53 protein-coding genes (1 of these 53 cut by a window edge) are annotated in these 57671 nt (G+C 47.8%); 20 read left to right on the top strand and 33 right to left on the bottom strand.

Going from position 1 to position 57671, the window contains the following annotated elements; translation table 11 throughout:
* Positions 1-100 precede the first annotated feature (100 nt).
* The 3 genes from PV783_RS12405 to PV783_RS12395 are packed head-to-tail and all read right to left on the bottom strand — an operon-like array spanning position 101 to position 2782.
* Positions 101-1246, bottom strand: coding sequence for a hypothetical protein (locus PV783_RS12405; RefSeq protein ID WP_420988185.1), 1146 nt, complete (start codon positions 1244-1246; stop codon positions 101-103).
* Positions 1209-2174: a FecR family protein gene (locus tag PV783_RS12400; RefSeq protein ID WP_420988184.1), complete on the bottom strand. Its 966-nt coding sequence runs from the start codon at positions 2172-2174 to the stop codon at positions 1209-1211. The genes PV783_RS12405 and PV783_RS12400 overlap by 38 nt, the downstream gene beginning before the upstream one ends.
* Complete coding sequence (locus PV783_RS12395) at positions 2174-2782, bottom strand: RNA polymerase sigma-70 factor (protein ID WP_420988183.1); 609 nt, start codon at positions 2780-2782, stop codon at positions 2174-2176. Before PV783_RS12395 ends, PV783_RS12400 begins: the two co-directional genes overlap by 1 nt.
* Before the next feature lie 90 nt (positions 2783-2872).
* Here PV783_RS12395 and PV783_RS12390 point away from each other — a divergent pair, with 90 nt between their 5' ends.
* Positions 2873-4102, top strand: a complete 1230-nt coding sequence (locus PV783_RS12390) for a cytochrome-c peroxidase (protein ID WP_420988182.1) — start codon at positions 2873-2875, stop codon at positions 4100-4102.
* A gap of 103 nt (positions 4103-4205) precedes the next feature.
* On the top strand, positions 4206-4406 hold the full coding sequence (locus PV783_RS12385) for a hypothetical protein (protein WP_420988181.1): 201 nt from the start codon (positions 4206-4208) through the stop codon (positions 4404-4406).
* Positions 4407-4413: 7 nt separating this feature from the next.
* Here PV783_RS12385 and PV783_RS12380 read toward each other — a convergent pair whose 3' ends face one another.
* The 5 genes from PV783_RS12380 to PV783_RS12360 form a co-directional block, all read right to left on the bottom strand.
* On the bottom strand, positions 4414-6426 hold the full coding sequence (locus tag PV783_RS12380) for a hypothetical protein (protein ID WP_420988180.1): 2013 nt from the start codon (positions 6424-6426) through the stop codon (positions 4414-4416).
* A 124-nt stretch (positions 6427-6550) separates the two neighbouring features.
* The gene (locus tag PV783_RS12375) at positions 6551-7423 is read right to left on the bottom strand and encodes an EamA family transporter (protein ID WP_420988179.1); all 873 of its coding nucleotides are present in this window, start codon (positions 7421-7423) and stop codon (positions 6551-6553) included.
* Between the two features lie 323 nt (positions 7424-7746).
* Positions 7747-8682: an NADP-dependent oxidoreductase gene (locus PV783_RS12370; RefSeq protein ID WP_079468479.1), complete on the bottom strand. Its 936-nt coding sequence runs from the start codon at positions 8680-8682 to the stop codon at positions 7747-7749.
* 223 nt (positions 8683-8905) lie between these two features.
* Positions 8906-10135, bottom strand: coding sequence for a PepSY-associated TM helix domain-containing protein (locus PV783_RS12365; protein ID WP_111580087.1), 1230 nt, complete (start codon positions 10133-10135; stop codon positions 8906-8908).
* Between the two features lie 304 nt (positions 10136-10439).
* Positions 10440-11792: a TlpA family protein disulfide reductase gene (locus PV783_RS12360; RefSeq protein WP_420988178.1), complete on the bottom strand. Its 1353-nt coding sequence runs from the start codon at positions 11790-11792 to the stop codon at positions 10440-10442.
* Positions 11793-12001: 209 nt separating this feature from the next.
* On the opposite strand from PV783_RS12360, the gene PV783_RS12355 reads away from it, so the two are divergent.
* The gene (locus PV783_RS12355; RefSeq protein WP_420988177.1) at positions 12002-13750 is read left to right on the top strand and encodes a hybrid sensor histidine kinase/response regulator; all 1749 of its coding nucleotides are present in this window, start codon (positions 12002-12004) and stop codon (positions 13748-13750) included.
* Between the two features lie 12 nt (positions 13751-13762).
* Here the strand turns inward: PV783_RS12355 and PV783_RS12350 are convergent, their stop codons facing one another.
* Positions 13763-14518, bottom strand: a complete 756-nt coding sequence (locus PV783_RS12350) for a metallophosphoesterase family protein (RefSeq protein WP_420988176.1) — start codon at positions 14516-14518, stop codon at positions 13763-13765.
* 148 nt (positions 14519-14666) lie between these two features.
* Between PV783_RS12350 and PV783_RS12345 the strand changes: the two genes are divergently transcribed.
* Complete coding sequence (locus tag PV783_RS12345) at positions 14667-15380, top strand: 2OG-Fe(II) oxygenase (protein ID WP_420988175.1); 714 nt, start codon at positions 14667-14669, stop codon at positions 15378-15380.
* Positions 15381-15383: 3 nt separating this feature from the next.
* Here PV783_RS12345 and PV783_RS12340 read toward each other — a convergent pair whose 3' ends face one another.
* Positions 15384-15806, bottom strand: coding sequence for a secondary thiamine-phosphate synthase enzyme YjbQ (locus tag PV783_RS12340; RefSeq protein ID WP_420988174.1), 423 nt, complete (start codon positions 15804-15806; stop codon positions 15384-15386).
* 22 nt (positions 15807-15828) lie between these two features.
* Positions 15829-17091, bottom strand: coding sequence for a PQQ-dependent sugar dehydrogenase (locus tag PV783_RS12335; protein ID WP_420988173.1), 1263 nt, complete (start codon positions 17089-17091; stop codon positions 15829-15831).
* 189 nt (positions 17092-17280) lie between these two features.
* Between PV783_RS12335 and PV783_RS12330 the strand changes: the two genes are divergently transcribed.
* Positions 17281-17712, top strand: coding sequence for a response regulator (locus PV783_RS12330; protein ID WP_159454209.1), 432 nt, complete (start codon positions 17281-17283; stop codon positions 17710-17712).
* 5 nt (positions 17713-17717) lie between these two features.
* On the opposite strand, the gene PV783_RS12325 is transcribed toward PV783_RS12330, so the two are convergent.
* The 5 genes from PV783_RS12325 to PV783_RS12305 form a co-directional block, all read right to left on the bottom strand.
* On the bottom strand, positions 17718-18704 hold the full coding sequence (locus PV783_RS12325) for a GlxA family transcriptional regulator (RefSeq protein WP_420988172.1): 987 nt from the start codon (positions 18702-18704) through the stop codon (positions 17718-17720).
* Between the two features lie 114 nt (positions 18705-18818).
* Positions 18819-20087 carry an MFS transporter gene (locus PV783_RS12320; RefSeq protein ID WP_111580081.1) on the bottom strand — a complete coding sequence of 423 codons (1269 nt, stop codon included), beginning with the start codon at positions 20085-20087 and terminating at the stop codon, positions 18819-18821.
* A gap of 28 nt (positions 20088-20115) precedes the next feature.
* A complete protein-coding gene (locus PV783_RS12315; RefSeq protein ID WP_079468488.1) occupies positions 20116-20334 on the bottom strand; it encodes a hypothetical protein in 219 nt (72 codons plus the stop codon).
* A gap of 54 nt (positions 20335-20388) precedes the next feature.
* The gene (locus PV783_RS12310) at positions 20389-20979 is read right to left on the bottom strand and encodes a TetR/AcrR family transcriptional regulator (RefSeq protein ID WP_079468489.1); all 591 of its coding nucleotides are present in this window, start codon (positions 20977-20979) and stop codon (positions 20389-20391) included.
* 105 nt (positions 20980-21084) lie between these two features.
* A complete protein-coding gene (locus PV783_RS12305) occupies positions 21085-21867 on the bottom strand; it encodes an SDR family oxidoreductase (RefSeq protein WP_420988171.1) in 783 nt (260 codons plus the stop codon).
* A gap of 193 nt (positions 21868-22060) precedes the next feature.
* On the opposite strand from PV783_RS12305, the gene PV783_RS12300 reads away from it, so the two are divergent.
* Entirely contained in the window at positions 22061-22390 is a 330-nt protein-coding gene (locus PV783_RS12300) for a winged helix-turn-helix transcriptional regulator (protein ID WP_420988170.1), read from the top strand.
* A 2-nt stretch (positions 22391-22392) separates the two neighbouring features.
* On the opposite strand, the gene PV783_RS12295 is transcribed toward PV783_RS12300, so the two are convergent.
* Both PV783_RS12295 and PV783_RS12290 read right to left on the bottom strand, forming a co-directional pair.
* Positions 22393-23154, bottom strand: coding sequence for a helix-turn-helix domain-containing protein (locus PV783_RS12295; RefSeq protein WP_420988169.1), 762 nt, complete (start codon positions 23152-23154; stop codon positions 22393-22395).
* Positions 23155-23233: 79 nt separating this feature from the next.
* A complete protein-coding gene (locus PV783_RS12290; RefSeq protein ID WP_420988168.1) occupies positions 23234-24106 on the bottom strand; it encodes an NAD(P)-dependent oxidoreductase in 873 nt (290 codons plus the stop codon).
* A 179-nt stretch (positions 24107-24285) separates the two neighbouring features.
* Between PV783_RS12290 and PV783_RS12285 the strand changes: the two genes are divergently transcribed.
* A complete protein-coding gene (locus tag PV783_RS12285; protein ID WP_363434228.1) occupies positions 24286-24651 on the top strand; it encodes a winged helix-turn-helix transcriptional regulator in 366 nt (121 codons plus the stop codon).
* 16 nt (positions 24652-24667) lie between these two features.
* Here PV783_RS12285 and nudK read toward each other — a convergent pair whose 3' ends face one another.
* Entirely contained in the window at positions 24668-25246 is a 579-nt protein-coding gene (gene nudK, locus PV783_RS12280) for a GDP-mannose pyrophosphatase NudK (RefSeq protein WP_420988167.1), read from the bottom strand.
* A gap of 57 nt (positions 25247-25303) precedes the next feature.
* On the opposite strand from nudK, the gene PV783_RS12275 reads away from it, so the two are divergent.
* A complete protein-coding gene (locus PV783_RS12275) occupies positions 25304-26050 on the top strand; it encodes a DeoR/GlpR family DNA-binding transcription regulator (protein WP_420988166.1) in 747 nt (248 codons plus the stop codon).
* Positions 26051-26052: 2 nt separating this feature from the next.
* Here PV783_RS12275 and PV783_RS12270 read toward each other — a convergent pair whose 3' ends face one another.
* The gene (locus PV783_RS12270) at positions 26053-26850 is read right to left on the bottom strand and encodes an alpha/beta hydrolase (protein WP_420988165.1); all 798 of its coding nucleotides are present in this window, start codon (positions 26848-26850) and stop codon (positions 26053-26055) included.
* A gap of 81 nt (positions 26851-26931) precedes the next feature.
* Positions 26932-27816: a hypothetical protein gene (locus PV783_RS12265; RefSeq protein WP_420988164.1), complete on the bottom strand. Its 885-nt coding sequence runs from the start codon at positions 27814-27816 to the stop codon at positions 26932-26934.
* 477 nt (positions 27817-28293) lie between these two features.
* Between PV783_RS12265 and PV783_RS12260 the strand changes: the two genes are divergently transcribed.
* Positions 28294-29604 carry a sensor histidine kinase gene (locus tag PV783_RS12260; RefSeq protein WP_420988163.1) on the top strand — a complete coding sequence of 437 codons (1311 nt, stop codon included), beginning with the start codon at positions 28294-28296 and terminating at the stop codon, positions 29602-29604.
* Here PV783_RS12260 and PV783_RS12255 read toward each other — a convergent pair whose 3' ends face one another.
* The 9 genes from PV783_RS12255 to PV783_RS12215 form a co-directional block, all read right to left on the bottom strand.
* Entirely contained in the window at positions 29605-32019 is a 2415-nt protein-coding gene (locus PV783_RS12255; RefSeq protein ID WP_420988162.1) for an ABC transporter permease, read from the bottom strand. It lies immediately after the preceding gene.
* Between the two features lie 116 nt (positions 32020-32135).
* Positions 32136-32528: a hypothetical protein gene (locus PV783_RS12250; RefSeq protein ID WP_420988161.1), complete on the bottom strand. Its 393-nt coding sequence runs from the start codon at positions 32526-32528 to the stop codon at positions 32136-32138.
* 91 nt (positions 32529-32619) lie between these two features.
* Entirely contained in the window at positions 32620-33384 is a 765-nt protein-coding gene (locus PV783_RS12245; protein WP_079468502.1) for an SDR family NAD(P)-dependent oxidoreductase, read from the bottom strand.
* Between the two features lie 94 nt (positions 33385-33478).
* The gene (locus tag PV783_RS12240; protein WP_420988160.1) at positions 33479-35275 is read right to left on the bottom strand and encodes a TlpA family protein disulfide reductase; all 1797 of its coding nucleotides are present in this window, start codon (positions 35273-35275) and stop codon (positions 33479-33481) included.
* Positions 35276-35286: 11 nt separating this feature from the next.
* Positions 35287-36690, bottom strand: a complete 1404-nt coding sequence (locus tag PV783_RS12235) for a RagB/SusD family nutrient uptake outer membrane protein (protein WP_420988159.1) — start codon at positions 36688-36690, stop codon at positions 35287-35289.
* 39 nt (positions 36691-36729) lie between these two features.
* Positions 36730-39942, bottom strand: a complete 3213-nt coding sequence (locus PV783_RS12230) for a TonB-dependent receptor (RefSeq protein WP_420988158.1) — start codon at positions 39940-39942, stop codon at positions 36730-36732.
* Between the two features lie 259 nt (positions 39943-40201).
* On the bottom strand, positions 40202-41389 hold the full coding sequence (locus PV783_RS12225) for a FecR family protein (RefSeq protein ID WP_420988157.1): 1188 nt from the start codon (positions 41387-41389) through the stop codon (positions 40202-40204).
* A gap of 79 nt (positions 41390-41468) precedes the next feature.
* Positions 41469-42104 (bottom strand): RNA polymerase sigma-70 factor, encoded by a 636-nt coding sequence (locus tag PV783_RS12220; RefSeq protein ID WP_336386415.1) that lies wholly within the window; start codon positions 42102-42104, stop codon positions 41469-41471.
* Positions 42105-42189: 85 nt separating this feature from the next.
* Positions 42190-42819: a helix-turn-helix transcriptional regulator gene (locus PV783_RS12215; RefSeq protein WP_111580057.1), complete on the bottom strand. Its 630-nt coding sequence runs from the start codon at positions 42817-42819 to the stop codon at positions 42190-42192.
* Positions 42820-43095: 276 nt separating this feature from the next.
* Between PV783_RS12215 and PV783_RS12210 the strand changes: the two genes are divergently transcribed.
* From PV783_RS12210 to PV783_RS12175, 8 genes are all read left to right on the top strand, one after another.
* Positions 43096-43662, top strand: coding sequence for an NADPH-dependent FMN reductase (locus tag PV783_RS12210; protein ID WP_420988156.1), 567 nt, complete (start codon positions 43096-43098; stop codon positions 43660-43662).
* Between the two features lie 231 nt (positions 43663-43893).
* A complete protein-coding gene (locus PV783_RS12205; protein WP_111580055.1) occupies positions 43894-45636 on the top strand; it encodes an ABC transporter ATP-binding protein in 1743 nt (580 codons plus the stop codon).
* Positions 45620-47383: an ABC transporter ATP-binding protein gene (locus PV783_RS12200; protein ID WP_079468512.1), complete on the top strand. Its 1764-nt coding sequence runs from the start codon at positions 45620-45622 to the stop codon at positions 47381-47383. Before PV783_RS12205 ends, PV783_RS12200 begins: the two co-directional genes overlap by 17 nt.
* A 45-nt stretch (positions 47384-47428) precedes the next feature.
* A complete protein-coding gene (locus tag PV783_RS12195; RefSeq protein ID WP_079468513.1) occupies positions 47429-47641 on the top strand; it encodes a hypothetical protein in 213 nt (70 codons plus the stop codon).
* A gap of 115 nt (positions 47642-47756) precedes the next feature.
* A complete protein-coding gene (locus tag PV783_RS12190; protein WP_111580054.1) occupies positions 47757-48341 on the top strand; it encodes a TetR/AcrR family transcriptional regulator in 585 nt (194 codons plus the stop codon).
* Positions 48342-48412: 71 nt separating this feature from the next.
* The gene (locus PV783_RS12185; RefSeq protein ID WP_420988155.1) at positions 48413-49621 is read left to right on the top strand and encodes an MFS transporter; all 1209 of its coding nucleotides are present in this window, start codon (positions 48413-48415) and stop codon (positions 49619-49621) included.
* A 5-nt stretch (positions 49622-49626) separates the two neighbouring features.
* Positions 49627-50424: a PhzF family phenazine biosynthesis protein gene (locus PV783_RS12180; protein WP_420988154.1), complete on the top strand. Its 798-nt coding sequence runs from the start codon at positions 49627-49629 to the stop codon at positions 50422-50424.
* A 4-nt stretch (positions 50425-50428) separates the two neighbouring features.
* On the top strand, positions 50429-51565 hold the full coding sequence (locus PV783_RS12175) for a serine hydrolase domain-containing protein (RefSeq protein ID WP_420988153.1): 1137 nt from the start codon (positions 50429-50431) through the stop codon (positions 51563-51565).
* Here PV783_RS12175 and PV783_RS12170 read toward each other — a convergent pair.
* Together PV783_RS12170 and PV783_RS12165 are read right to left on the bottom strand one after the other, a co-directional pair.
* On the bottom strand, positions 51524-52642 hold the full coding sequence (locus PV783_RS12170) for a redoxin family protein (RefSeq protein WP_336386422.1): 1119 nt from the start codon (positions 52640-52642) through the stop codon (positions 51524-51526). The genes PV783_RS12175 and PV783_RS12170 overlap by 42 nt on opposite strands.
* Before the next feature lie 121 nt (positions 52643-52763).
* Positions 52764-54599, bottom strand: coding sequence for a glycosyl hydrolase family 18 protein (locus PV783_RS12165; RefSeq protein ID WP_420988152.1), 1836 nt, complete (start codon positions 54597-54599; stop codon positions 52764-52766).
* Between the two features lie 277 nt (positions 54600-54876).
* On the opposite strand from PV783_RS12165, the gene PV783_RS12160 reads away from it, so the two are divergent.
* Positions 54877-56142, top strand: a complete 1266-nt coding sequence (locus PV783_RS12160; protein ID WP_363434177.1) for a glycoside hydrolase family 71/99-like protein — start codon at positions 54877-54879, stop codon at positions 56140-56142.
* Positions 56143-56222: 80 nt separating this feature from the next.
* Here the strand turns inward: PV783_RS12160 and PV783_RS12155 are convergent, their stop codons facing one another.
* On the bottom strand, positions 56223-56612 hold the full coding sequence (locus tag PV783_RS12155) for a hypothetical protein (protein WP_111580048.1): 390 nt from the start codon (positions 56610-56612) through the stop codon (positions 56223-56225).
* Positions 56613-56871: 259 nt separating this feature from the next.
* On the opposite strand from PV783_RS12155, the gene PV783_RS12150 reads away from it, so the two are divergent.
* Positions 56872-57543 carry a response regulator transcription factor gene (locus PV783_RS12150; RefSeq protein ID WP_420988151.1) on the top strand — a complete coding sequence of 224 codons (672 nt, stop codon included), beginning with the start codon at positions 56872-56874 and terminating at the stop codon, positions 57541-57543.
* A 24-nt stretch (positions 57544-57567) separates the two neighbouring features.
* Positions 57568-57671, top strand: the beginning of a protein-coding gene (locus tag PV783_RS12145; protein ID WP_420988150.1) for a sensor histidine kinase. The gene runs 1159 nt beyond the window's last position; the window shows 104 of its 1263 coding nt (coding positions 1-104); the start codon lies at positions 57568-57570; its stop codon lies beyond the right edge, outside the window.

Genomic DNA, 57671 nt, shown 5'->3' with positions numbered 1-57671 from the left:
CCAACCATTAAAAGGGAAAGAGGCCGTCTCCATATCGTGAGACGGCTTCTTTTTTATGATACTTTTATTGTTCTCTTCGTAAATGGAGAAAAAAAACTTATTATTCTTTATAAAAATTAAGGCGGTAGAAGATCCCGATCTGAAAACCTATCCATAATTTACTACTGCGGGTTGCATCCGGAGAGAAATTATTACTGATAGTATAAGGTGGTTTAAAATATTTTACATGTGCGAGCGCCTCGCTCTCCTCCATTTTCAGGGCGGTGGGTTTGCCATCTGTATAATAGGCTGTTTGCAGGCTATTCAGTGCTGCCCCAAGCTGAAGCCGCCAATGATTGCCTATTTGTTTTTCTCCAACGAGTGCCAATTTGTGTAGCTGCACCTTTACTGTTTTTTGTATATATCCCAGCGAGTCGTAGCCCGCTTCCATGTTTCCTGTAGTACCCTGCAGATGTAAACGCCAGCTGTCTGATAAACGTATGGAGGTACCTGCGCCATAACGGAGCATAGAGAAGGAGAAGTTAGTACTCCAGGAGCCCAGTGCGTAAAGGAATGGGAGACCTGCCTGGATAGTTGGATTCACATAAAAAGATTCATCTGCTACTATTCCTGCGGCGGCATATGGTTTCAACGAAAACACGGGGCCGTTTCTTTTAACGCCACCGGCAATGGGTGTGTTGCCGTTTTCTGCATACCGCTGCGGAACCGGGGGGAATGCTATGGCCTTCGGCCTGATGTAGCCGGTATCTGTTTTCACTGTGTCCAACGCGGGAAATATTGCGTCTGTCTGTTTGGTAGTTACCGGGGAAACAGGGATAATTACAAAACGGGCGGGGGGTGTTACTCTTTCCTGTTTTACAACCGCAGGATTTTTTTTTGTGAGGATAAGCGCCAGGGCATCTACAAAAATAATATGGCCACCCAGCACGCGGTAATCAATACCGGTATGTTCACGCAGATCTGTGAGCAGCCTTAATAAGGATTGTGGACCTTTTTTCACATGTACGGTCCTGGAGGTAGGAAACTTCCGTGTGTTCACGGAAAACCGGATGCCTGCCTGTTTGCTGACGAGGGTCAACAAGGCGTCCAGGCGCATGTCTGCAACCGGAACAGTTACTTCTTTCTGTAAGTTCACTGTAGCTTCCTGAGCAAAAACGGTGGCTGTTAAAAAGGTTAACCCTACAGCTATAAAAAATTTCGATAGCAGACTAATTACATCCTGCCCCACTGATATATACCCTGTCATTCTCAAATCTACATTGTACATTCAACGTAACTGAAATCACTTCAAATACGTATTGTATTGGTTTATTCTCAAAGGCACTGCTCATGGTACAGTTCTCCAGGCGTTCATTTTCCAGGATCACTTTAATGTTGTATGCTTTTTCCAGTTGGGCGATGATTTCTTTCAACGAGGCATTTTCAAAATTAAAGATCCTTGTAGCGTACCCTGTTTTATTAGGATTAAAAGCGCGGGTGATACTGAAACGTTGGGAGATGATATTGTACTCCAGCTGTTGTTCTGCTTTTACTGTGATACTTGTATCTCCTTTGCTGACCAATACAGCGCCGCTGGTAACCGCTACTTCAATCACATTTGCCAGTCCGCGGACATTAAAGACAGTGCCCAATACTTTAATGCGCAGATCCCCTGCTGATACTATAAACGGTTTTAACGGATCAGAAGTTACATTGAACCAGGCTTCCCCGGTTAACTGAATGAACCTTGTTTTATCTGCGAGTCCCGGGGTATACTTTATAGCCGAGTGGCTGTTCACCACTACCTGGGAGTAGTCCGGCAGGGTATCGCGGTAAATGCCGGTGGTGGTTTGCCTGATGACCAAAGGAGTGTCTGCAGGAGATGGCCGCCATACAAAATAAAGGGTAGCGGCGCCTATCAGCACCAGTATGACTGCCGCCATGCGCCAGGTGCTCCTTTTCGGTTTATGCCCTGCTGTCTTTTGTGTGATTTCCTGAAATAAGAGCGCTTTATCCGGCAACTGGTGGTGCGGATTGTTCCCTGCTGCCTCCCAGGCTGCTGCTGCTTCGTTGTATAATTTGCGGTGATCCGGGTGCTGCATGATCCAGTCATCCACGGTCATCGCTTCTTCCGGAGAGGCTTCCCCGGAAAAGTACTTCCCTAATAACCCGTATAACAGCTCCCCGTTGCTCATTATGGTTGTAATAAAAGTAAAATAAATACAGCGATCATCATGTCCGACAGCTCCTCACGAAGGATCCTCAAGGCTTTTCCTATCTGGGCTTCCACGGTTTTTACAGAAAGGTTCATTTCTGCTGCAATGGCTGCATACTTCTTTCCTTCAAACCTGCTTTTGGTGAAAATCAGTTTACATTGTGGCGGTAATTTTTCGATACATACCATGATCCGTTGCTGAGTTTCTTTGCTGACCAGGGTATTCCTGAATTCGCCGGTAGTATGATTGTTGGTTGATACGTAATGATCTTTTATTTTTTCATGTCTTTTTATATTAAGACAATAATGGTAGATGGCAGTATACAAATAGGATTTCACCGACTGCTGTCCGTCTATTGTTGTCCTTTTCTCCCATAACTTCAGGAAAACCGCCTGTACTGCATCTTTCGCCTCATTATTATCTTTTAGTATGGTAAAGGCATAGCGGTGCAAACCTTCAAAATAAGTATGAAAGTATGTCTCTATCTGCCTGTACAGGTCATCTACCTTGCCAATATGTGCGTTCAATACAAAACCGGTTACCGTGATTGAAGTGATCGTTCCCTGATTATACACTTCAGCTTTCAAATCCCCCTATCTGTTTCAAAAATAATTTTTTAATGGTTCCCGGTAAGGGTAAAAATGAATTGAAGTGTATTAGCCCAAATATCTGTACTCATGACGAAAACCATCAGCAAAAGAAACCTGATTTGCCTGATAGCCGGGGTAGCCCTCCTTATTTTAAATTCGGTTTCCTGTAAAAAGGAGAACAACGGCGACACACCCGCTCCTATACCCAATGAGCCGAACCCGGAACCCGGAGGAAACGATCCTACCGCTCCCAACCTGCCGGGTACACTTTACGACTATGTGGGCACCCGCAATAATATGCCGCCTTACATGCAGGCATTTATGAACGCTAATCCCACCCTGGACAATACTCCTGTTGGCAATCCTATTACCAATGCCGGAGCTACCCTGGGCCGGGTATTATTTTATGATAAGGCATTGTCGGTGAATAATACCCGGTCGTGTGGTTCCTGTCACCACCAGGAAAAAGGCTTTACCGACGGCGTAGCTACATCTGAAGGATTTGAAGGGAATTTAACCCGGCGTAACAGTATGCCGGTGGTGAATCTCCGCTTCTTCCGGTCGGCCACCATGTTCTGGGACATGCGGGCCAAAGATATTGAAACGCAAACGCTGATGCCGGTCCTGGATCATATAGAAATGGGCATACCTTCCCTCGCTGCTCTTGAAACGAAGTTAACAGGTATTAGTTACTACCCTGCACTATTTAAAGCTGCTTTCGGAAACGAAGGGGTTACCTCCGATAAAATAGCCAGGGCGTTATCGCAGTTCCTGCGGAGCATTGTATCCTTCAATTCCAGATATGACCAGGGAGTAGCCACGCAATTCAGCAACTTCAGCACTTCAGAAAAGAATGGTATGCGGCTGATGCAGGCGGATTTCTGCACTGAATGTCACAGCGATTTCTCCACTGCCGGAGTAGGAAAAAATGCCTCTTACCTCATTGTGGACAATACCGGCGTGAATACCGGCTTTGGCTCCAACAACGGGTTGGAAAGTAACTACACCGACAAAGGCATTGGTGAGATCACCCACAAACCCGCCGACCAGGGCACGTTTAAAATTCCAAGCCTGCGGAATGTGGAGCTGACCGCCCCTTATATGCACGATGGCCGCTTTGCCACTCTCGAAGACGCGATAGAACACTATTCCACCGGGATCAAACAAAATCCAAATATCGGGATACAGTTTTCGGGAATACAAAGCGGAGGTTTGGTTTTTTCCGCGAAAGACAAAAATGATATTATTGCTTTTCTCAAAACACTGACTGATCAGTCGTTGGCGACGGAGCCTAAGTATGCGGACCCGTTTAAATGAGGATCAGAAGGCGCTTCACGGAGAAGTGAGGCGCCTTCTGTTTTAAATTTAAAAAAACATGTTACTATTTATGTCTTCGTCGTGTACTTAAACAAAGTGCTTAATGACGAAGAATATCCAGCAAAAAACAGATAAAATTATCCAGCTTGCGGCAACTTCCACGAAGGTAAACAAGCCGGTTGAGGATACTTCTGCGCAGCGTTTAAGCAATGATAGTCTTTCGATGTCTATCCGAAATAAAAAAGAAGCTGATTTGTTTTTAGCAGCATTAAACGCTGTAATAAAAATCGCCCGTCATAAATAACCGGGAATCATTTCACCGGTTTCAGTTCCAGCACTTTCACTTCGAACGGCTCCAGTTCAAACATAATCGTTTCATCACTGTCCATTTCGCTTTGTTGTTTTACATCTTCCCTTACATTAAAGACGGAAAATTTTGCATGATAGCCAACCGGTAATTCCAGTACTTCATTTAACCGGAAAGCAACTTTTTTTGTTTCGGGAGATGGGTTTCTCCAGGTCAGGGTGCCTTCCTGGTGGTTCCATGCGGCGAAGCCATAAATTTCCTGTTTGCCGGGGTCACCGCCAATCCAGTGCACATCGGATAATACATCACGGTGTTTTTCGGACCAGCGCATGGCCTGGGCCAACACATTCCAGCTGTTGCTGCTCATCAGGTGCGGGTTGATATACAATTCCTGCATGCCGGTACCGTTGCCAAAAAATTCCCAGATATCTTCTGCAATGCCTTTGTCGTCGTTGGTGAAGCCGGCGCCCACGCCATTTTCATTATTGATTACCACACCGTGATACATCATCGCATTCAGGGGATATAATTTTGCGCGCTGCACTACATTTTTATATACTTCCGCATCGCGGTAGTTGATCCATTGCTGTCTTTTGGTGCCGGCGCCCTGTACATCCATATCGCCGCCGGCGCGCCAGATGGCATCGCCATAGTTAAGCCAGTAGGGAGAAGGCCAGGTGCCTACGGTTAAATTAAAGAAGAGGCCGGGTTTCATTTTGCGCAGATCGGTGATGACCCGTAAAAATGCTTCCACGTCTTTGGCATACTTCTCTCCTGCCCCGCTGGCGCCGTTGCCTGCACCTACGCCGTCGAACTTGAAACTTACCACGCCCTGGTCTTTCACAAAACCGGTAGTTAGTTTTCTGAAATAGTCAAAGTAGTTTTTATCCGCCAGACTTAGGCCATTATCGTTGGGTGTAAAAGGAAGACGGAGCGTTTTAATGCTGGCAAGGCGACTGATCTTTTCCTGGTCGTAGCCACCCCAGGGCGATACCCATACACCCATTGCCGAATGATATTTGGTGGCCAGCGCTTCCATCTTCTTAAACCCGTTGGGGAGGTGACGGCTGAAATACCAGAGTTTATTATAATCATCCCAGCCACTGTCCCACAGGAAAGCGCTGATCTTTGCTTTGCGTTTTACCACGAGGCTGTCGCCAAACAGGCGGATACGGTCCATTGCGTTGGCTTCCGTAATTTCTCTGCCGTCGTAGCCCACATCGTACCAGGAGTTGTAATGCGGGAAAGGGCGGTAAGGTACGGCGCGTACTTTTTCCAGGTAGTAAAGGAAGCCGCGACGCAGTTGTTTTTCCGGAGTAACGCCCCAGGCCGCGCTTACATCAAAGCCGTTGCCGGAGCGCAGTGTGGCAGATGCCGCTACACTGCTTTGAACGCCTTTATCTGTTACACGACCCTGCGCCATCGGATGTTCCAGGGCGAAGAAGCTGTTGCCGGCTATAACCGGCGAGCCATCCACTATACCGGAGAGCTGCGGCTGATACGCCGATGGAACATTTACCAGTAGCAGTTCATCCACGGCAGACGCAGGGTCGGTGATATGAAAATGTTGCTGGATGAAGTTACAGCTATCATGTAAAGTGATCTGCCAGATCACGTGAATATCCTTTGCGGTATTTACCAATGTAAAGGTGAGTTGCTTACCCGGCAGGCGGTCTATCAGCCGTACTGCGGCCCGTGAGGAAGCGATGTTACCCGCGTCTTTTGTGCTAACCTGGAAATCGGCGGCAGTTAATATGGTACCATCTTTCAATTTTAATTCAAACAAATTAGGTTGAGGAAAAGAGATGGTTTTTGCAGACAGTTTATCGGTGAATGCCACCTGTTGCAGATGGTTTTTCGATACGCTTACTTTCACTTCCAGGATATTATTTCCCAGTGTATTGGTGGCAGGCTGCGCCACTGCTGCCGCCGGGGCCGTACCGGCATAATACACCTGTGCAGATAAAGATAAACGGGAGAGCAGTAATGCGGCAATAAAAACGGATCTTCTTTTCATGGGTTGCAGCTGTTGAACGGAGGATAATGTTAGGCGATTTCAGCGGACTTTTCCGGCACAAACGATTGCGTAAAATTCGTGGCAGCATGAAAAAAGAACCGGGCAAAATACCCGGTCCCCTCCTCTATTTGCGGAAATAATGTGCATTGAGCAGCAGCATCGACAGCAGCATTAGTGCAACGCCCGCCCACTGCAGGCCGTTCACCGGTTCATGCAGGATAAAATGCGAGCATACAATGGCTACCGGCAATTCGGCAGTCATGATCACGGCGCTGATACCCGCACCTACTTTAGGGATTCCTTTTGCAAACAGCAATGGCGGAATAATGGTGCCAAAAAGCGACAGGAACAGCGCCCACTTTAGCAGCCCTATATCGAAGTGAGTGCTGGCCACCAGTTGCGGCGCATTCACGAGGAAGATGCAAAGCGTGGACCCGGTGATGGTAGCCGCGCTTTTCTTACCGGCATCGAGCGATTTGCCTGCGCGGCTGTTGACAATCACATACACTGCATATAAAAAAGCGGAAGCTCCTGCGTACAGCATGCCTTTCACCGACAGCCCGGCAAGGCCGCCACCAGCCAATCCGCTGCCCATCCAGGTTCCCACCAGGATCAGTATGGTGGTGATAAGCTGTAATACGGATGGCTTCTTTTTAAACAGCAGTGCTTCCATCAGCAGGCCAATCCAGGTGAACTGCATCAGGATCACGATAGCTACTGATGCCGGGATATAAGCCACTGACACATAATACACAAAACTGGTAAGGCCAATACACCCGCCTGTAATCAGCATCCAGGCCCAATCGCGGGGCTTCATGGGGTGGCGTTGCCGCCGGGTGATGAGATACAGGAGCCATAAAACAATCATGCCTGTAAAGGCTTGTGTAACGGATATTTCCGCGGCAGTATAGCCTTCGCGGTAGGCTAATTTTACAAAAGTAGAGAGGATGCCGAAGCTGCATGCGCCGGCGAAAACCATTAATATATACCTGGTCATTATTTTCGGTTGTGTAAAAAAATAAGAGAGAATACGGGTACACGAAAATAACCAGGTCAATAAACAGACTTAGTGCATATAAATGACGAACTGATTCCTGCAACAGGAATAGCTAAGAGCCGTAGTAATGCTGGTTATTTTGCGAACAAAACAACAACAGCAGGAGGAGGTGTGCTTGAATAAATACGGTGCATTTGTGCTTGATTATGGGCCACAAGATAGAAATATTTCTTTACATCTCTCTAAAAAAATCAGCAGCGCCGGCGGCCGGGCCACCGCCTGTGTAAACTGCGCTGCTGTGATAATGAGATCGTTACTAACGGTTAAACCCGTACGATAATTTTACCTACTGTTCTGCCGGTTTCTATCTGGAGATGTGCCTGTTTCATTTCTTCCAGGGAGAATGTTTTGGACACGATGGACCTGAGCAGGCCCTGCTCCATCAAAGCAGCGATGCTGGCCATTTCCGCCCCGTTGGAAGCCACCAGGATGAAAAAGCCGATCATGCCTTTCGCTTCCGCTTTGGCGGTTACAGCTTCCCGGAAACCGGAAGGAATGCTGATGATGGTAGCGCCGGGTTTCATTACTTCGAGCGACTGATCAATGGTATCGCCGCCAATGGTATCAAGCACAAAATCGACCTCCGGTACGTGGTCTGTTAACCGCTGGTTGTGATAATCGATATGCTCATCTGCACCCAATCCCAGGATTACGTCTTTATTGGCAGCAGAAGAAGTACCGATAACATACGCACCGAGGCGTTTGGCCAGCTGCACCGCATAATGACCCACACCGCCCGCGGCTGCATGGATCAGCACTTTCTGACCGGGTCTTATGCTGGCATGATCTATCAATGCCTGCCAGGCGGTAAGCGCCGCCAGGGTAGCTGCAGCCGCTTCCTCATGGGAGATGTTCGCCGGCTTTAACGCCAGGTGCGCCGCCGGTGCCGCCACATACTCCGCGTAGGCGCGGCCGTGACCGGGAAAGTTGACCATTCCGAATACTTCGTCGTTTTCCTTGAACAGCGGTGAGTTGGAAGCTACTACCACACCGGAAATATCCCAGCCGAGGATCAGGGGGTTTTCCTCTTTCAGGATGTTGTACCGGCCATTGCCGGCACGGGTTTTAACATCTACCGGGTTAATGCTGATGGCCTTTACTTTTACCAGCACTTCGGCTTCAGCCGGTACAGGTACCGGCAGGTCCGTAAGTACTAAGTTATCTACGCTTCCTGCGCTATTCAAAACAATTGCTTTCATATTCCAGGATTTATGAGCGCAAATTTATACCTATAATACCGCTATTCCCCTGTACATTAATGGTATAATTCTGTACATTTCCTGTATCAATACCGGTTGATGATCCTTCTTTATGGCAGTATGGTACTCTTTGTCTCCACTGTGTGAGCTGAAGGCAATGGTAAGGGTATCAAATGAATGATACCCTTCTTTTCTGAATCTATATATCCGGGGAACATTTGTTTTATGCCGCCGCTGTTTGCGCCTTCTTTTTTACCGGCGCCGGCGTTTTCTTTTTCCGGCCTTTGCCCCACCAGATAATAAACCCGGTGATGGGCAATGTGGCGCCGATCAGGCTGGCGAAGAACGCCATGAACTTACCGGGCAAACCCAGGATGCTGCCTACGTGGATATCATAGTTCATTCGCCTGAGCTTAGCGCCAAATTCAGCTTCTTCGAAGCGCTGTTCATATAATTTATTACCGGTAAGCGGTTCCAACGTGTGCTGATCAAATACGTACCGCTGATTGTTGTAGTACTGTCCTTTTTCAGGATATACAATAACGGTAATAGAAGCCGTGGCTTTGGAGGTATCCGGGAAGGCCATGTAAAAACCGGATGCCTCCGGATGTTTATCCACCGCTGTTTTCCAGGCGATGTCCATTTTCTGGCCGAGGTTATCATAGTGTTTTTTGCCAGCCTGCAGGGAGTCGGATTTCAGCTCCCTGAATTCGGGGAGTGTTTTTCCACCGGAAGTAGCCCAGTAGAGACTTTTACTCCACCATTCAAGACCATATACCATACCGGTAACGCCTATAGCAAAAAGTACCAGCAGTGCGTAAAAGCCCAGTACGTTGTGCAGATCGTAGTTGACCCGTTTGAAGCTGGCTCCCCACTTTATTTTAAAGCTTTGATTACGGGTACTTTTATTCCATCTTTTCGGCCACCATAATACCAGGCCGCTGATGAGGGTGATTACGCAGATCAGGGTGCTGTAGTTCACAATAGGGCGGCCGATCTTAAACGGCAGCCAGAGGAAGCGGTGCCCGTTAAGCACCCATCTGAAGAAATTCAGTTCTCCTTCTTTACGGTTTACTTTATTGATCACCGCGCCGGTGTAGGGATTCAGCTTCAGGGTAGAACCTCCCCTTCTCGCGCCGATGTTGGCTTCCACTGCTTTGCCTTCTTTATAAAGTACATATCCTACGGATTTGCCGGGATATTCTTTCGCTGCTACTTCCAGGATCTTTGAAGGAGCGATGAGCGGCTGCGACTGCACCGGAACATTTGCTTCCGGCTCCATCCAGCCGGTTATTTCCTCATTGAATACATAGATGCACCCTGTTATACATACGATCACTACTATAATACCGGAAGCAATGCCCAGCCACAAATGCAGCCAGGCGGAGATGCGGTAAAACAGCGACCGGGAGTTTGCTTTTTTCCCGGCCATTTTCTTTGAACTTGCATTCATATTTTTCTGCATAAAAGGTAATATCAATAATCTGCTTTGGCGATTGCCGTCATCTTTCCGCCATTAACCGTGAGCCCAACTGAAGCCTTAGTTTTCTGATATACATTTTAAACAGCTTTTATTGAAACGATGTACAGGCAAGGGCATAAGGTATCCGGGTATTCAGCATACAGCATACTTACAGGTATCTGATCTCCTGCAAAAGTAGACGTATATTGCTCAAAGCATTTTCGATATCGGGAATTTTTCGGGGGATTTATTTTTCCGGATTGCGACAGCTGTTTTTTTCAATTATCCATATACGTTAGTGCAGTGCGGCTTTCAGCTGTTCTGCCACAGCAGAAGTATAGCCAGGCATGGCAATTATTTCGCGTTTTTTATTAAGAAGGATATAGGTGGGGTAGCCGGCAAGCTGTAATTTATCGGGATAGCCGCCGGTGCGGCCGTTGTACAGCGACAGTACCCCGGGAACCCTTTCGCGTTTATCCAGGAATGCTTTCATTGCCTGAAGATTGTCGTCAACGGAAACAGTAACAATGGTTAGTTTGCCGTTGCATTGGCTGATCCATGCGGGAAAGCTTTTCATTCCTTCCACGCAGCCCCAGCACCAGGTGGCCCAGAAGTCGACCAGGATAAGATCGGATTTGATATCTCCAAAATTCACGGTTTCATTCTTTTCATTTTTCAGTGTGAGCAGCGGAAATTTATTCCCGATGCGGGCGCGGGTATTTTCCGAGATAACACGGGAAAGCATGTTCCTGATGCGGAAGTTGGAGAGGCTATCCGGGATGGTGGCGCGGATACGGCGCGACAGTTCATCTTTCATCTCCGGTTCGCGGCTGATGCGGTATGCCTGGTTGCAGCCGGCTACCAGTGCCAGTTGTTGCAGCTGCGGCGATTTAAAGTAAGCGGCTTCGTGGGTCACCTTATCAATGAGTTGACCAGGGCTTCCTTTGTACCGCTGATGGGCCAGGTAAAGTATTCTTATCATCATGTCATTTCCCAGCAGCTCCATATAAAACGGATTTCTTTCCTGGATGCGCGGGTTATTGAAATAATCATTCTCAAAATGATCCATCAAACCAATGGTATCCGGCAGCTGACGGATAAATGCCAGGTAATAGCCCGCCGCATCATAGCGCAGCAGCGGGTAAGCTGCTGATGTAGTATCTCCGGTATATTTTAATACTATGTTGTGAAAGCGTTGAAAAACGGTATCTGCCGGCATGGTTAGCCGGAAATTACCGGTGGTATCCACAAATAAGGAATACCAGTTTTTCAGTAGCTCCTGTTCCATGTTATGCAGGAGCTGGTTCACGGGAACGCCGGCCGCATCGGTTACTACGAGCTGGCCGGTAGTATCCCGGATGGTATAGGCACCGCCCGGCAGTGCAAAAAAGGACAGCGACCTGTTTTCCACCAGTAGTTTTAGCAATGGGCCGCAGGAATCCGTTACGGTTACCCGGAAATTTCCCGCGCCGTTTGTATGTACCTTTAGTATTTCCACCGGTGCTTTACTGATATAATCAGCATAGCCGTACAGGGTGACAAGGCTGTGCGGGTTTGCGGGTAGCTGCCCTTCAATAACGATGGCGCCTTTCCCCGCCACAGGTATGATAAACAGCCAGATGACCAGGTAAAACAAACGGACATTCATCTACACAATAATTTAAATATGAAAGTAGTGTTTATAACTGACAAAAAAATGTGCGTTAATTGTTCAAATCTTCACCCGGTAACTTTAAACCTCTGTTAAAACAAGAATGTTGTTTACAAAGAATTTACACTTGATAATCTGCATTCTTCTACCTTGAATGCGTCAGGAAAGAAAAACCTGCAACCCCTTAACACGAAAACCTGGATTTTATGAAAAACAACATTACCCTTACCAGGATGAACAGCCGTAATGCGGAGGCAAACGAAACAAAGGAACGGATTATAAAGATTGTCAATTCCCTGGCTATAAGCGCCAGCCTGCTGGCATTTACGCTTGGATGCCTGTTATATTATATGACCGGCTACGGAATTATTTTTTACCCGGCCATGCTGGAAAGCGCCCTCTTTCTTTCCACGCTGCTGATTACCCGGTACAGTAAACCGGTTTACGGGAAACAGTTAATGTTTTTATTACACAGTATCTCTATCTGGTTTTTTGGTGTGTTGCTGGGGCCTGCTTCCCAGATCTACCTGTTTGCCCCCTTCCTTGCTTTTTGTGTATTCCTGGTATTTGAAAAGCCGCTGTCGCAGGTACTGGCGCTTGTTGCCAGCGCGGTGGTAATGATACTGGTGGTGCTTAATTTCAGGTACCCGGTCATTGCTTCACTTCCCCTTAGTAAGGAAACCGAATTATATTTACACTGGCTGGTGATCATTGCGGCTACTTTCCTGAACGGAACGGCCCTGTATTATTTTGCAAAGGAAAGCAGGTTTCAGAATAAACAACTCAAATCACTGGTAAACCAGCTTGACAAAGCCAACCAGGCCATGCGCATCTACGTACGTGAAACCACGCACGAAATAAGATCACCATTAAACGTGGTGAACAGCATCCTGCAAAATTATATTGAAACAGCCGACCAGGGAAAAAAGACGGTACAGGTAGGCATTGCCCACCTGGAAGCAGTACATTTTGCCTGCCAGGATATGCAGCTGGTGATGAGCAACGCGTTGGGGTGGGCGAAAATTGAGGAAGGAAAAGATGAGATCTGTCATTCGCCGTTCCACTTCAGCGACTGGGTACAGCATTTATGCGACACCTATGAATACCTCGCCAAAAGAAGATCTGTACATATAAACATTTCGTTGAGCGACAACCTGCCGGAGTATATCCTGGCAGACAAATCCAAGCTTCGCACCATTATCGTGAATCTGCTCAGCAATGCCATTAAGTTTACCACGTTCCGGTCGATCATTACCGTGAAGGCCGGCATGAAAAACAACCAGCTGGTGGTTTCCGTAACCGATCAGGGGGTGGGCATTTCCGCCGACCGGAAGGAACACATCTTTGATCCGTATGTGAGTGAACCGGGGCAACATACAGAATCCAGCGGGCTTGGACTGCCCATTGCCCGGCATATGGCCCGCATGATGGGAGGCGATCTCTCCGTAACAGATAACCCGGATGGCGGCGGCAGCATCTTTACGCTGCGGATGCCGGTGGAAATTACGACGCCCCCTCCTGCTATCGATCATATCATCGACTATTCCATATTAAACGGGTTGAAAGTACTGGTAGTAGACGACGACCACCTGAACCACCTCGCGTTTTCACTGGCGCTGAAACGCATGGGCATAGAAGCGATCCTGGCCGATTCCGGTCCGCAGGGACTCACCAAAGCGCGGCTGCATCAACCGGATGCGATATTAATGGACATGATCATGCCCTATACCAGCGGCGTGGAAATGTTGTCGCAGTTCAGGGCCGACCGCCAGCTGCGGCAGATCCCCTTTATACTGGTATCCGGCAATGCCTATAGTGAAGTAAAGGAAGAAGTGATTGCTTCCGGTGCAGATGGATTTTTAAGCAAGCCGGTAAATATTGAACAACTATATACGATATTGAGAGACCTGGTAATCATGGCGGATACTACCCGGCCGGTTTCAATTGCCAGGTAGCCCTGATACATCCTACACTTTATCACTCCCCGCTAAAAAATGTGCATAGAAATCCGGGATGGGACTGTTCCGGATGCCCGCTATTGTTTCCTCCACCGGGTACGGTACTTTACGGATAGCCGGCGTAATTTCGCTGCCGGTAACCGTTAGTTGCAGGTAGGACGCCAACCGGTCTTTTTCCTTTGACCTGCCTACGGAACCGGTGTTGATCACCATTTTTCCTGCCGCTTTCAGCGGGCGTATATAAGAGAGATGGGTATGCCCGGTCACCATAATGTCTGCATGATGTTCGTCCATCATTCCCAGCAAATCGTTTTCATCATGATCGTGGTAGAGGTATTCATCGTTGCTCCGGGTGCTGCCGTGTACCAGTAATACTTTTAGGCCAGCAACATCCATCTGTATATGGCGTGGCAGTTCTGCGAGGAAAGCTGCGTGTTGCGGCTTGATGGTTTCTTTTGTATAGTTGATAGCCAGGAGCCGTGCTGCCTGTTCTTCCGGCGTATGTTTACTGAGCGGATATACAGGATGATCAAAGGCAATACGTTCATCATGATTACCCATAATTACAGGGATATTCTTTTGCCGGATCAGGTCTATTACTTCATTGTGCCACGGCGCCGCATCTGTAAGATCACCCAGGCAATATACCTGGTGGGCGCCAAACTGTTCTATGTCTTCCAATACGGATATCAACGCAGGCAGGTTTGCATGAATATCACTGATGATGGCCAGCTTCAACATTCTGTTGTCATTTTGATTTTGCAACGTTACAATTTAATTTATGCGTTGCATATTTCACGCAATAATAAACCCTGAAAAATACAATTGTTCCGCTGAATAGTACCATTCGCAAGAACCGGGTTTTCTGTGGTGGCCCGTGCAGTTATTTTTGTATCTCCATAAAAAAAACCAGATGAAAGATATTAAAAAGCGGTTGCTGGCGCACGACTGGCAGCAAGCCACAGTACAGTTGAACGATCATGGCTATACCTTGCTGAAAGGCGTGCTGGGCAAAGAGGAATGTGATTCGCTGATCAATGCCTACCAGGCAGATGACACCTATCGTAAAACCATTGTGATGGAGCGTTACCGTTTTGGGAAAGGAGAATATAAATACTTTCAGTATCCGCTGCCCGAACTGATTACCACTATCCGCGAAACGGTGTACCCGTTTATTGCGCCGGTAGCCAACAAATGGATGGAGGTGCTGAATATTGCGCAGCGGTACCCTGCTACGCATGCAGCGTTAAAAGAATATTGCCATGCCAACGGACAAACAAAACCTACCATCCTGATCCTCAAATACGGCCAGGATGGCTTTAACACGCTGCACCAGGATCTGTACGGCGATATTTATTTCCCCATGCAACTGGTGGTATTCCTGAATGAGCCGGAAGAAGATTATACCGGGGGCGAGTTTGTATTAACAGAACAGATTCCGCGGGCGCAGTCCAAAGCCAATGTGCTGCGGCCACAGCGGGGCGACATGCTGATATTTACCACCAATTTCCGGCCCGTAAAAGGCAGCAAGGGGTATTACCGTGTGAACATGAAGCATGGCGTAAGCCCGGTGCATACCGGCAACCGGCATACGCTGGGTATTATTTTTCATGATGCGTTAAGCTGATTGTTATTCGCCCCATGCGGTGAGCAGCAGGCTCCGCGGGCCGCCATAGTTGCGGTGTTCGCAGAGGTACACGCCTTGCCAGGTACCTAATGCGGGGCGTCCGTTGCGGATGGGGATCATAACGGAACTGCCCAGCAGGGCCGCTTTCAGATGTGCCGGCATATCGTCGGAACCTTCATCATCGTGCAGATATTCCGGATCATTTTCGGGGACTGCTTTATTGAAATACATTTCAAAATCTTTCCGCACGGTGGGATCTGCATTTTCATTCAGGGTGAGTGATGCGGAAGTATGCTGGATAAATACCTGCAGCATCCCCGTTTTTATTTCGGCGAGTTGCGGAAATGCCTGTATGATTTCTGTGGTGATAATATGAAACCCTCTTCTTCTTTGCTGTAGCTGTAATGCCTGCTGGAATATTTTCATGCCGTGCAAGTTAAACATTTCGTTATTGTCCGTATACCACTTTCCAGATGCGGTTGGTTTTATCGTCTGTTACCAGCAGGGCGCCGTTTTTTAATACGAGCAGTCCTACCGGCCGGCCTTTTACATCTGCCGTGGTGGAATCTTTTACAAAGCCGGTGAGAAAATCTTCCGGTTTACCTGCGGGTTTTCCATTGGCAAAAGGTACAAACAATACTTTGTATCCTGAGATGGGCTTGCGGTTCCAGGATCCGTGCTGGGCAATGAACGCGCCCTGGTGATATTTTTCCGGAAATTTATCTCCCCGGTAAAATACCAACCCCAGCGAAGCAGTGTGAGCGCCCAGTTGTACATCGGGGATAATGGTATTGTTCACTTCCGGCGGGGCGGGATCTTTCACGCGGGTGTCTTTATGCTGACCGTAATACACCCACGGCCATCCGTAGAAACCGCCTTCCTTTACGCCGGTGAGGTAGTCGGGTACCAGGTCGTTTCCCAGCTTATCCCTTTCGTTTACCGTTACCCATAAAGTGGAAGTACCCGGCGCCCAGTCCATGCCCACGGGATTCCTTAACCCTGCGGCGTAAATGCGGCGCCCGGTACCATCCGGGTTAATTTCCACGATGGCTGCTTTTGATTGTTCCTTTTCAATACCTTTTTCTGCGTGGTCGGAGCCTGAGCCGATAGCGATATAGATTTTTGACTGGTCTTTATTTGCGATGATATTACGGGTCCAGTGCCGGTTTGCTTTTCCTGCCGGCAGGTCAGTTATTTTTTCCGGCGCCGCGGTGATTAAGGTGTCCCCGGTTTTGTAGGAATAGCGGAGTAAAGCGTTGGTATTGGCCACATAAAAATGGTTGCCTATCAAGAGCATGCCGAAGGGTTGCTCCAGGCCGGTGAGGAAAGTACTGCGGAATTCCGGTATGCCATCGTGATCAGCATCACGCAACAGGGTAATACGGTCCACACTATGCTTCATACTATTGGATTTATTGGCCCCGATAATGGCAGCGCCGATCCTGGTAAAAAAGGAGTGATTGCTGTTGGATTCTGCCACCAGGATATCCCCGTTGGGAAGTGCATACATCCACCGCGGATTTTCAAAACCATCCGCATATAACGAAACATGGAATCCCGCGGGGGCAATGGGCGTTTCTCCCGGTTTCCAGCCCCGTACCTGGCTGTAGTTGGTATGTGATTTCGCGGGTAACGGTAAGTGAACGCTATCCTGCGCGGGCAGCTGATAAATGAAAGACAACAATACGAGTGACAACAAATATTTTTTCATGGGGATGTGCTTTCAGGGTGATACTATCCTCTTTACAATATTTGCGCCACTGGTATAACAATTAAAGGAACGCGACCATATGTATTACAAAATCTTTAATTTGAATGCACTCGCATTTTTGTTTATCTTCATATTTCCCCGCCGAAGATCCAAACGAACGTGAAGACCTAAATGCTTAAAATTTTAGCCATGACAAGACCACAACAAATAATGATTATTGATGACGATGCGGATGACAGAATTTTTTTCCAGGAAGCCATCAATAATATTTCCCCGGTTATAGAAACGCATGTATGTGACAGTGGAATACAGGCGATAGCTATGTTCCAGGAGAATAAAATTCCTGCTCCCGATTACATTTTCCTTGATTTCAACATGCCGCTGATGAATGGGCGGGAATGCCTGATAGAGCTGAAGAAAATCCTGCAGCATCAGTTAACAAATATTGTGATCCTGAGTACTTCTGATATGAAAGAAGACATGGAAGATGCTATGCGGCTGGGTGCAAAATTATTCCTTACCAAGCCCAATACTTTCCAGGAACTATGCACCATGCTGAAAGGCGTATTGGAAGGACGGTGGCATAAGATCTTTTCCAATTCCACAGGTACAGAAAAATAAAGGATTTATTTAGCAGCAGTTGCTCCTTTATTGTATTTGTTCCTATACTCCAGCGGTGACAAACCGGTGGTTTTCTTGAAGATGGTTCTGAATGCCTTTGTATCCGAATACCCAACTTCCCACATAATTTCATTGATGTTTTTACGGCTGCTTTCAAAGCTTTTTTTGGCCACTTCTACTTTAACCCGTTGAATATATTCCGATACCGTGTTACTGGTTGCTTTTTTAAATCTTCTTTCGAGGCTTCTGCGTCCTACGGCAAACATGGATGACAGCTGTTCCACCGTGATCTTTTCCTGCCAGTTCTGTTCAATAAATTCCTGCGCCTGTTTTACTGATTCATCCTGGTGTTCGCGCTGACCTTTGAAGATGGTGAAGGTAGCCTGGTTGGTGCGGTCTATTTCAATTTCAAAATACTTGGATGCCAGGATGGCCATATCGCGGTCGGTATATTTCTCTATCAGGTAAATGAGCAGGTTCCAGAAGGAGTTGGCGCCACCGCTGGAATAAATACCTTTTTCATCTGTAATGATTTTTTCAGATACCAGTTCTATATCAGGGAACATGTTCCTGAATTCATTGGCTGCCAGCCAATGCGTGGAGCAACGCTTTCCTTTAAGCAGGCCCGTGGACGCCAGTAAAAAGGCGCCTACACAAAGGCTTGCCACTTCTGATCCTTCCTCATGCTGCTGTACAATCCACGGATAGAAATCTTTATTCTGTTCTATTACCGTTTCACGCTCCCCGTTCACTGCGGGAATGATGATCAGGTCGGCTTTATGTTTTTCTGTGATCACTACATCCGGGGTTACTTTAAAGAACCGGTCGTATTCGTGCGCTTCTTTAGAGAGCCCTACCAGCTTAACGTTAAACAGCGGGTCCTTTCCAACGCTTTCCAGGAAATCGTTGGCTTTGGTAAACAGTACAAACGGGCCTTCAATGCAGCTGAGCGCAACAGCGCCTTTGGGAACGAGAATGGAGATCTGTTTCATAATTCAAATCTAAGATAAAAGTTTCTCGGAATCAACCCTAAACGGGTGATGAAAGTACCTTTATCTTATTAAATATTTTTGGGGAAGCCGGTATTACCGGCTTCCCCAAAAATATTACATCTCCGCCACTACTTCCGTAGTATTCACCACGGCGCCTTTAGCGAGTTTTCTTTTAACGATCAGGCTTACGCGGTGTACCAGGTAAATACAGGGAAGCGTTAACCCCACAATTACCCATCCGAGTGTATCGTAGTGTTCCAGCGGGCTGAATTTATCTTTCTGTGCTACGATCATGCCTGCGATTACTGCCGCTATTCCGCCGGCAATTTGTTGCAGGGAGGAGTTCACACTCATAAACGCGCCACGGTCCGACAGGTCGGGGATGCCGGTGGTTAAGGCGGTGAAGGGGATCATACGGCCCATGATACCCGCCATCATCAATACGTTCAGGCACATGATGATCCAGAGCGGTTGCGGTGTTAAGTGCGTATAAATAATGATGATTACCAACGCATAAATGGAAGCAATGGAGAAGAGCGTGAACCTGTCTCTTTTATCACTTAATTTTCCCAGCACCGGCATAATGAACAGGGAACCTACGCCGGTAACCATGAACAATAAAGGCAATTGCTCGTGTGTAACGTGCAGGTTATTTACGGCAAACGCGCTACCGAAAGGCATCATCATAAATCCACCTACAGACATCAGTGCGGTGGCGCTGAAACCGATGCGGTAATCGCGGTTCCTTACGGTATGCCACAGGTGTGTGAACGCGCTTTTATCGCGTTGTACGGCCAGGTGCGCAATAACCGGTTGCAGCTGCAGGATGATCAGCAGCATTACAATGGCGGCTACGCCGGCTACGAGGAAGAAGGGGGCTTCCCATCCCCAGGCATTGGCGAGGTATAGCCCGATGGGAATACCAAGTACCTGGCTGGCGCCAAATGCCATTTGTACAAATCCCATTACGCGGCCGCGTTGTGAGATATCAAAAAGATCGGTAACGATGGCCAGCGAAATAGATCCGATTACACCGCCGAATAAACCGGTGATAATACGGGCGGCAACCATCGTGTAATAGGTATTGGCCAGTCCGCAGCACAGCGTGCCGAGGATAAAGCCGGCGTAAAAAAATACCAGTAATTTCTTACGGTCGAAACGATCGGCAAAGCCGGCGGTGAGCAGCCCGGAGATACCGGCGCTGAAGGCGTAGGCTGATACGATGAGTCCAAACTGGTTGGGCTTTATGCTCATCGATTTCATGAGCATATCGCCGAGTGGCGACATCACCATGAAATCGAGGATGACCGTGAATTGTGTGAGTGCCAACAGGGCTACTATCATTTTCTGGTGACCGGAAAATGCGGGTGATGTTTGTTTCATTCAGGGAGATTTTCAGCTTATGTATTTGTTAGTCTTCCAGCTCTGCACATTCGTACTCGCTGGCGTTGATCAATGCGATGATGCGATCCGGCACTGGTTCAGCAGCTACCACTCTCAGTACGCAATCTACGTCTTCCATGTCTACTGTCCACTTTTCAATAAAGGGCTGCTGGTCCAGTAACGGGGCTACTTTGGAGCGGGCTTGCGCTGTGGCAATGTTTGTTTTGAAAATAAGAACGTGTTGCATGACTATTTTGTTTTGTGAGCGAGCGTTCATTTATTAATTTGACAAAAAAAAGAGCTATTTCATCAATCCTTTTACCACACAGTCGAATGTTTCTTTCATGATCTTCTCTGAGAACTTAAACTTACGGCCACCGAGACTTTGTCCTTCGTTATGAAATTTTATCAGCGAGTACAATGGCGCAAAGGCAACGGACCAGTATACTTCGAGGGGCATTTCGTCGATCTCTCCCCGTGTTACCGCATTATGCACATAGTCCCCCATTGCCCTGCGGAATTCATGCGTGATGGTTTCCATCATTTTGTCTTTGTAAGTAGAATTACGCAGCTGTTCAAAGAAGTTGGCGGATAGGTGGTTATCCAGTGCAAAAGCGGCCCTGTTTTTCCACTGTACCCACAGCCCTTCCTTAAAACTCATTTTCGGGTCAAAATCTTTCAGGGTGGCCTGCGTCATTTTTATTCCTTCTTCAATGCTGATACTCGTCAGCAGGTCCTCTTTATCTTTATAATAAATATAAATAGTAGCCGGAGATACACCCGCTGCCTTTGCCAGCCGGTTGATACCAAAATTTTCGAGTCCATCCTTAGCCACCATTTCAATGGCACACTCACGGATGGCCTGTATCTTATTTTCGTCTCTGTATCTCATGCGACACAAAGATAAGTGAGCGATTGCTCATTTTAAAATATTTTTTTTGAGACAGGGGGATTCATGGAAAGGCTGACTATTGATTTTATAGCCAGCCCTTTGAAATTAGTGTGAAAGATCGGGCGGGGTGAGGCTTTTAGAAAGACCGCCATCCACTGTCAGCTCTTCGCCGGTAGTAAATGTAGCATCGAAGGCCAGGAACAGTGCGGCCTTTGCCACTTCTTCCGTGCTGCCGTTGCGTTTCAGCGGCGTTACTGCTTCCCCGATTTTTTCGAAGGCCAGCAGTTCTTCTTTTGATGCGCCGGATACGCCCATAGTAGGCGTGTTGATAAAGCCGGGGCTTACCGCATTTACGCGGATACTCCTGGGCAGCAGTTCGGCGGCAAAGCCTTTTACAAACGAAGCCAGCGCCGCTTTTGCACCGGCATATACGCTCATGCCTGCATAACCGGCGTTGTTGGCGATGGAAGTAGTGAACACAATTGCACCGTAATCTTTTATCAGCGGCGCCAGTTGCTGCACCGTGAAATACGCGCCTTTGGTGTTGATGGCAAAAGTTTTATCGTAGGTGTCTTCCGTTACTTTATCGAATGGCTCCAGCAAAGAGAAACCGGCATTCACAAACAGGAAATCGATTTGTCCGAAAGTAGCAGCCACGGTGTTGCGCAGGGTTTCGATATCGGTCATGGAAGATGTGTCAGAAGCGATGATGTGTGCGCTGTTACCCAGTTCCTGTTTGGCTGCTTCCAGGTTGTTTGGATTTTTCCCTGTGAGCAATACTTCTGCCCCTCCTGCTATCAGCATTTTAACTACTGCCATTCCCATACCGTGTGTACCGCCGGTGATTACTGCTTTCTTTCCCTTGTAATTATTTGTTGTGCTGGTCATGTTATTTTTTTTTGATGATCAATGCTGCAAAGTGACGCAGATCGGGTGAACAGAACAATAACGGATATTATGTTCCTATACGGAAAATTTTATCCGTATGCCGGGAATCCGGCTATTAGGGATAAATTTGTCCGTATCAGAAAAGCGATTGGTTATGTATGAAAAAAAGATTCCAAAAAGTTTTGCGTGCGGGATGGCGATCATCATGGAAATCATTGGTGGTAAATGGAAATCCTATATGGTGTACCTGATCAACAAAGGGGTAAGAAGACCCAGTGAACTGCAAAGGGCGATGCCTTCTGCGAGCAGGCGGGTACTGGATTTGCAGCTAAGGGAACTGGAATTTCACGGGATCATCAAACGTGTTATTTATCATGAGCTGCCACCGAAAGTGGAATACTACCTTACTGATTTTGGCGCGTCGTTGTTGCCCGTAGTGGATGCGATGGATAAATGGGGAGAAGCCTACCAGGGCGAATTTGAGGCATTGATGAAAAAGAAGGAAGCACCGGTGGCGGTATGATGTTACCACCAGGTGGCCTGCTGAAAAAATGCCTGTGGTGTTTGCCCGGTGAAGGCGCGGAAATCTTTTATAAAATGCGCCTGGTCGTAATAGCCGGCGTCATAGGCAGCTTCGGTAAGACTATCAGCTTCCGGGAAATGATCGAGCAGGTGCCGTAATCTTACGATGGCGGAGAACTGTTTGGGAGTAGTTCCCACACTGCGCCGGAAGCGCTTTTCAAAGGCATCCTGACTGATATACAAATCTGCTGCCAGCGATTTGATTTTTACATCGCCGGCTGCGGTTTTAATTTGCTGTACGGCATTGCGGATGAGTAAGTCCGGTTGCCGGCTGCTGAGTGCGGCGATAAGAAACTGTTCCACAATAGCGATCCGCTGCAGGTTATTTTTCGCTTCATACAACCGTTCTTCCACTTCTCTTATTTTATGGTGTTGTACCAATTGATCGAGCGATTCATGCGTATCAAAAAGTTCATGCAGGGGTGTTTTGAAAAAGGCTGTAGCCCCACCTTCCCTGAACTTCACTAACACATTGCCGGTGCCGGGCGCATAATGTAACAGGCGGGAAGTTCTGCGCAAACCGGCCAATGCTGTTACCGGCAGATCAGCATCTCCGGTCATCACTTTACCACCAAACCTGAAAGACATCACCACAGCGGTATCCGGCATTACGCGGTTCTCCATACCGTCTTTGCTTTCGATGATCAGATAAGCGCTAACGTAAGGAGAAAGGATCGCTGACGGGAGATAACTTTCCATGTTCATGTGGTAACAAATTAGGTGTTTATAAAGATACGCATAATTAGTGTTTAGTCCGCAGCGGACTAAACACTAACGCCTGTACTTACCGCATGGCTTTTATCAACGCTCCCAGCTGTTCTTCTCCATAACCGGCTTTAATGCCTTTATTCATGAGGTTAAGAATGAAGGCGGGCACTTCCCCGGGAATGCCTGATTCAGCGGCCTGTTTCACCATTAAAGCAATAGATACCGCGCAGGTTTTCAGGCTGCTTTCGGGATATGTGAAATTATTGGCGCTGATCACCGCGCCTTCATGCCGCACCATTTCCCCGAGTACCGGTGCAATATTGTTGATCATATCGCCCAATGCGTTTACATCCAGCTTTTCCGATTCAAAAATCCGTGCGCCCTGCAGGAAGCCGGTGATCAAACCAAACAGGCTGGAAAGTATGGCCAGGTCCCATGCAGCGGCAGCGCCGGCTGCTGCGCCCATGTACATCAGGTTGCCGCCCAGTACTTTCAGTACGGCCTCTCCTTTTTCAAAAGCAGCTATTTGTCCTGATAAAAAAATGGGCGTATCCGGTTTTCCTATTTGCCGGGGTGTGGCCAGCAGAGCGCCATCCAGGTAGTGTGCACCAAGCTCCTGCACCCAGGCTTCTGCTGTTCTTGCATCCTGCGGAGTACCGGTGGTTAACTCCAGCAGGAGACGGCCATTTAAGGCAGCTGCTGCTTCCGGCATAGAAAGAATGTTACGGGTGGTATCGTAATTATTGAGACAGGTAATAATCACCGGGCTTGCCAATACGGCTGCGGCAGGATCTGCTGCCAGTACGGCGCCATCGGCTACCAGCGGCGCTGCTTTTTCCGCACTGCGGTTCCATACCGTTACGTGATAACCATTATCCAGTAAGGTGCGCGCCAGTACAAATCCCATAGGGCCTAATCCAATTACGGAAACACTTTTGTTTGTTGTCATCGTCTCATTTTTTTATGCCTCAAATGTCTTACCTATGGCGGTGACAGACAATAACCGAAAAAAGTTTCCCCCAGGGAAAACTTTTTCGGTATGCTCCCCTGCTGCATTACAGCGCATCGCTGTTTGCTCGTTTTTATGAACCAGGGTAAAATGTTTATCTTTCGGGCAAATGAAACACTATGTACGAGAAGAAAATCCCGGAGCTGCACTGTGGCATCAGCATTTTCATGAAGGTATTGGGCGGTAAATGGAAAGCCTGGATCATTGAGTGTATCCATGATGATATCAGGCGGCCGAGTGACATTCACCGCGAGATGGAAGTGGATGGCGCCAGCATGCGCGTGATCACCATGCACCTGAAGGAGCTGGAAGATCTTGGCATCCTGTATAAAAAAGTATATGCCGGTATTCCGTTAAAAGTAGAATATTACCTGACAGCAGTTGGACTGAGCACCTTACCACTGATTAAGGCAATGGATCAATGGGGCAAAGAGAAACAGGCTTTGCTGGTGAAAGATGAGCGCAATGCCGTGTTAGCCGGATAAGCCCGTGCGGTTTCGTTTAGCCGCACAGGTGGTGAAGCGCCGCATATTGCAGCAGCATAATTGTTTTCCCGTCTTTGATTTCCCCGGTGCGGATCATCTCCATTGCCTGTACAAACGGGAGTTCCAATACTTCTATATTTTCCTGTTCGGCTTCCAGTCCGCCGCCCTCGTGTACTTTCTGCTCTTTAGAGTACGCTGCCACAAAGAAATACAGGATCTCGGTAACAGAGCCGGGCGACATATACGCTTCAAACACTTTTTCCACATCGGTTACTTCGTAACCGGTTTCCTCCATCGTTTCGCGGCGGATGCATTCTTCCGCATTATCTTCATCCAGTAAACCGGCGCAACATTCTATCAGCAAACCGGTTTCATTGCCGTTAATATAGGTAGGCATGCGGAACTGCCGGGTTAACACTACGGTGCCATGTTCCTTATTATATAACAAAATGGTAGCTCCATTGCCGCGATCGTATGCTTCACGCTCCTGCTGTACCACTACTCCATCGCTACCCTTCACTTCATACGTAATTTTCTTCAGCGTATACCAGTTGTCCGACAGGATGGCCGTTTCCAGAATATTGATTGTTTTCATATTAAATGATCGTTTATGATCGTTTTTGATTATTTTTGATCAAGTTAATTATTTAAAATGAATTTCCAGCTAAGAAAACAAAAAATACTGTCGCTGTTAACCGAGAAAGGAGAAGTAGAAACCGCTGAACTGGCGCGGGCATTGGGTATTTCAGAAATCACTATCCGGCGGGATCTCAATCAACTATCGGACGATGGACTCCTGTACCGCACCCACGGCGGGGCCATTCCGGTGAATGAGCCGGATTCGCCTTTCGAATTTGTGAACAAAGCAGCCGCCAACCAGGCAGCAAAAGATAAGATCTGCAGAAAAGCGGCCGCACAGATCAACGACGGCGATATTATTTTCATGGACTGTGGCAGCACTGTTTTCCGCCTATGCCAGTTTATAAAAAACAAAAAGATTAAAGTGATCACCAACTCTCTCCCGGTGATATTTGAACTGCAACATTCCGCAGTATCGCTCAATATTATCGGCGGTGAATACGACGCTGCCCGGCAAGCCATACACGGCACTATGGCCACAGAACACATCCAACGGTATAAAGCCGGCAAAGCATTTATTGGCGTAGATGGCCTCTCGGCGCAGGGATTATTTGCACACAGCGAAAAGGAAGCCGCTATTGCCACTGCACTGGCTACGCAAAGTAATTATACCTACCTGTTATGCGATGCGGGGAAAATCGGGAAAACTTCCTATTTGAATTTTGCGGGGTTGGAATTGGTGGATGCTATTATTACAGATGGTGATCCGGCGGAGCTGAAGTATTGTAAGAAGAAGGGGGTAACGGTGATGGGTGTATGAGTTTATTCCAACACCTCCTTCAGCCGCTCCTGGTATTCCGGGTTATCCGTCATACCATTATGCCCCTGCCCTTTCAGCGTTATCAGCGTATCTCCGGGCTTAAAATATGCTTTCAGTTTTTCGGAAGAGCCATAGTAAATCACTTCATCGAGGTCGCCATGAAAGATGGTAACGGGGACGGTAGTACGTTGTATATTCTTGTAGGTAGGAAATGTATACTTCAATAGAAAGGAAGGCAGGATGGGATAATAATACCTGGCCATATCTTTCATGCTGAAGTACGGCGCCTGCAGAATGAGTTGCCTCGGATGATTATCGGCGGCCAGACGTGCCGCGGTACCTGTACCGATGGAATAACCAAGAATGGTAATGGTACTTTCCGGGTAAGTTGTTTTTACGCTGTCGTAGGCTGTTTGTGCATCGGCATAAAACTGTCGTTCGCTATGGATCTTTCCTTTACTTTTTCCGTATCCGCGATAATCCAGCATAAATACATCATAACCGAGGTGGGTATATACCCCGGCAACTTCCCCCCATGAGCGGAGAGAGCCCGAGTTACCGTGCAGGTAAAAGATAAGCCCTTTGTCGCCGCGGGATTTAAATAACAGTCCGCTTAGTTGTGTGCCATCCGCAGTGGTGATAGTGCGTTCTTCGAAGGGCTCCGGGAACTGAAAGACATACCCGGGTGGTAATCTCTCCGGGAAAAAAAGCAAACGCTCCTGGATAAAATAAACGAGGACGCAAACAGCTGCATACAGGAGCAGCAGCACGCCTATTGTTTTCAGGATCCATTTTCCCATGACAGCTAACATTTACCTAAGATACAAAGAAACGCAGATCATGTGATCCCTGCCGGGGATAAAATAAAAGAAGGTGCTTACTTACTTCCCCAGTTTTTTAAACGTGCCATTCACGCCATCCCAACTATATTTAGTGGATTCTTCTTTTACTGACATCACCGGTTCTCCGTTCTTATCCAGCTTATCTGTTTCTTCTTCCTCATGCATTTTCAGGATGATGGTATCGGGCATACCACCTTTTTCTCCGGGGAAAATAAAGGACTCGCTGTGATAATATACCCCAGCATCGCCTACATCCATTCTTTCCGGCAGTAAGGCGATCCGTCCATCCTTCATCCAGGCGAAATAATAATAGTTTGTGGGAACACCACAGGCTGCTCCACCAAAGCCAACAGAGATAATATTTTGCACGTTGGTAAGGCCGAGACCGGGCATCACCTTCGCATTGGAAAAACCGGCGGATTCATCGTCCATTATCCGGAATGCGGTGGCAGCGAGGATTTTACGGGCCTGCACTGCTTTTAGTTTCACAATATATTGCGGGCGTTTTTCATTGTCGATCAGCGTATCCATGCGGCGGTCGTAGGCAAACACAAATTTCATATCGCCTCTGCGCATAGGAGAAAAGGAGATCAGTCCTTCCCATACGTAGCCTTTTTTTTCCACGCCATCTTTTTTGTATTTAATCTGTACCCAGGGAAGTGTAAGACCTTTCAGGGTAAGCAGTTTGCCGGCCAATATATCGATAGCGGTAATATCGTCGCCGGCCAGCAGGGTGTCGATGGCGGCCTGTTTGGTGTCGGGGCTGATACGTACCAGTGCGGTATCTGCAAAAATATACCGGCTGTCATCTTTATTTAACTCCCAGGTATTAAAGATGAATTCAGGTTCCTGGTCCTGGGCAAAAAGAGGGGCTGCAAAAGAAGTAAACAAACAAGTCAGCGTAAAAAACAACATCGTTTTCATCAGGTATATTAATTGAAGCGCAAAAATAGCGTTTTACCTCATGAAAATGATGCCGTGTTATTAATTTGCCGGCCGGATTGGCTTCATTTCCACATGCTGCGTTTTGTAAAATGCATTTAGCAAAATACCGCCGAAAGGGATAGTAGACGATTGTTGCTGCTTCGTTCCTCTAACAGGTTAAAAAATTATTTACTCCCCATCCCCGGCTGCCCCCACAGGGAGAGCTATTTCCCCTTTACAACCTTTTACGTATACCCCTTCGCGTTGGGGGAATATTATCCCCTCTTACAGATAATGGCCCGGATATTGCTTCTCATGGCGGTCCGCGTTTCTTTTGGCTGAGCTGCTTCTTTTTTTAAAAATTAATGAGATGGTATGTAGAAAAGCGAAAAAAAATTATGACATTACAATTATATGATTATCCTGAGCCCGGCATTTTCACTGCCGACAGCAGTTGTTTTTGCTTAAATTAGTAACATGTCAACATCCGGAACCATAACGATATCCCAACGATTGAAACAGTTCTCTCATTTCCTGATCGGAGACCCCCAACAGTTCTCTCTGGAAAACCGTATATTCAATGCCATATGCGCTATCTCCCTCTTTATTATTGCCATTAACGTCCCGTACAATTATGTTACCGGCCTAACTGTTACCTCTCTCATCTTTGCCTTACTGGTGCCTGCATTTTCCTTTATTTATTTTCTTTCAAGATACCGGAAGAAGGTAAATATCAGTATAGCCCTTGCCGTGATCATGATCAACATGAGCTTCGCTATTAACTATTTCTACAGTGGGGGGATACAGGGCGCTTCCCTGTTGTCCTTTACCCTGGCGTTTTTCCTGGGCATGCTGATTTCCCCGCGCAAGCAATATTACTGGTGGCTGGCGCTGAACCTGTTCACCGTACTTGGACTGATCATATGGGAGTATTATTACCCCACGTCGGTAGATACTGTTTATAAAACGAGGAAAGACATTTTCGCGGACATGACTCCTACCTATATTATCAGCGTGGGCGTAATTTTCGTGGGAACTGTTTACCTGAAAAATGCGTATAGCAAAGAGAAGCAGAGAGGGGAAGAAAAGACACGCTCCCTCGAAATCATGAATACAGAAAAGAGTAAACTCTTTTCACTCATCTCCCATGACCTGCGTAATCCTTTGGCGGCAATACAGTCGTACCTGCAGCTGATGCGGGAAATAGAACTGGACCCGGAAAACAAAACCCAGATAGAAACCGAGCTGCTGTATGTGGTAAACAGTACCCAGGAGATGCTGTATAATATATTGGTATGGTCTAAAACGCAAATGGACGGGCTAAATGTAAATCTAACACCCGTGGATGTGGCATCCGCCATACACCCCATTCTGAAGATCAACAAAATGGCCGTATCCAAAAAAAGGATCAGCCTGGATACCAATATAGACGCTTCTATAAAAGTGATGGCCGACATCAATATGCTGCAGCTGATTGTGCGCAACCTGCTGGGCAATGCCGCCAAGTTCACGCCTTCCGGGGGAACAATCTTCATCAAAACCAGCAGGGCCGGCAATAAATGTTTAATTGAAGTAAGAGACAGCGGGGTGGGTATTGACCTGTCCAGGCAACCCGATATTTTCTCCCTGAAAGTACGTTCTACTTTTGGAACGGATAATGAAAAGGGCATCGGCCTCGGGTTATTCCTCTGTAAGGAATATACTACCGCACAACAGGGACAGATCTGGTTTGAGAACAACCGCGAAGGCGGAAGCTCCTTCTACCTGGAACTCCCGCTGGCCAACTGATTATTCCGCTTTAAGACTGTTCACCGGGTTGGCCGTGGCCGCCCTGATAGCCCGGTAACTAACGGTTAAAACGGTAATGGCGATGGCAATAAACGCCGCCAGTACAAAGATCGTCCAGTTCATTTTTACCTGGTAGGCAAAATTCTGCAGCCACCGGCTCATCATATACCAGGCGAGGGGACTGGCAATAACAATAGCCACCAGCACCAGTTTCAGGAAGTCTTTTGACAGCATGGCCACAATCCCTGTTACCGAAGCGCCCAGCACTTTGCGGATACCTATTTCCCGGGTACGTTGTTCTGCTGCATAGGTGATTAACCCAAATACGCCCAGGGACGCAATCAATACGGCCAGTACGGCAAAGGAAATAAAGATCTTACCCGTGCGTTGTTCCGCAATATACAGGCGGTTAAAATCGTCATCAAGAAAAGAATACACGAATGGTTGCCCGCTCATACCGGGCTGCGCTTCATAGGTGCTTTTGATTTTTGCCATCAGCCCCTGGATATTACCGGTCTGAATACGGAATGCCATTACGCGGGGATACTCCCTCAGCCGGAACACCATTGGCGGTATTTTATTCCTTAAGCTACCGGCGTTAAAATCCTTTACCACCCCTATCACTTTCAGCGGCCTGCTTCCATCTGCATAGAGATATTTTTCATTCAGGTCATTAAAGCCAAATAACCGGGCAGCGGTTTCATTGAGCAATACGGCGAAAGTATCCGAAGGCATGGTGGGCGAAAAGTTCCGGCCACTGGCCATTTGCATACCCATTGTATGGATGTAGTCTGCATCCACATACCATTCCGGTACGCCGGTTACCTGCCCGGCGCTGCGGGCCGCATCTTTTGAATAGATGTTGGTGTTCAGGTTCATATCGGTAGGCAAAGAGGCTGTCATGGTACCTGATTCCACCCCTTGTATATTTAACACCTCGTTTTTAAAGTTGCGGGCATGGATCCACAACGATTGTGTATTGCCCAGGATCAGCACCTGTTCCCGGTTGTATCCCAGCTTTTTACTCCGGATATAATTCAGCTGACTGTTGATCACCAAGGTGCCTACAATCAACAGGATGGCAGAAGCAAACTGGAAAACCACGAGGCTGTTTCGCAACCAGCCATTTTTGAAACCGCTGTTCAACCTGCCTTTCAGCACTTTGATAGGCTCAAAGCCCGACAGGAAAAAGGCGGGATAGCTGCCTGCCAGCAACCCTATCACACCGGCCGTTACCAGCAGGAAAGGCAGCAGCCACAGGAAATACCCGGCCTCCAGTGTAATATGTTTACCCGATAACTGGTTAAGATACGGGAGCAGTAAAGTGGCCAGGGCCACTGCCAGTAACAGGGCAAAGAAGCTGGTCAGCGTAGACTCCGTAAGGAACTGGAAGATCAGGGAAGAACGCTGGGAGCCCAGCACCTTCCGCACCCCTACTTCTTTGGCGCGACCCGCAGAACGGGCGGTAGAGAGATTCATGAAGTTCACGCAGGCGATCAGCAGGATGATGACAGCCACCGCAATAAAGATGTACACGTATTGGATATTGCCCGAAGGCTCTGCTTCATCTGCAAGCGGGGAATACAAATGGATCTTTGTCAGCGGCAGGACGTTATACCCGAAATGCCCGCCTGATTTTTCGAGATCTGCAAAGTTGCTGCCCGTCATCTTCTGCAGCGGGGCTTCCATATATTTTTTGGTAACAGCGTTCACATAGCTTTGCAGTTGTGCGCCGGTGGCGCCTTCCCGCATTAATACGTAGGTGGCATAGTTGTCTGACATCCAGCCGCCGTTTTCCCGGCTTTCGGGCAATTCGGACAGGGCACGCACAAAATCAAAGTGCAGGTGCGACTGATCCGGCACATCTTTTATCACGCCGCTGATCTGGTAAGTGGCTACATTATCTGTTTGCAGTGTTTTACCTACTACATCGGTGCTGTTGAAATATTTGAGGGCCATCCGTTCGGAGATGACCATTGTATGAGGTTGGGTGAGCGCGGTTTTAGGGTCACCGCTGATCATCTGTAAGCTGAATACATCGAAGAGGGTGGAATCTGCAAAGCAGGCATTTTTTTCTACCAGGGTGGTGGTTCCTTTTTTCACCAGGATATTTCCCTGGCGGATAAACCTGACATAGTTTTCTACGTTGGGGTATTCCTGTTGTAATACGGGGCCAAGCTGGCTGGGGGTATATCTTTCTTTAAAGGCGTTGCCGTTTACAAAAAAGTCGGCGTTGATGCGATAAATCCTGTCGGCTTTTTTATTGAACCGGTCGTAGCTCAGTTCATCTGTTACGAACAAGGTGATGAGCAAACAGGTGGTCATGCCAATGGCAAGCCCGAATATAGTGATGGCTGAAAAACCTTTATTTCTCCAAAGGTTCCTGAGTGCGATGCTGAAGTAATTCTTAAACATAATATGCGGGCGTTCTAATTCGATGCCGGAAATCAGGAGGCATGATAATCAGCGCTTTAGTATCCATAAACGATCCCCGGATGCCCGGTTTTAATACAGGGGGTGTCCGATTACGGTCATGGTTTATTTAAGGGCCGGGCCCTCAGGGCGGTCCAGGTATCATCAATAGCAATGCTGGATACAGCGTCTAATCCCACTGCTCTGAAAGCGGCCCATACTGTTTCCCTTTTGATATCACTTTTGATAGAGCCGGTTCCTTTCGGGTAACATGCCCAGAAGAGGCAATCAAACTTCCCTTCTTTGACGGCGGATTTCAGCAGCTTCTCCAGCTCCTGCTGGCGCGTGGCAAACACCTGTACGAAGTCGTACGTGCCTTTCTTTTTACCGGCGGCCGCCGTGTCATAATCAATGTTCCCTATGAGGCTGATGTATTCAGCAGGCGCATTTATGATCAGCGCGCTGCCTGCTTTATGAAAGTATAATTTCTTCAGTACTACTTCGGCAGACATCTTTTTATTTTAAAAATAGGGCATTTTAAACACCTTCCATAAAAAAAGCACGGCAGGAAGTCTGCCGTGCTGCACAATTTGTTTGCGTCCATTAGAGGAACATGCCTCCGGAAGCTTCAATACGTTGTGCTGTGATCCAGCGGGCTTCTTCGGTGCAAAGGAAGGCTACAATGCCGCCAATATCATCTGGTACGCCGGTGCGTCCGAGGGCGGTATGGGCAGCGATGTATTCAATTGCCTGTGGCGCATGTTCAAAAGTAGCTTTTGTAAAATCTGTTTCAATAATGCCCGGGGCTACTACGTTGGCGGTGATACCCCGTGCGCCCACTTCTTTGGCGAGGTACCTTGTGAATACTTCTATGGCTCCTTTCATGGAAGCATAGGCGGCATATCCGGGTGTGGCAAACCGTGCCAGTCCGGTCGACAGGTTAATAATACGGCCATTGTTATTAATAAAAGGCAAAGCTTTCTGCGTGAGGAAGTATACACCTTTTAAATGCACCTGATACAGTTCATCAAAATCCTCTTCCGTAGTGTTGGGGATAAGGGAACTTCTGTCGATGCCCGCATTGTTTACCAGGAAATCAAATTTGCCTTCGCCGGTATTTTCCTGCAGATGTGCTGCTACTTCTGCGAGAAACCCGTCGAACGCTTTTGTATCGCCGGTATCCAGCTGGTAAGCGATGGCCTTTTGTCCGATGGCCTGTATTTCTGCCACTACTTTATCGGCTTCTGCCTGGTTGCTTTTATAAGTAAGAATGATATCGTGTCCGCTTTTGGCGAGTTGTAAAGACATATTCTTACCTAATCCGCGACTGCCACCAGTAACCAGGGCTATTTTGTTTTTTGTTGCCATTTTGTTTTATTTTTTTGATAAGACAAATTTCCGGGAATGTTTCCGGCTGGTTATGGTGACTACTTAAGTATTTAATGGTACTCGTTTAAGTTTTTTAGTCGTGTAACAGGATTTCCAGCTGTTGTTTTAGCTTTTCTTCCACCTCCGGCCCTTCAAAGCCGATGTTACTGAAAATGATGTTTCCTTCTTTGTTGATAAGATAGGAAGCGGGAATAATATTGAATTTGAATTTATCTCCTATGGCGGGGTCTGTATTATAATACACCGGGAAGGTATATTTTTTATTACCGCTCCAGCCCTGCGCATCGGCCAGGGTATTCCTGGCGCCGCTGTTGGCAATCATAAAAACAACATCGGGGTGTTGTTTATACTGATCGTATAGTTTTTGCAGGTATGGCATTTCCTGCATACAAGGTACGCACCAGGTAGCCCAGAAATCGATCAGTATAATTTTGCCTTTTAATGAAGCTGCTGACACCGGCTGACCTTTCATATCCACAAAGGTGTTCAGTAACGGCGCGGGGCGGTTGATCCGTTGTTTCTTTACTTTTTCAATCAGTATTTTTTTCCGGAACTCTTGCAGCTGGTTCAGCTTTGCGGTATTATTGGTTTGCTGGTAATATGCTTCCGCGTTGTCGAGTGTTTCTTTATCTGCATAGTAATCCACGGCTTGTTCCATGTGTTTATCTGCCGCAGCCAGGAGTCCCTGTTTCAGGTCTATGAGGCCAAGTACAGATGCCAGGTGCCGGCTGGCCTTATTATACACAGCGTTGCGCGTGCTATCGTCCGCATATGGATAAATGTATCCTGTTTCCGGGAAATGACGGATCACGCCTACGGGGTAACTGCGTACACTGTCTAACGCACGTTGTGCATAACTGCGTGCGGTATCCAGAGCGAGGGTGTTATCCAGCAGTGTTTGTGCCACCTGTTGCCAGGTAACCACCTTGTAAGGGTTTTCCTTTTCGGTGGTCATAAAACGGGCATGATACAATGCCTTGCTGCTATCTTTTTTCACAGCATAGTACCGGAACAATACCTCGTGCATTTCCATGAAGGATTCCCTGTTTTCCGGGGTTTCCTTTTTCAGTTCGTTTTCAAAAAAGGTGATTTGCCGGGCAGTGTCTTTTCCTTTAGCGACTACGCCTGTCATGATATCCCGGCCCAATCCTGATTCCGGGTAACGTTCCATGACTACGCGCCGGATGGAATCCAGCCGGGTGTTTTCACCAATGATCAGGTAGCCCATGGTTACCTTGTTCATATTGCCCGGAGTGGTGGGTGCGCTGTTAAATTTATCAGCAATCACCTGGTGCGCTTCTGCTCTGAACTTTTCTTTTTCTTTGGTGGTGGTTGCCTTGTTCATTTCGTAGGTCAGCAGGCGCAGTTTTGCTTCGTAGTTATCCGGGTAGCGTTTCAGTTCTTCTTTATAAAGGGCGGCCTGTTTATCTGCCAGCAAAGGAGACTTACCCATTTGTGCGCTGAGGCTGTAGGCTTTGTACAGGGCCATGTCTTTTACCGGTACTTTGTTTTTATACACAGCTACTTCGTAGTGCCGGTCTTTTGCCGGTTTATCGGTAGCCTCGCCGCTCTCCAGGTAAAAGGTGGCGAAGGTGGTGTAATCGGCCAGCACAAAGGAGGTAGTCCATTTATTCCCGGTGCGCTGCATGTTCATACGCCATGCAAGGTTATAAAAATTGGAATAGGAAAACACGAGTGTTACCGGGGCTGCGGTAGCAGGAATCCCTGCTCCCGGCACGGTGGGATCGTAGGTGACGGTAACCGTTTGACCACGTTCCGGGTATTCCGGGCTGATCACCACCCGTTGTTGTGCATATATTTTACCGGCTGCCAGGGCAGCCAGTAAAAATATGATGGTTAACTTCTTCATATCAGCGATAGTTATTTGTACCCTTCGTTCTGGGTAAGGTTAACATTGGTTCTGATGGCATCAGAAGGAATCGGGTACAGGGTATCCGTAGACTGCCAGTTGGCGCCTTTAATAGGGCCTAACACGGCGTCTGATCTTTTGGTGCGTTTCAGGTCAAACCAGCGGTGGCCCCATTCTGCGAACAACTCCACTTTGCGTTCCTGCTCTACCGCCAGCAATAAGGCCGGTTGTGTAAGGGAAGCAGACAAACCGGGTAAGCCCGCGCGTTGGCGGATAGCGTCCAGGTCGGCGCGGCCATCGTTGAGCTTTCCTTGCTGAATACGGGCTTCCGCGCGGATAAGATATTGTTCTGCGAGACGCATTACCATTGAGTATTCGGTAACGGCGCTGGTACTCGTTCTTACTTTGTACTTATAAGGGAAGTAAACACTAACGCCGGCAGTGGTTTTGTAGAAAGCTATCCATTTGGTAAACCGCTGATCATTCGGTTCGTATTTCCTGATCAGGTTGATGGTATCCAGCCGGAATACCGCTGTACCAAAGAGTCCCGTGGTGGGGTTAATAGCCGGGGTAGAAGTAAATCCTTCCCAGGTGTTGCGGCCACCCACTACATTGAGCGGCTGCAGTTGCCAGATAGCTTCATTACTGTTAGCCAGGAACACTTTATTCAGATCCGTTACCAATGAATACCGACCATTGTCGATCACCAGCGATGCAGTGGTTTCTGCCAGTGCCCAGTTCTGATTATAAAGATAAACCCTTGCCAGCAAAGCATTAGCCACGGACTTATCGGGGCGTATATGCTGCCCCGTAGGATAATCATCTCCCATTAATTCTACGGCTGCTTTAAGATCTGTGATGATGGTGTTATACACTTCCGCACGTGGCGCGCGTGGTTTCACACCATTTACTTTATAGTCGGTGCCGGTGATCAGGGGTACATCTCCATACATATTTACCAGGTAAAAATAACAGAAAGCACGCATGAACAGGGACTCTCCCATTAGCTGGTTCTTTACAGCAGGCGTTAATGCAGTGGCTGTGGAAAGCCCTTCTACGCAGGCATTTGTCTGGTAGATATAACTGTAAAGATCAGCAAACATACTTTGCACATACTGGCTGCTGGGCAATAACCTGTTCTCTTTAAAAACATCATAGTTGGCGAAAGACGAGTAATAGGCCATATCATCTGCCTGCATTGCGGTGAGGTAGTTGATAAGCACATTCGCAAACTGGTAGTTGAATGAGTACATGCTGCCATATAAACCGGTAACCGCGGCGGTAGCCGTTTTATCATCCGTAAACACCAGTCCGGATACCAGCTCATTCTTTGGTAACGGCGTATCCACATACTTGCTGCAGGAGCTGCTGCTGAAGAGGAGAACGCCGATTAAAAATATATGAATTCGTTTCATGGTAAATCTTTTTATTATCTGCAAAACAGGAATATTTCTTTATAAAGCAAACTGTAAACCGATGGTATATGCTTTTAATGGCGGCATTACCATACCCTGGGTTTCAGGATCAAGACCTTTATAGTTGGTAAAAGTGAGCAGGTTTTGCGCTAACGCGTAAACGCTGATATTATTGACTTTCCAGCGTTTGGTATATTTCGACAGATCATATCTCACAGATACATTTTTCAGACGGATGTATGAAGCGTCGCCCCAGTTGGCAGTAGAGAGGCTATAGCTCCTGTAGTTAGCCGTTCCTGCGGATGTAGTAGCCCCGGGCACAGTGGTGTTGTCACCTTTGTTTTTCCAGCGGTCCAGCGCGCGCAGGTCCTGGTTGGCGAATGTGCCGATAGCCGGGCTGCCGTATCCGTAGCCAATTTGCGGGCCCTCCTGTTTTACAAACTGTAACAGGAAATCAAGACTGAAACCTTTATAAGTAAAGCTGTTTTGTAACCCGCCGTAGTATGCCGGCATGGTTTTGCCAAGCGTTACATAGTCGTCGTATTCCGCCGGATCGGTAGTAGTGCCGCTGTTGCTGTAGAACTGTGCCAATCCGGTTTCCGGATCGATGCCCATAAACTTGTATCCTCTTACAATGGTTAATGATTGTCCTACTACGTATATGTCTTTGTAAGCAGAGCCTTCAATCCCCGGGAACGATTTCAGTTCATTTTTACTCACCGTCAGGTTTAAAGATGATTTCCAGGTAAAGTTAGCCTGCTGGATATTGATAGTATTCACTTCAAATTCCCATCCGCTGTTAAGCACTTCTGCCGGGAAGTTGGCGGTGATAGACGGGAAGCCTACCTGTGGTGATAGCTGATACTGCACCAGTTGATTGCTGGAAATGTTGTGATAATAGTTGGTATTAAACAGGATCCTGTCTTTCAGGAAGCCCAGTTCCAGTCCGATTTCTTTTTTACGGTTCTCTTCCCATTTATACAATGGATTGGCCAGGCGGGTTGGTGTTAGTCCGGGTAAGCCATTATAAGGATATGGATTAGAGTTCCAGCTATCAAGGTATTGATAGTCGCCTACTTTATCATTACCCGTTATGCCCATACTTGCACGGAGTTTACCAAAGCTGAGGAAACTCACCTCTTTCATAAAACCTTCTTTTGTAAATATCCAGGCGGCTCCTATAGCGCCGAAGTTACCGAAGCGGTTGCCGGGGCCGAAACGGGTGGAGCCATCACGGCGATAAGTGGCATTCACTAAGTATTTTCCATCCCAGTTATAGTTAACCCTTCCAAATACTGAGGTGTAACGGTAAAAGGCGTACTGCGATGGATTGGGGGTGATGAGGCCGGCGGCCTGTTGGTCTTCCAGCAGCGCATCGCTGGAGAAACCCGTTGCTTTTACCGATTGGCCCTGGCTGATGGTTTGCTGCCAGGTACCACCTACCATTACCTGCAGATCGCCTTTTGCGATGGTTTTGTTATAATCGATCTGTGGCTCAATGATGTAAGATCCAACATCGGCATTACCGAAATAAGACATACTCCCGGTGGAAGTAATCGGGTTAAAGGTAGCATTCGGGTATACCTGTAGCTGCTTCATATTGGACTTATTATATCCAAGGCTGGTTTTCAGATTCAATCCCGACAGGATGGTATACCTGATAGTACTGTTAGCCACAAGGGTATTGGTATTTATTTCAGACCGGCGCAACAGGTATGCCTGTGGATTTTGTGCGGTTGAAAACCAGTAGTATTTACCGGTAGAATCATACAGCGGGTAATTCGGCGGCATGTTGAAGAAAGTAGTAAGATCGCTTGCCAGCGAATTATCTTTATTGGCAGTATAATTCACAGAAGTGCTGATGTTAAATTTGCCATCGGCGCTGTTATGGTTTAAATTAAAATGGCCTGCACCTCTCTGGTAGCCGAGGCTTCCGGGCATTACCGTTGATTCCTTGTGATACGTGCCGCTTAATATAAATTGTGTTTGTTCATTGCCGCCGGATACAGAACCCTGTGCTTCCGTAGTATGACCCGTACCGCCGATCATGAACTTTTGCCAGTCTGTGGTGTGTTGCTGATCCCACAGGGTGAGGTCTGGTGCACTCTCTTCGTCGTATGGTTTATTGTCATTTTTGAAAGCTTCTTTACGCATGGCAATGTACTCAGGCGTATTGAGCATTTTCACCGTATTAACTACTTTGCTTGCGCCCGTGTATACGTTGAAGTTAGCCTGTGTTTTACCTGATTTACCTCTTTTGGTGGTGATGAGCACCACGCCATTGCCGCCCCTGGAGCCATAGATAGCTGTAGCGTCGGCATCTTTCAATACATCGATACGTTCAATATCAGAAGGATTGATCGTTGCCAGCGGACTTTGCTGGCCGTTGGCGGAAGTAAACTGATTCAGCGGATCGGAATAAAAAGGTACGCCATCAATGATGTACAGGGGATCGTTTGTATGATCGATAGAACTTTGTCCTCTTATCACTACTTTAAAACTGGAACCGGGTAAACCGTTGGAAGAAGTAATGAACAGGCCGGCCATTCTGCCCTGCATGGCAGACAGCGGGTCCATTACCGGCTGTGAGGCAATATCTTCCGCCTTGATGCTGGATACCGAGCCGGTGTTATTACGTTTGCTGGTGGTACCGTAGCCGATCACCACGGTTTCATCGAGACTGCTGGTGCGTTGGCGGAGAAACAGCTGCAACGGTCCGTAGTTGCCGATACGAACCGTATAGGGTTCGTAGCCTACGTAGGTTACCACCAGTTCATCACCAGGACCTGCTGCAAGGGAGAAATGTCCGTTTTCATCTGTGATGGTACCAATGTTGGTGCCTTTCACTTTAACGGTTACCCCGATGAGGAGGGCGCCTGCAGCGTCTTTCACCACACCTGTCACCGGTTGCTGGATGGCTTCCGGTGAGGTGCTGATGTTGTTGCTACCTGCGGGCAGCGCTTTCTTTTTGATGAAAATGGTTTTGTCTTTGATCGTGTAATCCAGTGGCTGGCCTTTAAAGATTTCCGCGAGAAAATCCGCGAGCCGGGTGTTTTCTGCTTTGATGGTTACCGGTTTAACGGTGCGCAGCAGGTCCCGGTCGTAAAAGAACAGGTAACCGGTTTGCTGTTTTACGGTGGTAAACACCTCTTCCATCGGTGCATTTTTCACCGATACAGACACTGTTTGACCGAAGGCACCCGCAGATACTTTCAATGTCGCCACAATCATGAGAACAATCGTTAATCTCATAGTAAGTGCAATTTTGGTTGGGGAAAGTCCGGGCATAGAAAGGACTTTACCATAATAATTCAATTGCATAGATTTGCATTTGTTAGGATGGATAATCAGTATTCAAGTATGTACAAGCTTAGTGCTACTATCATCCGGACATATTCGCCGGGGGTGGGTCCAATCACCTCCGGTTTTTTTATCCGTATAGCGGCATTACAATCTCTGAAGTTGGTCGTGCATAAATGTTCAGTTGACAATAGCTAAAAAAATAAACCCGTTATGGTTCCACGATGATGCTGCGTCCCTGCAGGCGGAAATGGATACCGGTACTTTTCAGTCCTTCCAGCACATCCGACAGTGGCAGATTACGTTGAATTTCTCCCTGGAACCGGCGGGCAGGGATGTTACCTGCATAAACAATTGTTACATCATACCATCTGGCCAGCTGACGCATCACGGTGGGGATGTCTGCGTCGCGGAAATTAAATTCCTCCTTCTTCCAGGCCAGTATCGCCGCAGTATCTGCGTGCGCTACGATATCGATATTCCCGGGACTTTTTACCAATGCCTGCTGACCGGGTAATAATACCCTGGAGCTGTTGCCTGCATTGACTTTCACGGCTCCTTGTATAAGGGTCGTTTTGATGCCTGGTTCATCTGTATAGGCGTTGATATTAAAACTGGTGCCTAATACTTCTATATTGGTTTGGTGGCTGACCTTTACCTGGAAAGGCATTTTTGCCATTGCCGCCACTTCAAAATAAACTTCTCCTTTTATCTCCACTTCCCGTTTCCCTTGCCCGAATGCGGTGGGGAAAGTAATAGCGGAAGCTGCATTCAGCCATACCCTGGTACCGTCCGGCAGGGTGAGCCGGAACTGCCCGCCTCTCGGCGTAGCCAGCGTGTTCAGGGTGGTTTGAGCAGTATAATTCTGTGTGCTGTATTGCAGCTGGCCGTTATTCAAATGAATAAGGGTGCCCTGCTGCGTGATCACGCGGTTACCGTTGCTATCCAGCGGTATGACCGAACCATCTGCCAGCCTTAAAGTGGCTTTGCTGGTTCCGGGCAGTATAGGCGTGGTGGAAAGGGCCGCTACCGGGGCAGGCGGGGCGGAAGGGCGAAGAAAATATATGCCTGCCCCCAATAACAGCAAAACAGCCGCAGCAGCACTCCACCAGCGGTACACCGGGCGTACCGGCACGTTATCTTTTGCCGGGAAATGCTTTGCACTGAAAGTATTCCAACCGGCGGCAACATCAAATTTTTCATATTGCAACAGCTTATCACGGAGGATATCCGGATCTGTCATCTGTTCAAAAAAAAGACGGTTGTCTGCGGAGGCATCACGCCAGGCCCGCAGCTCTTCCTCTTCTGCTGCTGTTAATATATCCTGCTGATAACGGCTTACCAGGTAAGCAATTCGCTGCAATAACGGATTTGTTTCACTGTTTTGATCTGCTTCCAACTCACCTCTTTTACTATAGAAACAATAAAAAACTGCTTTCGATTAAATAAATCAAAAAAAAAATTACCGGCTAACGGGATCAGTAATAATGATGATAATATTTGAGAAGGGTAATATAGATACCCAGTAATGGCAGGATGTTCTTTTTAATGAGACTGCTCCTGATAAGTTTAAGCGCCCTTAGTTTCTGCGCTCTGACAGTATTATAGGAGATCTGCAGGGAGGTGGCTATCTCTTCATTTTTTCTTCCTTCAAGATAGCTCATTTTAAAGATCCGCCGGCATTGGGTGGGCAGATGCTCTATTTCCAGGTACAGCTGCTGAATAATTTCTGTTTCCGTAAGCACCGGATCGAAGCCGGCTATTTCTGTAGTTACCTGTTCTTCCTGTAAATAAGAGAATTCTTTTTCTTTGATATGGAGCCGTTCCCTGCTTTTCAAAAAATTGAGGCAGGCATTTTTGGTAGCAATAAAAAGAAAGGCTTTTATGTTGGTGGCGGATTTAAAATCGCCCCGTTTATCCCAGAGCTTTGAAAAGGTTTCCTGCACAAGGTCTTCCGCCTCCTGTTCGTCAGCGACAATGGTAAAGGCAAAATAACATAATGCTTTGTAATGCTGGTTAAATATGAATTGGAAAGCGGATTGTTCTCCACCAGCGAACTTTTGCAGTAAAATATGCTCCTTGTTTGAATACTCCTCTATCATCCCTGGAAACACCCTCCTGACAATATAAACGATGATTTATCGGTATAAAAATACCGATAAAAGCTGATTTATTTATAGATGAGGGGAAAATATAGCGTCATTTCCCCGTGATCCTGTATACGCATCTCCGCTGTCCATCCAGTATATGTTCCACCCGTTCCACTTTCGCTTGCTTTCCTAATATAGTGGAAAACATCTCCTGCTCCGACCGGCAGAAGCGGCTGCAGCAGCTGGCCGCCGCCTGTATGGGACAATGATTTTCTATAAGAAGATAACTCTTTCCTTCGTTGATATACTCCGCCATGTATCCTTCACGGTTACGGATATCCGCTAATGTGCTCACACGGTTTTCCAGTCCGGTGATGCCTTTCAGCTCTTCCTCGTATTTTTCGAGGGTGCTTTGAGCCGTGGCTTCCAGCACTTCGTTCATCGTATCCGTAGGGAGTGTTTTATTCATGTTGCACAGCAGACGCAATGCCAGGTCCTGGTGCCGGTCGGGGAAACGCGCGTTGCCCGCTTCCGTGAGCGCCCAGATTTGTTTAGGTCTGCCCCTGCCTTTGGCTTCCGTGGTAGCCTGCACCAATCCTTCATTTGCCAGTTTGAGCAACTGAAACCGCGCGCCTTCCATCGTTACTTTCAGCTCCTCTGCCAACTTACACAAGGGTTGCGGCCCCTGTGTTTTCAGTATCCATACAGCCCGCTCATTATCGGCAAAGTTATTATTCATAATAAACAAAGTGTTTATTTGGTTTATTCAGCAAAGATACTATCTTTGTTCCATAAAGAAAACGATTTGCCGGGATATGCAACACGGGCACGCTTATCCGGCAGATCTCATACGCATGCCATGCGCAGGCATACGTATTTTCAAACTGCGCTCCTGTATATACCGCCGGCAGGGCCCTCCGGCTGGTAGCAACCAAACAATACGAATAACCGGTTCCTGCTGAAACATCACTTTCAGTACAGGGAGCTGCATGTCTTCACAAAAAATAAAAAAACAATGAGAATAGCCATATTAATCGGAAGTATCCGGCAGGGCAGGCAATCACACAAAATTGCCCATTACCTGCAAAAACAATTACAGGGCAAAGGACTGGAGACTGATCTCATAGACCTGGCCGAAAACCCGCTCCCCATGCTGGAAGAACGGGTGGGTGTGCACCCGCAACTGCCACAGGCGGTAAAAGAACTGAGCCAGCGCCTGCATGCTGCAGATGCCATGATATTTGTTACGCCTGAATACCACGGCAGCTTCTCCGGCGTACTGAAAAATGCCCTGGATTATTTTTACAGCGAATTTTCCAGGAAAGCCATCGGTATTGTTACGGTGAGTGCAGGAAAACTGGGCGGCGTCAACGCAGCTACACAGCTGCAGCAGGTGATCCTCAGCGTTGGCGCTTATGCACTGCCGGTAAAACTCCTGGTACCGGAAGTATACGGCGCATTCAGTGATACGCAGGAACTTACCAGCGAGCACACGGCCAAATCAGCCACCAGGTTTATAGACGAATTTTATTGGCTTGCCAGCGCCATCTACGAAAAAAAGAAGGCAGCTGTTAGTATTTAAGTCAGTGGCCAGCGCATCTCCCAACGGGCAGGGACCTGCGCTGGTTCTTCTTTTCACCGGCCTTTCCTCCGGCGCTTCCTCTCCTTCCACTCCCGGTATCTCATCGAAATCCATTCCCTGAACCGCTAAAAAATCAATATCTTGTTGCCATATTATACAATATTTGCAGAGCGGATCCGTCTTCATGTGGAAACCTTTAAAAGCCGCGTCCTGCTAAACATCCAGTTAAAAATGAAACAAGAAGAGGGTAGTAAAAAGAAAGAAGCCGGCATATTCAGTCTCCTGCAACCATATATGGGTATGGTTAGCCTGCTGATCCTGTTTACACTGCTGAGCAATGGCCTCAACCTGTGGTTGCCCAAAATTATCGGAAACGGTATCGACAGCTATGAGCATGGCACCTTCCAGCTGAATGCGCTGGTGATAAAATTCACAGTGGCGGTGATCATCATCCTGGTGTTTACCTATCTGCAGAACATCATACAAACATATGTGTCTGAAAAAGTGGCGCGCAACCTGCGCACCAAAATATCGGATAAAATATCCGGTCAGAGCTATGCCTGGGTGGAACAGGCCAATCCTTCCCGGTTGCTCACCAACCTGATTGCCGACGTGGATTCAATTAAGCTGTTTGTTTCGCAAGCCATCGTTTCGCTGGTATCTTCCCTGTTTATTATTATAGGCGCCAGCATCCTGTTGCTTACCATTAACTGGAAACTCGCACTGGCAGTGATTGCTACGTTACCTGTAATCGGGATCACCTTTTTCCTGGTATTGCGTAAAGTAAGATCACTGTTCATCAAAAGCCGGGAAGTAATGGACTGGCTGAATAAAGTAATTAACGAAAGTATACTGGGTGCAGCACTGATCCGGGTAATCAATTCGCAGCAACTGGAGTATCAGAAATTTCTGGATGCCAACGGTAAAGCGATGGATTTCGGGTTATCCATTGTGAAACTTTTCGCGGGACTGATCCCTGTTATTACATTTACCGCCGGCATTGCCAACCTCATCATCCTGGCACTGGGCGGTCATTTCGTGATCACCGACAGTATGAGCCTGGGCGATTTTGCTGCCTTCAGCAGTTACCTGGCGTTACTGATCTTCCCCATACTGGTGATCGGTTTTATGAGCAATATTATTGCGCAGGCCACTGCTTCCTATCAAAGGATCAGCGCCGTGATCAATATGCCCGACATTATGCCCGCTGGTTCGCTTACTACTCCTGTTAAGGGAGATATTGAGTTTCAGCACGTGAACGTGAACTACGGTCAGAAACCAGTGCTGAAAGATATTTCCTTCTCCATAAAAGCAGGATCAAAAGTAGCTATTATCGGACCCACTGCTGCCGGTAAAACGCAGCTGCTTTACCTGCTCACCGGCTTAATCAAACCCACTTCAGGCGTAGTACTGGTAGACGGGCGCCCGGTAGCGGATTATAACAGTGAATCCTTTCATAGCCAGGTGGGCTTTGTATTCCAGGACAGCATCATTTTTAACATGAGTGTCCGCGAAAATATTGCGTTCAACGAAACCGTTACCGAAGCGGCGATGGAAAAAGCGTTGCACACCGCGGAGCTGAAAGAATTTACCGACGCGCTTCCCGAAAAACTGGATACCATCGTTTCTGAAAGAGGGGCCAGTCTTTCCGGCGGACAAAAACAACGGATCATGCTGGCGCGTGCGCTGGCCATTAACCCGAAGATCCTGCTGCTGGATGATTTCACAGCCCGTGTAGATACCAATACGGAAAAGAAAATCCTGGCAAACGTACAGGTGGAATACCCCGGGATCACACTCCTGTCTGTAACGCAGAAAATTGCTTCGGTGGCGCATTACGATCAGATCATCCTGCTCATGCAGGGCGAGATTATTGCCTCCGGCGGACACGAAGAACTCCTGCATACCTGTCCCGAGTACGTTCAGATCTTTAATTCCCAACAAAGCACCAGCAACTATGAATTACAATCTTAATAAGTTTACGGAGAAGGAGCAGAAGATATCCAACTACTCCGCATTCAGGAATTTGCTGAAGCTGATTTCCCACGAAAGAAGAAACCTGGCGGTGGCTTTAACAGCCATCCTGCTGAATTCTATACTTAACCTGCTCGGCCCCTTTTTAATAGGTTATACCATCGATCATTATGTACAGCATAAGCAATACCACGGCGTACTGATCTTTTCCGGGATCCTGCTGGGCATTTATCTCACAGCGTTGTTCACCAGTTACTTCCAGACAAAGCTGATGGGTGGTGTTGGTCAGCGTACATTGTTTACCCTCCGGAATGCTATTTTTAGTAAGATACAGCAGCTGCCGGTGGCCTTCTTTAATCAGAATAAAGCAGGAGACCTTATTTCCCGCGTAAATAATGATACGGATAAACTCAACCAGTTTTTTTCACAATCGCTGATGCAGTTTGTCGGTAATATTTCTACCATGATCGGCGCCGGTGTTTTCCTGCTGATCATTAATTACAAGATCGGGATTGCCGCACTGGCACCCGCTTTGGCGATACTCATCTTTACAAGGATATTATCTCCCTGGGTAAAAAGAAAAAATGCTGCCAACCTGAAAACGGTAGGTAACATGAGTGCGGAAATACAGGAAAGCCTGAGCAACTTCAAAGTAATTGTGGCCTTCAACCGCCGCGATTATTTCCGGCAGCGCTTCCAGGATGCCAATGAAAAAAACTACGAAAGCGCCATTGGTACGGGGCTTGCCAACAACGTGTTCCTGCCTTTCTATGCCATGTGCGCCAGTATCGCACAGTTGCTGGTACTAACCGGTGGCATCTACCTGATTACACAAGGCGAATTTAGTATAGGCTTACTCGTTAGTTATCTCGCGTATGCTACTTATTTCTATAATCCACTAAGACAACTGGCTACCTTGTGGGCCAACTTCCAGGTGGCGATGGCAGGCTGGGACCGGATCTCTGAAATACTCGGACTGGAAACGGATCTCATTACACTAAACGCCACCACGGCTTACGGTCCTTCCCCGGCATTGCTGGAATTCCGGAATGTGCATTTTGGATATCCGGAAGGAAGGGAAATACTGCATAACATCAGCCTGTCGCTGGAAAAAGGAAAAACCTATGCACTGGTGGGCCCTACCGGTGGCGGCAAAACCACCACGGCATCGCTGATGGCACGTTTGTATGATCCTACGCAGGGCATTGTATTACTGAATGGAAGGGATATCCGCAGTTATGATGCGGATGAACGTTCCCGGAAGATAGGCTTCATTTTGCAGGAACCTTTCCTGTTTACCGGAACCGTAAAAGAAAACATCCTGTACGGCAACCCGGCGTATAAAGATTTTTCCAACGAACAGCTTACAGCAGTGATCAAGGAAGCCAACCTGGAAAAGTTGCTGGCTATTTTTGAAAACGGGCTGGAAACAAAAGTACTTTCCGGCGGTGACGGCGTAAGTCTCGGGCAAAAACAACTGATTGCTTTTATGCGGGCAGTACTCCGTAAACCTGACCTGCTGATTCTCGATGAGGCTACTGCCAATATTGACACCGTTACCGAGCAATTGCTGGGGGAAATCCTGGAAAAACTGCCGGAAAATACCACCCGGGTGATCATTGCGCACCGGTTGAATACGATTGAAAATGCCGATGAGATATTTTTTGTGAATTCGGGAGAAGTCACGCGGGCAGGGTCTTTACAAAATGCGATGGAGAAATTACTGCATGGGGTGAGAATGAGCTGATCCGTGATTTTACCCAAAATCCGGAATTTTTGTTATATTCACTACATGTCAAAATTCAAAGATGTAGTGGTAACACTATCAAAAAAACACCCCCAAACCGCTGAACCGGTGCAGGCCGGACACACGTTTGTGATAGGCGTATTAGGCAAAAAAACTGCCTTTTACGAAATTTCAACGGAGCAGTTAAACAATCTTCATAATGATGATCTGCAAAGAGAATTGTTTCAACTGCTCCATCCGCAAACCCCGCATCACTAGTCAGCATATTTTCCACACAAAAGATTAACCTGCGTATACCGCAGGTTTTTTTGTGCCGGAAAAATTTTGTACTATTTGGTAAAGAATCTATCTTTGGGTGGTAAAAGAGCGCGCTATGTCAGGCAGACCGAAAATATTTGACGACGGGGAAGTACTCAGCAAAGCGGCTGAAGTCTTCTGGCGGCAGGGATATGAGGCTACTTCCACGGAAGACCTTCTCGCTGCCATGGGCATAGGTAAGGGCAGCTTTTACCTGGCTTTTAAAGGTGGTAAAAAGGAGCTTTATGAAAAGGCGCTGGGGCAACACAGCGATCAGGCGATTGCACAGTTCAGAAGAGAACTGGATGCTGCAGAAGATCCGGTGGAATACATCCGGGAATTTTTCCGCAGGATAGCGCACAGCACCAAAACCAGGCATCAGAAAGGCTGCATCTTTGGCAACGCAGTAGCAGAGCTTTCCAATGTCGAAAACCCGATGATGAAAAGAGCTGCCACTCACCTGCAGGGGTTGGAAGGATTATTCCTGGATGCATTGCTGCGTGGGAAACAAAAGGGCACGCTGCATTCCAAACTGGAACCGGCACTGCTGGCGCGCCTGCTGCTCAATAACTGGAACGGTCTTGGTATTACCCGGCGCATTTACCCGGATAATGAAGCCCTCTCCGAACTGATAGAAACGCAATTAAAAATTCTCGGTTAATCAAGGGACCTCGTAGTTCCTTTTTTTATCATCTATTTTGTACCATATAGTACAAAACATTTACTTCACTCATGGAAAAATTCACCCGGTCCACCGCACTGCTTTTTGCAATTGCGTGCGGCCTTGCAGTAGCTAATGTTTATTACGCGCAGCCATTGCTGAACACAATGGGAAGCGATCTTCATATTCCGTCCCGCTCATTGGGGATCATTGTTACCATTACGCAAACAGGGTATGCACTCGGCCTCCTGTTATTGCTGCCGCTGGGCGATTTGTTCAACCGCCGCAAGCTGATTGTAACGCAGCTGTTACTGGCGGTAGCGGCTCTGCTCACAGTAGCATGGTCGCCGGCCAAACTGCCTTTCCTGGGCGGCATTGCAGCGGTTGGATTGCTGGCGGTAGTTACGCAAACACTGGTGGCCTACGCCGCTACACTGGCTGCCCCGGCAGAACGGGGGCGCATTGTGGGCCTCGTAACCAGCGGCGTAGTGCTGGGCATCCTGCTGGCACGCACCGTATCCGGCGCCCTGGCAGATATAGCCGGGTGGCGGGCGGTATATTTTTTCTCTGCTGCATTGATGCTACTCACTGCCGGTATCCTCTACCGGGTGTTGCCCGTTCATGATCCGCAGAAAACCATTACTACTTATCCGCAATTATTGTTGTCTGTATTCCGGTTATTCCTGCAGGAACCTGTGCTAAGGGTCCGCGCGATCATTGCCTTCTTCATTTTCGCGGCCTTCAGCGTGTTGTGGTCGTCGCTGGTGCTACCGCTTAGCGTGCCGCCGTATTCCTTTCCGGCATCTGTGATTGGCATGTTTGGTTTAATCGGGGTGGCAGGAGCCTTAGGCGCCGCCCGTGCCGGGAAGCTGGCAGACCGCGGCCACGGCCAGCGCACCACCGGTATCGCGCTGTTGTTACTACTCATTTCATGGCTGCCGCTGGGCTTTGCCACGCATTCACTAATGGCGCTTATTGCCGGTATCATCCTGCTGGACCTGGCCATCCAGGCGGTGCATGTTACCAACCAGAGCATGCTGTATACCATCAGACCCGAATCACGCAACCGCATGGTGGCCGGGTACATGCTTTTTTATTCCATCGGCAGCGGATTAGGGAGCATTGCCGCCACCACGGTATATGCCCTCGCCGGATGGACCGCCGTATGCATACTCGGCGCCGTCATCAGCGCCGCAGGACTGCTTTTCTGGGCATGCACCCTTCCCCGGAAGGTACACGCTCAAAAAAGCAATATCTTTACGGTACAGCACCAAAACTAATCCTCATGCCACATATACCCATTTACCAGGTAGATGCTTTCACACATGAGCTGTTCGGCGGAAACCCTGCAGCAGTATGCCTCCTGGAAGCATGGCTGCCAACAGATATTCTCCGGAAAATTGCCGCGGAAAATTTCCTGCCCGAAACTGCCTTCTTTATTCCCTCCGGTCAGCAGGGACACTACGAACTCCGGTGGTTTACGCCCGAAATAGAAATGGACCTCTGTGGACATGCCACACTGGCCTGCGCACACGTGCTGTTCAATCATCTTGGATGGGATATGCACCAGATTACTTTTCACACGCAAAGCGGAGCGCTTACCGTTTCCAAAAATAATGACCTGCTTACGCTTAACTTTCCATCACGACCAGCAGTACCCGCTTCCCTTCCAACAGAAATACTCAAGGGAATAGGCGTATACCCGATGGAAGTACTGAAAGCAAGGGATTATATCCTCGTGTATCATGATGAAGAAATAGTACGCAACCTGCAACCGGATAAAGCCATCCTTGACCAGATCAACCTGGACCCCGGCGGCATTATTGTTACCGCCAAAGGGAAGCACGTGGATTTTGTATCACGCTTCTTCACTCCACAGGCCAGCATCTTCGAAGATCCTGTTACCGGCTCTGCACATTGCTCACTCATCCCCTTCTGGAGCCAGCAACTGGATAAGAAAGAAATGATCGCCCTGCAGGTATCTCCCAGAACAGGAAAGCTCTACTGCGTGGATGCCGGCGACCGCGTACTGATAGGCGGTACCTGTAAGACCTACCTGGAAGGAAATATTTTTGTACCTTAATTTTATGAGATATACCCGTTTACTGCTCTTATGCCTGCTGGCAGTTAACATCACTACCGCACAATCCCTGCCGCAGATAGACAGCACCGTACATGCTTTCATGGATCGCTACCAGGTACCGGGAATGGCCATCGCAGTAACGTACAAAGGTAAACTTGTATATACCGGCAGCTATGGCTACGCAGATACCAGCCAACATATTCCCGTAAACACCCAACACCTGTTCCGCATTGCCAGCGTATCCAAGTGTATAACGGCTACGGCTATATTAAAATTAGTGGAAGCAAAAAAGTTATCGCTGAACGACCGGGTATTTGGCACCAACGCTATATTGGGTACCCTTTATGGCACACCACCCTACCGGGAAGATCTGAAAAAGATCACCATCCGGCAACTGCTTGAACATACCTCCGGCGGCTGGACCAACAACGGCGCCGATCCTATGTTCAGCCATCCGCATATGAACGCCGGCCAACTGATTTCATGGACAATCGATCATCAGCCATTGGATAATATTCCCGGAACAGTTTACGCCTATTCTAATTTTGGATACTGTATTCTCGGACGCGTAATTGAAAAAGTATCCGGGATGCCCTATGAAGATTATGTAAAAAAAGCAGTGCTGCTCCCCTGCGGCATCACTGATATGCAGATAGGCGGCAATACCCTGGCCCAACAAAAACCACGCGAAGTAGTGTACTACGGCCAACATGGCGAACAACCTTATATCTATAACATTACCCGCATGGATGCACATGGAGGATGGATAGCCAGCGCCGCCGACCTCGCCCGCCTGCTTGTTTACGTAGATGGGTTCCCGTTACCTCCGGATATATTGAATGCAAAATCTGTCACGGCTATGACTACCGGCTCGGAAGCGAATCCGGGTTATGCCCTGGGATGGGCGGTGAATCCCTACCACAACTGGTGGCACTCCGGTTCCCTGCCCGGCACGGCCAGCGAAATAATTCGCGCCCATAAAGGATTCAACTGGGTGATGCTGTGTAACACCCGCACCGACAGCAGCTTCTTCAACGACCTGGATGGGTTGCTCTGGAAAGCAGTAAATGATCCCACCACAAAGTGGCCGGACACCAATCTATTTATACATGGGACCAATCATGCGGTTATGAAAAATTAATTTCCGGAGCGCCACCGGGTCTATTTCTCCCTGTTGCGCATATACGATTTTTCCACCCGGCTCCACTAAAATAGTATACGGCAATGCGCCCTGCCATTTGGGATCCACGGCTTCAATCAGCTCATACTTGTCCTTCCCGGTGAAAAGATAATTCTTCCCCGACGAATGCTTCTTCTGTAAAAACTGTAATACTTTATCTTTCTTCTCCGGTTCATCTGCACTAACACTTACAAACTCAAAATCACGCTCACTGAATGTTTTAGCCAGTATAATAAACTCCGGGAACTCTGCCACGCAAGGCACACACCAGGTAGCCCAGATATTAATCAACCGCAGATTGGCGGAAGTGTTTTTCAACAACTCCTTAATGCCGCCTACCGACACCGTGTCCAGCGTTACCGGCTCCTTTGCCCATGCCTGCGTTGCTTTTTCCACGCTGCCGCTTTTATCTTTCCACTTCACTGAACAACCAAATACTTTCGTAGTGGCCACCGGCACTTCCCGCTGCTGCAACAATGCTTCAATGGCATTCTGCGCATCCTTTGACCCGGGCTTCTTTGCAGGATTTTCCATATCATCAATCCTTCCCTGGTAACGCAGCTTCCTGTCTTTATCAAAAATAAAAATATGCGGTGTGGCAACAGGCCCATATGCCCGTGAAACTATTTCACTGTCGCCGTCGTACAAATAAGGGAAGTTGAACTGTTTATCTTTTGCGCGCTGTTTCATATCGTCGAAAGAATCACCCAGGTCAGTATATCCCAATTCATCATAACGCAACCCCTCGGCGTTGTTGGGCATAATCGCCACCAGCTTTACTCCTTTGCCGGCATAATCGGAAGTGAGCTGCTTTATCCTGTCTTCATACGCCTGCGCAGTAGGACAATGATTACAGGTAAACACCACCGCCAGTACCTTTGCGTCGGAAAAAGAGGACAGAGAATAATTTTTCCCGTCGGTAGCCGGCAGGGTAAAGTCCGGTGCAGCCGCACCAATGGGCAATTGCTGCGCCTTTGAAAGCAACGGCAACAGGAGGAAACAATACAGCATACTGCTGATAAGAAATTTCTTTTCCATTTTAGATGGTTTATTTTTTCTTGCTTGCGTACAGTATATTGGTCCATATTGCCGTAGGTCAACAGGTTCTTTTTCCGGGCGGGTGTTTGGCGGTATTTAAAGTTACTAAAAACTTCCACATTCATTTACCGGCTGCCCAGAAAACAGCGTTCTGAAACAGTTGCGTATATGCCGGGTTATTCAGCAACGCCGGGCCGTGCCCCATGAAAATATAGACGTTCCTGGCTTTATAATGTTCGTTGGTCCATACCACGGGGTGATCCCCCATCTTCCTCTCGGAAGCGGGCACATAGGAGCTTTCATCCACGCTGGCCAGCACATGCACTTGCGGGCGTGGGCTTTTATCGTAGGTATACCATTCTTCTTTGTTAATAGTAAAGGGAGATGTAATGCCCTTCATTACCGGGTGGTTTTTATCTTCCACGGTTACCTTTCCATCGGCAAAATCTGGGATATAGTTGGTGAAACGGATCCCGCCCATAAAGGTGGAAAACCAGTTCCACATGGGGAAGCCATCGAACTCACCGAGCAGGGTGGCATGATGAAACCCGATCCAGCCGCCACGGCCTTCATTGATATATCGCTCAAACGCCGCCGCTGCTGCAGGTTTCCAGCCATAAGGCGGATAGTCGAGCTGGATAAAAAGCTGGTATTGCTTTAAATAGTCATCGTTAATCGCATCCGTATTATTGATATAGGTAACTGAAAAATGTTTCTTTGCAGCAACACTATCCAGCCACGCTTTAGCCGCTTTTGAAAAAGCCACGTGGTGGCCGCCACCTTCATACAGCACCAGCGCTGAAAACAAAGGCTTGCTGCGGTTAGGATATAAAGTAGCGTTGATCTCATCCAGCAGGTATTCTTTTTCGTCGGAAGAATATTCCCAGAACATGACGCCACCCATTTTATTCGCGGTCACATAGTTGCATTTATTTTGTACGGACCATTCATCATCGTAGGTGATGAATTCACGTGTGGCGGGGTTGAACAGGTAGGGCGCTTTGGCGCTTTCATCGCGGTAGGCATGAAAGTCGTTTTTATTAACAAGGCTATCCTTTGTAAACGTATAGCCTTTACCGAAAGACTGTGATACGATCTTCCCTCCCAGCCCGGTGCCGGTGCTGTCGGCCAGTTGGAAGCGACGGCCATAAAAAGCAATGCCCATTACCAGCTTTTGCACAGGTACGCCGGCGGCCACATAGGCTTTCACCGCTTTATCGCCCGACAGCGCGCCGGGGTTATCTGCCGGTGTGAAGAGGTTGGTATGATGACCGGCATTTTTATCTGAATAAAAATCATAGGTCATCAGGTTGATATAATCCAGGTATCTGGCGGCCTTACCCATTTCCGATGTTTCCAGGAAAGCGGCAAAGCCACCTACTGCCGTAGTGAGCAGCTTTTTCTGGTGTGTTTCCTTTTGCAACTTATCCAGCTCCTTCCGCAGCGCGGCAAACATAAGGGTGAAGTTTTGTTTGTCTTCCGGACGGTATACATTGCCTTCTTCCCCAGCACGGCCGGGATATTCCCAGTCGATATCCACGCCATCCAGTTTGTATTTACGGATAATATCCACGGCACTTACCACAAAGGCTTTGCGCGAAGTATCTGTTAACGCGGCGTCAGAGAAATTTTCGCTCCATGCCCAGCCGCCGATAGAGATCAGGATCTTCAGCTCCGGGTTGATAGCTTTCAGTTCATTGATACGACGCAGGTTTACCGTATCTGTTTTTTCGTTGGTCAGCACTGCGCGGTTATGCTGCACATTTACAAAAGCGTAGTTGATGTGCGTAAGCTTCCGCGGTGCAATCCCGTCTGTATTCACCAATCCCCTGAATCCGCCCACATAGCCAATGATCACCGGCTTAGCCTGTGCGGTGGATATCTGCGGAGTGGCGCTAAGTAAAACCGGGAGTAGCAGCATTAAGATGGATAGTAACCTGTTTCTTTTTTCGGGCATAAATATTTTTGGTTGTATACGGGAAGATAATATTATTCTGCCGTGCTGTAAAAACATGTCCCATTCTTGAAAATTAATTGCGTTAATATGCCATTAATGCGGTCAATTAATGCTTTGTTAACGCTTTTGTTAGGTCTCCCCGCTTTACTTGCATCTTATTCCGGCTACAAACCGGAATACACAACTAAGGTGAATGCAAAACCTTTGGAGAATCCGGGCAAGCCGGGTTCTCCTCTTTTTAAAAGCAAGTTCCACGTTAATAACAAACAGTATACATATGAAGCGTATTTTAACAGCTTTCCTCCTCCTGCTGAGCTTATCCGCCGCGGCACAATTGAAACACAGCAGGGAATCGCAGTACCCTACTTATCATGGATTGGTGATGGCCGGCTACCAGGGATGGTTCCGGGCCGAAGGCGATGGCTCCGGCGCCCGGCGTTTTTCCTATGGCGATGAAACCCGCAGTGGAATAGACATGTGGCCGGATGTGAGTGAATATGAAAAAACATACGCCACTCCTTTTAAGCTCGCCAACGGACAGCCTGCCCGTTTCTTCAGTTCGTACGACAAAAGCACCGTGGACATTCACTTCAAATGGATGCAGCAGTATGGAGTGGACGGTGTTTTTATGCAACGTTTTTTTAATAATGCCAAACGCCACGACAGCGCCTCTTCTGTTGTGCTGAAAAATGCGTTTGCGGCGGCATCAAAATATAAAAGGGCCATCGCCGTGATGTACGACCTTTCCGGGTTAAGCGCTTCGGGAGAAGATTGTTCCGCTATTATTGAAGACTGGAAATACCTGGTAGATCAGCTGAAAGTAACCAACCAGCCCGGCGCCAAAACTTACCTGCAGCAAAATGGCAAACCCGTAGTGGCTATCTGGGGAATCGGGTTTCCTGATCGCCCCTATAACCTCCGGAATATTGGGCTCGAAAGGCTCATCGACTTTCTCAAAAATGATCCTGTTTATGGCGGCTGCGCCGTGATGCTGGGCGTACCCACGGCCTGGCGCACCTTGAACGCCGACTGCCTGCCCGATCCTTACCTGCATACCATCATTAAACAGGCGGACATTGTACTGCCCTGGACCGTACAACGGTATTCCCCCCTGCTGCACAACGATATGGACCGCTACCGCGATAACCTCATCGACGACCTGGCCTGGTGCCGCGCCAATCACCTGGAATATGTGCCCTGCATCTATCCCGGCTTCAGCTGGCATAACCTCAGTCGCTATGAATTCCCGGACGACGTAAAACCAGTGGGCTCCATTCCCCGCCAGGGCGGACGGTTTTACTGGCAGCAGATTTCCACCGCACTCACCGCCGGCGCCACTATGCTGTATGTGGCCATGTTTGATGAAGTAAATGAAGCCACGGCTATTTTTAAGGGAAGCGACCAGCCACCAGTGAGCGCTACCACGCCGTTTATTAATTTAGATGGGAAGCCCTCAGATCATTATCTCTGGCTGACCGGGGAAGCCGCCAGGATGCTGCGCAATGAAAAACCACTGACGGTAAAGATGCCCGAAAGAAAATAACATCAGAAATAGTTAAAATAATACGTCCAGGCAACGGACCGTTACCTGGACGCATTATTTTAAAGGTGTACAAAGTACGCTTATTTTACTACCTGCATGGCCAGGTGTTTTCCTTTGGTCATGAGATAAACGCCTCCGAAATAGGAAGCAATTCCCACGGTGATGAAAACCACCACCATCCATATAATTCTGCGCTTGTTTTCTTTCTTTCTCTCGTTCCGGTCCAGCACTATCTGCTCCACTTCGAGCCACCTTCTGCCAGGATCACCACCGGTATAACGTTCTGTGAGCCTGCCCGTTCTTATCAGCTGTTGATACATGGCCGCAACTGATTTGGCATTAGGGATATTATCCATCAATGCGCACAATTCCCTCGTATCATCATCTGATGCCTTTCGCTGTGTGATGGCTGCTTCCGGTAACTTTTTCAGTAATAGCCTATCTGCCATCATTTTAAAATAAGTACTCATAAGAATGCCTGAATGAATGGTTTGATATCGGTATTGTATCTACGAGATACAGGAGTACATAGTTTTCATTCCGGCCAAAAAATGCTGAAAAACAAGGACGGGGATTTTTCTCCCCGTCCCCCTGATATTTCCGGTTTTCATAATATGGATACCTAACCACAAAGGCAGTCAAAACCCGCCACTGCAACGTTTCCCACAGGCATGCCATCTCAAACCGCTGCTACAGAATTCCTTTAGGAATTATCCCTACTTTTAGCCCATGAAAGTGCTGATTATAGAAGATGAACCAGCTCTCCGGGCAAGCATACAGGAATACCTGGAACACCAGGGCTATATCTGTGAACTGGCCGCAGATTTTCCACAGGCCATTGACAAGGTCAATGAATTTGACTACGACTGCATAGTGGCAGACATCGGCCTGCCAAAAGGCAATGGCCTCGATGTTGTAAAAGAGCTGAAGTTGCTGGAATCCAGGGCCGGTATCATCATCATTTCTGCCAAAGACTCCCTGGAAGACAAATTGAGCGGCCTTGAACTCGGTGCAGATGACTATCTCACCAAACCATTTCATCTTTCAGAACTCAATGCCCGGGTAAATGCCATTTTACGCCGGAAAAATTTTGATGGTAATACTACTGTCAACTTCAGCGAAATCACTATAAAACCCGCCTCCAAAACGGTGCTGGTACATAATAAACCGATCACCCTCACCGGGAAAGAATACCAGCTGCTGTTGTATTTCATTGCCAACCAACACCGGGTAGTCACCAAATCCGCACTGGCAGGCCACCTCTGGGGCGATGAATACGACCAGGCCGGCTCCTATGATTTTATTTATACCCACATCAAAAATCTCCGTAAAAAAATGCTGGAAGCCGGTGGCGAAGATTATATCAAAACAGTATACGGAACCGGTTACCGTTTCGGATAACATCTACTAAAAAACAGCGCGCATATGAAACTGCTGACAAAAACAACCCTGTACTTTTTATTGATCATGCTACCTGTTTTTACAGCAGGCGCTTTTTACCTGTATGCAAAATTCAATACGGAGATAAA

Source organism: Chitinophaga sp. CC14 (genome assembly GCF_048957795.1).
GTDB classification, from domain to species: Bacteria; Bacteroidota; Bacteroidia; order Chitinophagales; family Chitinophagaceae; genus Chitinophaga; species Chitinophaga ginsengisegetis.
This window is presented reverse-complemented; position numbering and strand designations above follow the sequence as displayed.

Coding starts and splice junctions, on each gene's coding strand:
- PV783_RS12210 (WP_420988156.1), top strand. CDS start 43,096: ATGAGAATAGCCATATTAATCGGAAGTATCCGGCAGGGCAGGCAATCA.
- PV783_RS12330 (WP_159454209.1), top strand. CDS start 17,281: ATGACAAGACCACAACAAATAATGATTATTGATGACGATGCGGATGAC.
- PV783_RS12175 (WP_420988153.1), top strand. CDS start 50,429: ATGAGATATACCCGTTTACTGCTCTTATGCCTGCTGGCAGTTAACATC.
- PV783_RS12285 (WP_363434228.1), top strand. CDS start 24,286: ATGTACGAGAAGAAAATCCCGGAGCTGCACTGTGGCATCAGCATTTTC.
- PV783_RS12205 (WP_111580055.1), top strand. CDS start 43,894: ATGAAACAAGAAGAGGGTAGTAAAAAGAAAGAAGCCGGCATATTCAGT.
- PV783_RS12400 (WP_420988184.1), bottom strand. CDS start 2,174: ATGAGCAACGGGGAGCTGTTATACGGGTTATTAGGGAAGTACTTTTCC.
- PV783_RS12200 (WP_079468512.1), top strand. CDS start 45,620: ATGAATTACAATCTTAATAAGTTTACGGAGAAGGAGCAGAAGATATCC.
- PV783_RS12190 (WP_111580054.1), top strand. CDS start 47,757: ATGTCAGGCAGACCGAAAATATTTGACGACGGGGAAGTACTCAGCAAA.
- PV783_RS12325 (WP_420988172.1), bottom strand. CDS start 18,704: ATGAAACAGATCTCCATTCTCGTTCCCAAAGGCGCTGTTGCGCTCAGC.
- PV783_RS12235 (WP_420988159.1), bottom strand. CDS start 36,690: ATGAAACGAATTCATATATTTTTAATCGGCGTTCTCCTCTTCAGCAGC.
- PV783_RS12295 (WP_420988169.1), bottom strand. CDS start 23,154: ATGAACATGGAAAGTTATCTCCCGTCAGCGATCCTTTCTCCTTACGTT.
- PV783_RS12245 (WP_079468502.1), bottom strand. CDS start 33,384: ATGGCAACAAAAAACAAAATAGCCCTGGTTACTGGTGGCAGTCGCGGA.
- PV783_RS12255 (WP_420988162.1), bottom strand. CDS start 32,019: ATGTTTAAGAATTACTTCAGCATCGCACTCAGGAACCTTTGGAGAAAT.
- PV783_RS12275 (WP_420988166.1), top strand. CDS start 25,304: ATGAATTTCCAGCTAAGAAAACAAAAAATACTGTCGCTGTTAACCGAG.
- PV783_RS12365 (WP_111580087.1), bottom strand. CDS start 10,135: ATGAATGCAAGTTCAAAGAAAATGGCCGGGAAAAAAGCAAACTCCCGG.
- PV783_RS12185 (WP_420988155.1), top strand. CDS start 48,413: ATGGAAAAATTCACCCGGTCCACCGCACTGCTTTTTGCAATTGCGTGC.
- PV783_RS12385 (WP_420988181.1), top strand. CDS start 4,206: ATGACGAAGAATATCCAGCAAAAAACAGATAAAATTATCCAGCTTGCG.
- PV783_RS12155 (WP_111580048.1), bottom strand. CDS start 56,612: ATGAGTACTTATTTTAAAATGATGGCAGATAGGCTATTACTGAAAAAG.
- PV783_RS12265 (WP_420988164.1), bottom strand. CDS start 27,816: ATGAAAACGATGTTGTTTTTTACGCTGACTTGTTTGTTTACTTCTTTT.
- PV783_RS12405 (WP_420988185.1), bottom strand. CDS start 1,246: ATGACAGGGTATATATCAGTGGGGCAGGATGTAATTAGTCTGCTATCG.
- PV783_RS12310 (WP_079468489.1), bottom strand. CDS start 20,979: ATGAGATACAGAGACGAAAATAAGATACAGGCCATCCGTGAGTGTGCC.
- PV783_RS12240 (WP_420988160.1), bottom strand. CDS start 35,275: ATGAAGAAGTTAACCATCATATTTTTACTGGCTGCCCTGGCAGCCGGT.
- PV783_RS12215 (WP_111580057.1), bottom strand. CDS start 42,819: ATGAATAATAACTTTGCCGATAATGAGCGGGCTGTATGGATACTGAAA.
- PV783_RS12195 (WP_079468513.1), top strand. CDS start 47,429: ATGTCAAAATTCAAAGATGTAGTGGTAACACTATCAAAAAAACACCCC.
- PV783_RS12180 (WP_420988154.1), top strand. CDS start 49,627: ATGCCACATATACCCATTTACCAGGTAGATGCTTTCACACATGAGCTG.
- PV783_RS12315 (WP_079468488.1), bottom strand. CDS start 20,334: ATGCAACACGTTCTTATTTTCAAAACAAACATTGCCACAGCGCAAGCC.
- PV783_RS12340 (WP_420988174.1), bottom strand. CDS start 15,806: ATGAAAATATTCCAGCAGGCATTACAGCTACAGCAAAGAAGAAGAGGG.
- PV783_RS12270 (WP_420988165.1), bottom strand. CDS start 26,850: ATGGGAAAATGGATCCTGAAAACAATAGGCGTGCTGCTGCTCCTGTAT.
- PV783_RS12290 (WP_420988168.1), bottom strand. CDS start 24,106: ATGACAACAAACAAAAGTGTTTCCGTAATTGGATTAGGCCCTATGGGA.
- PV783_RS12370 (WP_079468479.1), bottom strand. CDS start 8,682: ATGAAAGCAATTGTTTTGAATAGCGCAGGAAGCGTAGATAACTTAGTA.
- nudK (WP_420988167.1), bottom strand. CDS start 25,246: ATGAAAACAATCAATATTCTGGAAACGGCCATCCTGTCGGACAACTGG.
- PV783_RS12260 (WP_420988163.1), top strand. CDS start 28,294: ATGTCAACATCCGGAACCATAACGATATCCCAACGATTGAAACAGTTC.
- PV783_RS12335 (WP_420988173.1), bottom strand. CDS start 17,091: ATGAAAAAATATTTGTTGTCACTCGTATTGTTGTCTTTCATTTATCAG.
- PV783_RS12375 (WP_420988179.1), bottom strand. CDS start 7,423: ATGACCAGGTATATATTAATGGTTTTCGCCGGCGCATGCAGCTTCGGC.
- PV783_RS12300 (WP_420988170.1), top strand. CDS start 22,061: ATGGCGATCATCATGGAAATCATTGGTGGTAAATGGAAATCCTATATG.
- PV783_RS12160 (WP_363434177.1), top strand. CDS start 54,877: ATGAAGCGTATTTTAACAGCTTTCCTCCTCCTGCTGAGCTTATCCGCC.
- PV783_RS12345 (WP_420988175.1), top strand. CDS start 14,667: ATGAAAGATATTAAAAAGCGGTTGCTGGCGCACGACTGGCAGCAAGCC.
- PV783_RS12360 (WP_420988178.1), bottom strand. CDS start 11,792: ATGAATGTCCGTTTGTTTTACCTGGTCATCTGGCTGTTTATCATACCT.
- PV783_RS12390 (WP_420988182.1), top strand. CDS start 2,873: ATGACGAAAACCATCAGCAAAAGAAACCTGATTTGCCTGATAGCCGGG.
- PV783_RS12355 (WP_420988177.1), top strand. CDS start 12,002: ATGAAAAACAACATTACCCTTACCAGGATGAACAGCCGTAATGCGGAG.
- PV783_RS12165 (WP_420988152.1), bottom strand. CDS start 54,599: ATGCCCGAAAAAAGAAACAGGTTACTATCCATCTTAATGCTGCTACTC.
- PV783_RS12380 (WP_420988180.1), bottom strand. CDS start 6,426: ATGAAAAGAAGATCCGTTTTTATTGCCGCATTACTGCTCTCCCGTTTA.
- PV783_RS12320 (WP_111580081.1), bottom strand. CDS start 20,087: ATGAAACAAACATCACCCGCATTTTCCGGTCACCAGAAAATGATAGTA.
- PV783_RS12230 (WP_420988158.1), bottom strand. CDS start 39,942: ATGAGATTAACGATTGTTCTCATGATTGTGGCGACATTGAAAGTATCT.
- PV783_RS12170 (WP_336386422.1), bottom strand. CDS start 52,642: ATGGAAAAGAAATTTCTTATCAGCAGTATGCTGTATTGTTTCCTCCTG.
- PV783_RS12150 (WP_420988151.1), top strand. CDS start 56,872: ATGAAAGTGCTGATTATAGAAGATGAACCAGCTCTCCGGGCAAGCATA.
- PV783_RS12250 (WP_420988161.1), bottom strand. CDS start 32,528: ATGTCTGCCGAAGTAGTACTGAAGAAATTATACTTTCATAAAGCAGGC.
- PV783_RS12305 (WP_420988171.1), bottom strand. CDS start 21,867: ATGACCAGCACAACAAATAATTACAAGGGAAAGAAAGCAGTAATCACC.